Origin of the sequence: Streptomyces sp. TRM49041 (assembly GCF_008271805.1) — a bacterium.
Lineage (GTDB): Bacteria > Actinomycetota > Actinomycetes > Streptomycetales > Streptomycetaceae > Streptomyces.
The window spans coordinates 1-57,091 of record NZ_VSRY01000103.1 but is presented as its reverse complement, the minus strand read 5'-3'; the positions used below and the strand labels follow the sequence as shown (position 1 = coordinate 57,091).

At 70.7% G+C, this 57,091-nt stretch carries 53 protein-coding genes and 1 tRNA gene (1 of these 54 cut by a window edge); 22 read left to right on the top strand and 32 right to left on the bottom strand.

Annotated features, from left to right (window positions below; translation table 11 throughout):
- Both acs and FVS66_RS11430 read right to left on the bottom strand, forming a co-directional pair.
- Positions 1-915, bottom strand: the beginning of a protein-coding gene (gene acs / locus FVS66_RS11435) for an acetate--CoA ligase (RefSeq protein ID WP_149180914.1). The gene continues 1,056 nt to the left of window position 1, outside the view; the window shows 915 of its 1,971 coding nt (coding positions 1-915); it begins with the start codon at positions 913-915; its stop codon lies off the left edge, out of view.
- Positions 916-1,172: 257 nt separating this feature from the next.
- Entirely contained in the window at positions 1,173-3,635 is a 2,463-nt protein-coding gene (locus tag FVS66_RS11430; protein WP_149180913.1) for a bifunctional SulP family inorganic anion transporter/carbonic anhydrase, read from the bottom strand.
- A 297-nt stretch (positions 3,636-3,932) separates the two neighbouring features.
- On the opposite strand from FVS66_RS11430, the gene FVS66_RS11425 reads away from it, so the two are divergent.
- Positions 3,933-5,255 (top strand): hypothetical protein, encoded by a 1,323-nt coding sequence (locus tag FVS66_RS11425; RefSeq protein WP_149180912.1) that lies wholly within the window; start codon positions 3,933-3,935, stop codon positions 5,253-5,255.
- Here FVS66_RS11425 and FVS66_RS11420 read toward each other — a convergent pair.
- The gene (locus FVS66_RS11420) at positions 5,252-6,235 is read right to left on the bottom strand and encodes an ATP-binding protein (RefSeq protein ID WP_149180911.1); all 984 of its coding nucleotides are present in this window, start codon (positions 6,233-6,235) and stop codon (positions 5,252-5,254) included. The two genes, FVS66_RS11425 and FVS66_RS11420, sit on opposite strands and share 4 nt — an antisense overlap.
- A 102-nt stretch (positions 6,236-6,337) precedes the next feature.
- Between FVS66_RS11420 and FVS66_RS11415 the strand changes: the two genes are divergently transcribed.
- Positions 6,338-7,156, top strand: a complete 819-nt coding sequence (locus FVS66_RS11415) for an oxidoreductase (protein WP_149180910.1) — start codon at positions 6,338-6,340, stop codon at positions 7,154-7,156.
- Between the two features lie 362 nt (positions 7,157-7,518).
- Here the strand turns inward: FVS66_RS11415 and FVS66_RS11410 are convergent, their stop codons facing one another.
- Positions 7,519-8,373 carry an HAD-IB family hydrolase gene (locus FVS66_RS11410; protein ID WP_149180909.1) on the bottom strand — a complete coding sequence of 285 codons (855 nt, stop codon included), beginning with the start codon at positions 8,371-8,373 and terminating at the stop codon, positions 7,519-7,521.
- 542 nt (positions 8,374-8,915) lie between these two features.
- On the opposite strand from FVS66_RS11410, the gene ssd reads away from it, so the two are divergent.
- From ssd to FVS66_RS35835, 7 genes are all read left to right on the top strand, one after another.
- Positions 8,916-10,019 (top strand): septum site-determining protein Ssd, encoded by a 1,104-nt coding sequence (gene ssd, locus FVS66_RS11405; protein ID WP_149180908.1) that lies wholly within the window; start codon positions 8,916-8,918, stop codon positions 10,017-10,019.
- Entirely contained in the window at positions 10,016-11,167 is a 1,152-nt protein-coding gene (locus tag FVS66_RS11400; protein ID WP_149180907.1) for a TadA family conjugal transfer-associated ATPase, read from the top strand. The genes ssd and FVS66_RS11400 overlap by 4 nt, the downstream gene beginning before the upstream one ends.
- Positions 11,161-12,015: a type II secretion system F family protein gene (locus FVS66_RS11395; RefSeq protein ID WP_187645478.1), complete on the top strand. Its 855-nt coding sequence runs from the start codon at positions 11,161-11,163 to the stop codon at positions 12,013-12,015. The genes FVS66_RS11400 and FVS66_RS11395 overlap by 7 nt, the downstream gene beginning before the upstream one ends.
- Complete coding sequence (locus FVS66_RS11390) at positions 12,012-12,776, top strand: type II secretion system F family protein (protein WP_149180905.1); 765 nt, start codon at positions 12,012-12,014, stop codon at positions 12,774-12,776. The genes FVS66_RS11395 and FVS66_RS11390 overlap by 4 nt, the downstream gene beginning before the upstream one ends.
- 140 nt (positions 12,777-12,916) lie before the next feature.
- Positions 12,917-13,054: a DUF4244 domain-containing protein gene (locus FVS66_RS11385; RefSeq protein ID WP_399225388.1), complete on the top strand. Its 138-nt coding sequence runs from the start codon at positions 12,917-12,919 to the stop codon at positions 13,052-13,054.
- Entirely contained in the window at positions 13,018-13,443 is a 426-nt protein-coding gene (locus tag FVS66_RS35840) for a TadE family type IV pilus minor pilin (RefSeq protein ID WP_399225385.1), read from the top strand. Before FVS66_RS11385 ends, FVS66_RS35840 begins: the two co-directional genes overlap by 37 nt.
- A complete protein-coding gene (locus FVS66_RS35835; RefSeq protein ID WP_262386929.1) occupies positions 13,440-13,844 on the top strand; it encodes an Rv3654c family TadE-like protein in 405 nt (134 codons plus the stop codon). Before FVS66_RS35840 ends, FVS66_RS35835 begins: the two co-directional genes overlap by 4 nt.
- Here the strand turns inward: FVS66_RS35835 and FVS66_RS11370 are convergent.
- Positions 13,768-16,263, bottom strand: coding sequence for a DEAD/DEAH box helicase (locus FVS66_RS11370; RefSeq protein WP_149180903.1), 2,496 nt, complete (start codon positions 16,261-16,263; stop codon positions 13,768-13,770). The two genes, FVS66_RS35835 and FVS66_RS11370, sit on opposite strands and share 77 nt — an antisense overlap.
- 78 nt (positions 16,264-16,341) lie before the next feature.
- Here FVS66_RS11370 and FVS66_RS11365 point away from each other — a divergent pair, with 78 nt between their 5' ends.
- The 11 genes from FVS66_RS11365 to FVS66_RS11315 all read left to right on the top strand — a co-directional run bounded on the left by FVS66_RS11365 (position 16,342) and on the right by FVS66_RS11315 (position 32,978).
- Entirely contained in the window at positions 16,342-16,695 is a 354-nt protein-coding gene (locus tag FVS66_RS11365) for an STAS domain-containing protein (RefSeq protein ID WP_003967428.1), read from the top strand.
- A 590-nt stretch (positions 16,696-17,285) separates the two neighbouring features.
- Positions 17,286-17,744, top strand: a complete 459-nt coding sequence (locus FVS66_RS11360; protein ID WP_149180902.1) for an ATP-binding protein — start codon at positions 17,286-17,288, stop codon at positions 17,742-17,744.
- A 243-nt stretch (positions 17,745-17,987) separates the two neighbouring features.
- A complete protein-coding gene (locus FVS66_RS11355) occupies positions 17,988-20,384 on the top strand; it encodes a sodium-translocating pyrophosphatase (RefSeq protein ID WP_149180901.1) in 2,397 nt (798 codons plus the stop codon).
- Between the two features lie 213 nt (positions 20,385-20,597).
- Positions 20,598-21,257: a small secreted protein gene (locus tag FVS66_RS11350; protein WP_149180900.1), complete on the top strand. Its 660-nt coding sequence runs from the start codon at positions 20,598-20,600 to the stop codon at positions 21,255-21,257.
- 134 nt (positions 21,258-21,391) lie between these two features.
- On the top strand, positions 21,392-22,915 hold the full coding sequence (locus tag FVS66_RS11345; protein WP_149180899.1) for a class I SAM-dependent methyltransferase: 1,524 nt from the start codon (positions 21,392-21,394) through the stop codon (positions 22,913-22,915).
- Positions 22,916-23,094: 179 nt separating this feature from the next.
- On the top strand, positions 23,095-23,292 hold the full coding sequence (locus FVS66_RS11340; protein WP_149180898.1) for a hypothetical protein: 198 nt from the start codon (positions 23,095-23,097) through the stop codon (positions 23,290-23,292).
- 413 nt (positions 23,293-23,705) lie between these two features.
- Positions 23,706-26,540, top strand: a complete 2,835-nt coding sequence (gene topA / locus FVS66_RS11335; protein ID WP_149180897.1) for a type I DNA topoisomerase — start codon at positions 23,706-23,708, stop codon at positions 26,538-26,540.
- A 185-nt stretch (positions 26,541-26,725) separates the two neighbouring features.
- On the top strand, positions 26,726-29,899 hold the full coding sequence (gene tmk, locus FVS66_RS11330; RefSeq protein ID WP_149180896.1) for a dTMP kinase: 3,174 nt from the start codon (positions 26,726-26,728) through the stop codon (positions 29,897-29,899).
- A gap of 94 nt (positions 29,900-29,993) precedes the next feature.
- Complete coding sequence (locus FVS66_RS11325; protein WP_149180895.1) at positions 29,994-31,199, top strand: DNA polymerase III subunit delta'; 1,206 nt, start codon at positions 29,994-29,996, stop codon at positions 31,197-31,199.
- A gap of 69 nt (positions 31,200-31,268) precedes the next feature.
- Positions 31,269-32,813, top strand: coding sequence for an alpha/beta hydrolase (locus FVS66_RS11320; protein WP_149180894.1), 1,545 nt, complete (start codon positions 31,269-31,271; stop codon positions 32,811-32,813).
- Between the two features lie 91 nt (positions 32,814-32,904).
- Positions 32,905-32,978, top strand: a tRNA-Thr gene (locus tag FVS66_RS11315).
- Positions 32,979-33,021: 43 nt separating this feature from the next.
- Here FVS66_RS11315 and FVS66_RS11310 read toward each other — a convergent pair.
- Positions 33,022-34,680, bottom strand: a complete 1,659-nt coding sequence (locus FVS66_RS11310) for a site-specific integrase (RefSeq protein WP_149180893.1) — start codon at positions 34,678-34,680, stop codon at positions 33,022-33,024.
- Positions 34,677-35,375 (bottom strand): hypothetical protein, encoded by a 699-nt coding sequence (locus FVS66_RS11305; protein ID WP_149180892.1) that lies wholly within the window; start codon positions 35,373-35,375, stop codon positions 34,677-34,679. Before FVS66_RS11305 ends, FVS66_RS11310 begins: the two co-directional genes overlap by 4 nt.
- A gap of 113 nt (positions 35,376-35,488) precedes the next feature.
- Between FVS66_RS11305 and FVS66_RS11300 the strand changes: the two genes are divergently transcribed.
- Positions 35,489-35,731 (top strand): integrase, encoded by a 243-nt coding sequence (locus FVS66_RS11300; protein WP_316248179.1) that lies wholly within the window; start codon positions 35,489-35,491, stop codon positions 35,729-35,731.
- A gap of 68 nt (positions 35,732-35,799) precedes the next feature.
- Here the strand turns inward: FVS66_RS11300 and FVS66_RS11295 are convergent, their stop codons facing one another.
- The 7 genes from FVS66_RS11295 to FVS66_RS11270 all read right to left on the bottom strand — a co-directional run bounded on the left by FVS66_RS11295 (position 35,800) and on the right by FVS66_RS11270 (position 40,286).
- The gene (locus tag FVS66_RS11295; RefSeq protein ID WP_149180891.1) at positions 35,800-36,240 is read right to left on the bottom strand and encodes a hypothetical protein; all 441 of its coding nucleotides are present in this window, start codon (positions 36,238-36,240) and stop codon (positions 35,800-35,802) included.
- Complete coding sequence (locus FVS66_RS11290; protein ID WP_149181107.1) at positions 36,237-37,058, bottom strand: aminoglycoside phosphotransferase; 822 nt, start codon at positions 37,056-37,058, stop codon at positions 36,237-36,239. Before FVS66_RS11290 ends, FVS66_RS11295 begins: the two co-directional genes overlap by 4 nt.
- A gap of 82 nt (positions 37,059-37,140) precedes the next feature.
- Positions 37,141-37,284 (bottom strand): hypothetical protein, encoded by a 144-nt coding sequence (locus FVS66_RS34925; RefSeq protein ID WP_187645477.1) that lies wholly within the window; start codon positions 37,282-37,284, stop codon positions 37,141-37,143.
- A gap of 14 nt (positions 37,285-37,298) precedes the next feature.
- Entirely contained in the window at positions 37,299-38,411 is a 1,113-nt protein-coding gene (locus tag FVS66_RS11285) for a radical SAM protein (protein WP_149180890.1), read from the bottom strand.
- A gap of 203 nt (positions 38,412-38,614) precedes the next feature.
- On the bottom strand, positions 38,615-39,019 hold the full coding sequence (locus FVS66_RS11280) for a hypothetical protein (RefSeq protein WP_149180889.1): 405 nt from the start codon (positions 39,017-39,019) through the stop codon (positions 38,615-38,617).
- A gap of 359 nt (positions 39,020-39,378) precedes the next feature.
- Positions 39,379-39,879 carry a hypothetical protein gene (locus FVS66_RS11275; RefSeq protein WP_149180888.1) on the bottom strand — a complete coding sequence of 167 codons (501 nt, stop codon included), beginning with the start codon at positions 39,877-39,879 and terminating at the stop codon, positions 39,379-39,381.
- The gene (locus FVS66_RS11270) at positions 39,873-40,286 is read right to left on the bottom strand and encodes an ATP-binding protein (protein WP_149180887.1); all 414 of its coding nucleotides are present in this window, start codon (positions 40,284-40,286) and stop codon (positions 39,873-39,875) included. Before FVS66_RS11270 ends, FVS66_RS11275 begins: the two co-directional genes overlap by 7 nt.
- Positions 40,287-40,422: 136 nt before the next feature.
- Between FVS66_RS11270 and FVS66_RS11265 the strand changes: the two genes are divergently transcribed.
- Positions 40,423-41,775: a transcriptional regulator gene (locus FVS66_RS11265; RefSeq protein WP_149180886.1), complete on the top strand. Its 1,353-nt coding sequence runs from the start codon at positions 40,423-40,425 to the stop codon at positions 41,773-41,775.
- 67 nt (positions 41,776-41,842) lie between these two features.
- Here FVS66_RS11265 and FVS66_RS11260 read toward each other — a convergent pair whose 3' ends face one another.
- From FVS66_RS11260 to FVS66_RS11175, 18 genes are all read right to left on the bottom strand, one after another.
- Positions 41,843-42,097, bottom strand: coding sequence for a hypothetical protein (locus tag FVS66_RS11260; RefSeq protein ID WP_149180885.1), 255 nt, complete (start codon positions 42,095-42,097; stop codon positions 41,843-41,845).
- Complete coding sequence (locus FVS66_RS11255) at positions 42,094-42,357, bottom strand: hypothetical protein (RefSeq protein ID WP_149180884.1); 264 nt, start codon at positions 42,355-42,357, stop codon at positions 42,094-42,096. Before FVS66_RS11255 ends, FVS66_RS11260 begins: the two co-directional genes overlap by 4 nt.
- A 74-nt stretch (positions 42,358-42,431) precedes the next feature.
- Complete coding sequence (locus tag FVS66_RS11250; RefSeq protein ID WP_149180883.1) at positions 42,432-43,310, bottom strand: peptidoglycan-binding protein; 879 nt, start codon at positions 43,308-43,310, stop codon at positions 42,432-42,434.
- Positions 43,311-43,376: 66 nt separating this feature from the next.
- Positions 43,377-45,074, bottom strand: a complete 1,698-nt coding sequence (locus tag FVS66_RS34920; RefSeq protein ID WP_187645476.1) for a collagen-like protein — start codon at positions 45,072-45,074, stop codon at positions 43,377-43,379.
- Between the two features lie 36 nt (positions 45,075-45,110).
- Positions 45,111-45,923 (bottom strand): hypothetical protein, encoded by an 813-nt coding sequence (locus FVS66_RS11240; protein WP_149180882.1) that lies wholly within the window; start codon positions 45,921-45,923, stop codon positions 45,111-45,113.
- A 32-nt stretch (positions 45,924-45,955) separates the two neighbouring features.
- The gene (locus tag FVS66_RS11235; protein ID WP_262386942.1) at positions 45,956-47,047 is read right to left on the bottom strand and encodes a hypothetical protein; all 1,092 of its coding nucleotides are present in this window, start codon (positions 47,045-47,047) and stop codon (positions 45,956-45,958) included.
- A 24-nt stretch (positions 47,048-47,071) separates the two neighbouring features.
- Entirely contained in the window at positions 47,072-47,890 is an 819-nt protein-coding gene (locus FVS66_RS11230) for a phage distal tail protein (RefSeq protein ID WP_149180880.1), read from the bottom strand.
- A 4-nt stretch (positions 47,891-47,894) separates the two neighbouring features.
- The gene (locus FVS66_RS11225) at positions 47,895-50,315 is read right to left on the bottom strand and encodes a phage tail tape measure protein (RefSeq protein ID WP_149180879.1); all 2,421 of its coding nucleotides are present in this window, start codon (positions 50,313-50,315) and stop codon (positions 47,895-47,897) included.
- A gap of 226 nt (positions 50,316-50,541) precedes the next feature.
- Positions 50,542-51,006, bottom strand: coding sequence for a hypothetical protein (locus FVS66_RS11220; RefSeq protein WP_149180878.1), 465 nt, complete (start codon positions 51,004-51,006; stop codon positions 50,542-50,544).
- Complete coding sequence (locus tag FVS66_RS11215) at positions 51,003-51,482, bottom strand: phage tail tube protein (RefSeq protein WP_149180877.1); 480 nt, start codon at positions 51,480-51,482, stop codon at positions 51,003-51,005. The genes FVS66_RS11220 and FVS66_RS11215 overlap by 4 nt, the downstream gene beginning before the upstream one ends.
- 11 nt (positions 51,483-51,493) lie before the next feature.
- Positions 51,494-51,913 carry a minor capsid protein gene (locus tag FVS66_RS11210; RefSeq protein WP_149180876.1) on the bottom strand — a complete coding sequence of 140 codons (420 nt, stop codon included), beginning with the start codon at positions 51,911-51,913 and terminating at the stop codon, positions 51,494-51,496.
- A complete protein-coding gene (locus FVS66_RS11205; protein WP_149180875.1) occupies positions 51,906-52,265 on the bottom strand; it encodes a hypothetical protein in 360 nt (119 codons plus the stop codon). Before FVS66_RS11205 ends, FVS66_RS11210 begins: the two co-directional genes overlap by 8 nt.
- Positions 52,262-52,585: a hypothetical protein gene (locus tag FVS66_RS11200; RefSeq protein WP_262386928.1), complete on the bottom strand. Its 324-nt coding sequence runs from the start codon at positions 52,583-52,585 to the stop codon at positions 52,262-52,264. Before FVS66_RS11200 ends, FVS66_RS11205 begins: the two co-directional genes overlap by 4 nt.
- Positions 52,579-52,977 carry a hypothetical protein gene (locus FVS66_RS11195; protein ID WP_149180874.1) on the bottom strand — a complete coding sequence of 133 codons (399 nt, stop codon included), beginning with the start codon at positions 52,975-52,977 and terminating at the stop codon, positions 52,579-52,581. Before FVS66_RS11195 ends, FVS66_RS11200 begins: the two co-directional genes overlap by 7 nt.
- Before the next feature lie 2 nt (positions 52,978-52,979).
- Complete coding sequence (locus FVS66_RS11190) at positions 52,980-53,228, bottom strand: hypothetical protein (RefSeq protein WP_149180873.1); 249 nt, start codon at positions 53,226-53,228, stop codon at positions 52,980-52,982.
- Positions 53,228-54,238 carry a major capsid protein gene (locus FVS66_RS11185; protein ID WP_149180872.1) on the bottom strand — a complete coding sequence of 337 codons (1,011 nt, stop codon included), beginning with the start codon at positions 54,236-54,238 and terminating at the stop codon, positions 53,228-53,230. The genes FVS66_RS11190 and FVS66_RS11185 overlap by 1 nt, the downstream gene beginning before the upstream one ends.
- A gap of 18 nt (positions 54,239-54,256) precedes the next feature.
- The gene (locus FVS66_RS11180; protein WP_149180871.1) at positions 54,257-54,937 is read right to left on the bottom strand and encodes a hypothetical protein; all 681 of its coding nucleotides are present in this window, start codon (positions 54,935-54,937) and stop codon (positions 54,257-54,259) included.
- A 681-nt stretch (positions 54,938-55,618) separates the two neighbouring features.
- The gene (locus FVS66_RS11175) at positions 55,619-57,001 is read right to left on the bottom strand and encodes an IS701 family transposase (protein ID WP_149180870.1); all 1,383 of its coding nucleotides are present in this window, start codon (positions 56,999-57,001) and stop codon (positions 55,619-55,621) included.
- Between the last annotated feature and the right edge of the window lie 90 nt (positions 57,002-57,091).

Genomic DNA, 57,091 nt, shown 5'->3' with positions numbered 1-57,091 from the left:
GGTGCACCAGTAGACGTCGGTCTCCGGCTTGAGGTCGAAGACCGCGTGGTGTGTGTAGGCCGCCTGGGTGAGGTAGCCGCCGGAGGTGTGGAGGATGCCCTTCGGCTTACCGGTGGTGCCGGAGGTGTAGAGGATGAAGAGCGGGTGCTCCGCGTCGAACGCCTCCGGCGTGTGCTCGGCGCTCTGCCGCCCGACGATGTCGTCCCACCACACGTCCCGGCCGTCGACCCACGCCACGTCCTGGCCCGTGCGGCGTACGACGAGGACGTGCTCGATCCGGTCGACCCGGCTGATGGCCTCGTCGACCGCGGGCTTGAGCACGGACGGCTTGCCCCGCCGGTAGCCGCCGTCGGCGGTGATGACCAGCTTGGCTTCGGCGTCCTCGATACGGGTGGCGATGGCGTCGGCCGAGAAGCCGCCGAAGACCACGGAGTGCGCGGCCCCGATACGGGCACAGGCCAGCATGGCGACGGCGGCCTCGGGGATCATGGGAAGGTAGACCGCGACACGGTCGCCCTTGCGTACCCCGAGCTCGGTCAGCGCATTGGCCGCTCGGCTGACCTCGTCCTGGAGCTCGGCATAGGTGATGGCCCGGCTGTCCCCCGGCTCCCCCTCGAAATGAATGGCGACCCGGTCGCCGAGACCGGCCTCCACATGCCGGTCGACGCAGTTGTACGCGACGTTGAGCTTGCCGTCGGCGAACCATTTGGCGAAGGGCGGGTTCGACCAGTCGAGCGTCTCGGTGGGCTCGGTGGCCCAGCTGAGCCGACGTGCCTGCTCGGCCCAGAAGCCGAGCCTGTCCGCCGTGGCCTGCTCGTACGCGGCCGCCGTCACATTGGCCTGCGCGGCCAGCTCGGCGGGCGGGGCGAAGCGCCGCTCCTCCTTCAGAAGGTTGGCCAGGCTCTCGTTGCTCACGACATCTCCCAATCCGAGGGCGTCCGATGTGTCCCGGCCCTTAGCTCACCAGTCAGATGCCCGGGTGACAAGGGTTTCCCAAGCATTGGTTTAGACCTCTTGGTGGATGGGGCGGTGCGGGCCGGCGACCCCTCCTCCCCGGGTGCTGGGCAAGGGACGGGGAAGAAGGGGCCACCCACCACCACGTCCCCTCCACCACTCCGGTTCACCAGGAGCGCTTCCCCATTGCGGACGTGTCGGGGCCTCGGGGGAGCTTTTCAGGCCCGCGCCTCCTCCGGGCGTGCCTCGTGCTCCTCCTCCTGGCGCGCCCCCTCCTGGCGCGCCCCTTCCCACTCCGCACGCAACGGCGACACCTGATGGAACACGCCATCCACCTCCCGCTTCTGTGTCAGCAGATAAGCCTGTGCCTCGCCCACATGGAAGTACATGCCATTCAGCTCCAAGGACCCCTCGGCGAGCCGCCGAGCCACGGACTCGTGGGCCTTCAGGTGCTCCAGCTGCTGCACCACATTCGTCAGGCACAGCTGCTCCACCGCGTCGGCGGGCAGCCGCCCCGACAACCTGGCCCACGCATGCTCCTTGCTCCGCATGCGCTCCAGGCTCGGCACCCCGTGCCGCAGCCAACGCCCCAGCGGCGTCGGCGGCGTCGGCGGCGTCTGAGGCGGCTGCGGCCCCCGCGAGTCCGACGGCGCGTCGGCGAACGGGCTGCTCAGCAGTGCCTGCATGGCCCCGCAGCCGGAGTGGCCGCACACCGTGATCGACCGCACACGCAGCACATCCACGGCGTACTCGATCGCCGCCGCCACCGAGTCGTCCCCGCTCTCCTCACCGGGCGGGGGCACCAGATTGCCCACGTTCCGCACGGTGAACAGGTCTCCCGGCCCACTCGCCGTGATCATGCTGGTGACCAGCCGGGAGTCCGCGCAGGTCAGGAAGAGCTGCGAGGGGCGCTGACCCTCGCGGGCCAGCCGGGAGAGCTCCTCACGCACATGCGGCGCCGTATTCCGCTGGAACGAGCTGAGCCCGCTCGCCAACTGATGCTCCGTCGTCTGGCGACGTCCCGCCGGATGCTCATCGCAGTGGTGGTTGCGCCAGGGCGTCCATGGCCGGCAGCAGGTGTGCGCCCCGGACGCGGGCTCCGCGATCCGGGTCCCGGAACGCCCGGTCACCTCCACCTGTCCGCCGTGCGCCAGCTGCGACATCTGCCAGTCCTGCAGCGTCTCGTACGCGGCGTGGTCCATGAAGGACCCGTCCAGCTCGACGACCACGCGCGCGTGCCCCGGGATCTGGTGCAGGGCCTTGCTCAGTCGCGGCACGGCCAGGAACGTCAACTGCCCGCGCACCCTCACATGTTCGACGCCATCCCGCTCCTCCCGGGTGATCCGTGTCCTGGCCAGCCGGTGCAGGGCGACGGCGATGGCCATCACGATGCCGATGCCTACGCCCTGGAGGACACCGACCAAGACGACACCGGTCACGGTCGCCGCGTACACGAGCACCTCGCGGTGGCGGGTGATCCGGCGGACGTGGGTGATGTTGACCATCTGGATGCCGACCGCCATGACGAGCGCGGCCAGCGCGGGCAGTGGGATGAGGTCGAGCACGGGGACGAGGAGCAGCGCAGCGAGCATCACCCAGCAGCCGTGCAGGATCGAGGAGTTACGGCTCACCGCGCCCGACGACACGTTGGCGACGCTGCGTACGGCCACTCCGGTGATCGGCAGCCCGCCGAGCGCACCGGACACGACGTTCCCGACGCCCTGACCCGCGAGCTCCCGGTCGAGCCGGGCGCGCGGGATCTGGACGGACGGCTGCTTGCGGGCTGCGACGAGCTTGTCCACCGCGACCGCGGACAGCAGCGACTCGACGCTGGCGACGAGCGTGATCGTGAGTACGGCGGCGATCAGTCCCAACACCGGTCCCTCGGGCAGGCCCGGCAGTGCGTGGCTGTGCCATGAGGGCAGATCGACCCGCGGCACCGCCAAGCCGAGGGTGCCGGCCAGAATCGTCGCGGCGGCGACCGCGGCGAGCGCTGTGGGCAGCTTCCGCGCCGCGTCCCCGAAGCGTCCGGGAATGCGCGGCCATACCAACAGGACGACGATCGTGACGGTGCTCACCGACAGGGCGGCCGTATGCGGATTCACCAACTGCCCCGGCAGCCCGAGCACATTGTCGACAGCGGAACTCTGCGGCGTACCCCCCAGGACGATGTGGAGCTGGGCGAGGGCGATCGTCACGCCGATGCCGGCCAGCATGCCGTGCACGATGGCCGGCGACACCGCCAACGCCGAACGCGCCACGCGCATGAAGGAGAGAGCGAGTTGGGTGAGACCGGCGAGCGCGGTGATGGCGCAGGTGGTACGCCACCCGTACCGCTGGATCAGCTCGGCGGTCACCACGGTGAGCCCTGCGGCGGGGCCGCTCACCTGGAGCGGCGCGCCGCCGAGGCGGCCGACGACGATGCCACCGACGGCGGCGGCAACGAGCCCGGCCTGCAGGGGCGCGCCGGTGGCCAGGGCGATGCCGAGGGAGAGCGGCAGGGCGATCAGGAAGACGGAGACCGAGGCGGACACATCGGCGCCCGCGATCCTGAAGCGGCGGCCGCCCGGCGGCGGGCTGTGCTCCCGGGCGAGGCGTGATGTCCGCAAGGCGCCGACTGCACGGCCGTCGTCGTCCGTGCGGCCGTCGTCGTCCGTGCGTGGGGGTGTGCAAGAGCTCATGGTTCCCGTCTCCTCGGGGGATTGTGCGGTCGCTCGGTGTGCGAGACGAACGTGGGGGACGAGGCCGTGGATGGCGGCGCGTGGGCTACGTCAACTGATGGGATTGCCAACTCTGAGTAAATGAATCGTAATGCAGAGTAAAGAGTCAGGCATTACTTTCCTGGCAAATGGGGCACTGATTCACTCGTGGAGGTGATTAGTCGTTTCATCGCGGCTCGTCGCGCCGCCCGCTTCCCGGCTGCGATGCGACCTTGACGGCGCTCGCACAGGAACCCGGAAGCACGGAAGGGTCGGCCGATGAGGGCTGTCAGGAAGAGGATCACCGTCGGCGCCGTCGCAGCGGGGCTGATCGCCGGGGTGGCCGGATGTTCGGCCTCCGACAGCGGCCAGGGCGGCCAGGGTGGCCAGGGCGCCGCGGGACCCGAGAAGGGGCCGGTCAAGAGTCCCGTCCGGCTGATCGGCGACGGCTCCACCGCCTACACGGGCGCCCAGCCGGGGCTGAGCCGTCCGACCCGCCTGAAACCAGGTCAGCGGCCGCCGCAGTTCGTGGTCTTCTCGTGGGACGGCGCGGGAGAGGACAGCCAGAAGCTGTTCTCCTACTTCCGTCACGTCAGCAAGAAGTACGGCGCGACGATGACGTACTTCCTCAGCGGCGTCTATCTGCTGCCCGAGGAGAAGGCGGCCCTCTACAGCCCGCCCCGCCACGCCCCGGGCCGCTCCGACATCGGCTTCAACGACACCGAGGGCATCCGTGACACCGTGCGCGAACTCCGCGCGGCCTGGCTGGAGGGCAACGAGATCGGCACCCACTTCAACGGCCACTTCTGCGGCCCGGAGGGCGGAGTCGGCACCTGGTCGGTCGAAGAGTGGAAGAGCGAGATCGCGCAGGCCAAGTCCTTCGTCAAGGCCTGGCGGACGAACTCGGGACTGGTGAACGAGAAGCCCCTGCCCTTCGACTACGACAAGGAGCTCATCGGTGCGCGGACCCCGTGCCTCGAAGGCCGCGAGAACTTCGTGCGCGCCGCGAGCGAGCTCGGCTGGCGCTACGACACCAGCGGTGTCAACAACCAGGTCTGGCCCAAGAAGGACGAAGGTCTGTGGGATCTGTCCATGCAGCTCGTGCCCATTCCGGGCCGGGGCTTCGAGACGCTGTCCATGGACTACAACTTCATGGTCAACCAGTCGGGCAAGACGACCAGGGGCAACCCCGCCATGCACACGTACTGGGGCAACCAGATGCGCGACGGCCTCATCCAGGCGTTCAACCGCTCCTATCAGGGCAACCGCGCACCGCTGATCATCGGCAACCACTTCGAGTCCTGGAACGGCGGCACGTATATGCGTGCGATCGAAGAAACGATTGCTCACGTCTGCGTCAAGCCTGAGGTGCGCTGCGTGTCGTTCCGTCAGCTCGCCGACTGGCTGGACGCCCAGGACCCGGCCGTCCTCGCCAAGCTCCGCACTCTGAAGGTGGGCCAGGCCCCCGCGACGGGCTGGTCCGAGTTCCTCGCCGCCGTGCCGGCGAACGCGTCCCCGTCCCCCGTGGTGGCCGAGGGCGGAGCCGGAGGCGACGCGGCGGCCCGCACGTCGTCACCGTCCGGTGTCCGCCGGGCCGACTAGACGGAGAGCTGCGACACCGCTTCACCCAGGACGAAGGCGGGGTCGACCTGTGCGGCGAGGTCGGCACCCGTCTTCGCGTTGCCCCAGCTCTCGGCGTTCTTGAGGTGGAAGTGCACCATCTGGCGCGTGTATCGCTCCCAGTCGCGGTGTGCGTACGTCGCGTCGGCGGCGGTCCGCAGCGCCCGCAGGGCCGCCCGGTTCTCCGGCTCCAGCGCCGCGAACGGGGCCGGTCGCCCCTTCTCCATGGACCGCACCCAGTCCGAGTGTCCGACTGTCACCAGCAGGTCGTCGCCCACCTCGGCGCGGAGGAAGTCCACGTCGTCCCGGCACTGGACCTTGTTGCCGACGACCCGGAGCGCCACACCGAAGTCCCGTGCGTACTCCTTGTACTGGCGGTAGACGGAGACGCCCTTCCGTGTGGGCTCGGCCACCAGGAACGTCATGTCGAAGCGGGTGAACATCCCGGACGCGAACGAGTCCGAGCCGGCCGTCATGTCGACCACGACGTACTCGTCCGGACCGTCGACCAGGTGGTTGAGGCACAGCTCGACCGCGCCGACCTTCGAGTGGTAGCAGGCCACCCCCAGGTCCGCCTCGGTGAACGGACCCGTCACCATCAGCCTGATCTCGCCGCCGTCCAGCGGCAGCGGGCGCGCGCAGGCCGCGTACACGGGGTTGTCCTCCCGGATGCGCAGCAGCCGGGAGCCCTCGCCCGGTGGAGTCGTTTTGATCATCGTGTCTGCGGAGGTGATCCGGGGGTTGCTGCCCCGCAGATACTGCTTGATCAACGGCAGCTGGGCGCCCATCGCGGGAAGCGCCGCGGCCTCCGCCTCGTCGAGGCCCAGTGCGGTGGCCAGGTGCTGGTTGATGTCGGCGTCGACCGCGACCACAGGGGCATCGGCGGTCGCCAGGTGGCGGATGAAGAGCGAGGACAGCGTCGTCTTTCCGCTGCCGCCCTTCCCAACGAAAGCGATCTTCATGTTCACCTAGGGTAGTGGTTCGGTGGCGGCAGGTTGCCGCACTGTATGAGGAACACCACTCCGGGTGGGGCGGTGTCGCGGGTGCGCGTAGCCTCGCTACTTATGAGTACGCATGCCGCTGACCCGCTGACCGCCCTCGCGGCTCTGCCGGGTGTGCCCGACGCCGTGGACTCCGTGCGCAAGGCCGTCGACCGGGTCTATGGGCACCGTGTGATGCGGCGCCGCAGCAACGAGGTCTCTTCCGAGGCGGCGCTGCGTGGCGCCCGTGCCTCGGCGGCTCTGTCCGGTGCCGACTGGGCATTGGAGGAGGTCCGCCGACGTAGTGACTTCGGCTCCGACACGGAGGCCCGGACGGTCGGCGCCGCGCTGCGGCTCGGCGCCGAGACCGGCCAGTTGCTGTCCATCTGGCGCCAGTCGCCCCTGCGGGTCCTCGCCAGGCTGCACCTGGTGGCCGCCGGAGACGCCGGGGACTCGGTGGGGCGGCCCCGGCAGAGCGGCGAGGAGGTCGACGAGCCGCTGATCGAGGCGCCCCTGCCGGACGCCACCGAGGTCGCCGCCCGGCTGGAGGGCCTCTCCCAACTGATCGTGACGGGCAGCTCCGCCCCGGCGCTGGTCACGGGCGCCGTGGTGCACGGCGAGCTGCTGGCGCTGAGGCCCTTCACCTCGTACAGCGGCCTCGTGGCCCGTGCGGCCGAGCGCCTCGTGCTGATCGGCAGCGGACTGGACCCCAAGGCGATCTGCCCGTCCGAGGTCGGCCACGCCGAACTCGGACGCGCCGCGTACGTCGCGGCGTTCGAGGGCTATCTGTCCGGCACGCCGGAAGGGATGGCGCAGTGGATCGCCCACTGCGGGAAGGCCGTGGAACTCGGAGTCCGGGAGTCGACCGCCGTCTGCGAGGCGCTCCAGCGCGGCGCGGCCTGACCGGCCGCCCGGCCGGAAGCGTCTCGCCGGGCGTGTGCTCAAGGACCCTGAACAGGGTTGCGGCGGTACCGATTTCGGTACCGCCGCTGGCACATCCGCCGAGTTACCATGCGTCCTCGATATATGCCCATCAGGCGGGGAACTCTGCCCTACGCCTGGTGCGGCTGGCCCGTAATCGACGGGTCGACGTCGCGTGGGTGCTCAGTTTCTGTGCTGTTCGGTCCGTGGGGCCTTCTTGCTCAACGGGTGATCCTCTCGGATGCCCTTGGTCTCGCGGGCCGTAACTCCTTTGTACTCCCGCTGGCCCCTGATGGGAAAGCCCTGACCTCAGTTCTTTACTTTCACCTTCAAACGCGGACAAGTCAGGCGGCCGTTGCCGTCCTTGCCGACACCGTTCGGCGGCGCCTGTTGGCGTACCAGACGAGTCCCGCCGTCGCCGCCGCGGCACCGATCGCGGCCGCCGCGACGAGCGCCGGCCGCGGCGGCATCCGGAACGAGGGGAGCCGCTGCTTCAGCCGTACAGGACGGTTGAAGACGAGAATCGGCCAATCCCGCGCTACCGCCTCCCGCCGCAGCGCCCGATCCGGATTGACGGCGTACGCGTGCCCGACGGTCTCGAGCATCGGCAGGTCCGTGGCCGAGTCGCTGTACGCGTAGCAGCGCGCCAGGTCGTACCCCTCCGACTCGGCGAGTTCCCGGACCGCCTCGGCCTTGGTGGGTCCGTACGCGTAGTACTCCACCTCCCCCGTGAAGCAGCCGTCGTCGCCGACGACCATCCGGGTGGCCACCACGCGGTCGGCGCCCAGCAGCTCACCGATCGGCTCGACCACCTCGGCGCCCGAGGTGGAGACGATCACGACGTCCCGGCCGGCGGCGTGGTGCTCCTCGATGAGCGAGGCGGCCTCGTCGTAGATGATCGGGTCGATCAGGTCGTGCAGGGTCTCCGCCACCAGATCCTTGACCTGCTGCACGTTCCAGCCTTTGCAGAGCCTGGAGAGGTACTCGCGCATCCGCTCCATCTGGTCGTGGTCGGCGCCGCCGGCGAGGAAGACGAACTGCGTGTACGCGGTGCGCAGCGCGGCACGGCGGTTGATCAGTCCGCCTTGGTAGAAGGACTTGCTGAAGGTCAGCGTCGATGACTTCGCAATGACCGTCTTGTCCAGGTCAAAGAACGCTGCTGTGCGAGGCGAGGAGTGGTTTTCCACGAGCCTGAGCATAGGTGCCCGCCATTCGGCGTACGCTGGCGCGTGTGGGTTTGCCTGAGAAGGCTCTCGGGTACACCATGGAAGTCACGGATCGTTCGCGACCGTGCTAACCCGGACCGGCTCCTCCCCCCCCGAGTCGGCCGGAGAGACGACCCCCGCTCTCCCCCCCGGCGGGGGTCGTCGCATGTCCGGGTGGGTTTTCGCACGTTGATCCTGATTCGGCGCACTCATCTGCGCTCCCTTCACCCTGTGGCCACGCCGACTGCGGCATGACGGTGTTCATCACTCAGAGTAGCTGAAGCGCTGCTCTGTGGAAGTCGCTGGTACGGGTGAGCGGGATATTCACAGGCGCTGAGTTGTCCACAGTTTTTGAACAAGATCCACTTCATTTCCGGAACCCCGTCACCGTGATTCCTACCGCGAAGCCGTGACCGGGGAATCGCAGATCTCCCATCACGCCGACGCGATCCCGACTCGGTGCCGAAGCGGCGCCGAATGACGCGAGCGGACTCCGCGCGGAGGACGCGCGGAGAAGACGGAGAGGGGCGGAGAACATGGCTGGATCCACTGCGTCCGACCAGGTGCCTGCCGTCGAGAGGCAGCGGTCCGAACCGCTGATCGTGACCGAAGACGCAGAACTGCTCGACGACCTGCTGCGCTTGTGCGCCGCCGCGGGTGCCCAGCCCGAGGTGCACCATTCGATGCCCGAGAGCAGGGCGGCCTGGGACGCCGCGCCGCTGGTGCTCGTGGGCGACGACGCGGCGGCGCGCTGCCGGGGCGCGGTGCGCAGACGCGGCGTCCTGCTCGTGGGCCGCGACCAGGACGACCCGGATGTCTGGCGGCGGGCCGTGGAAATCGGGGCCGACTGCGTCCTGCGGCTGCCGGACGCCGAAAGCTGGCTCGTCGACCGGATCGCCGACGTCGTCGAAGGTGTCGGACGGCAGGCGCTGACCGTCGGCGTGATCGGCGGCCGGGGAGGCGCGGGCGCGTCGACCCTTGCGTGCGCGCTTGCCGTCAGCGCGGCCCGCGCCGGCCGACGGACCATGCTCGTCGACGGCGATCCGCTCGGAGGCGGGCTCGACGTACTCCTCGGCGGCGAGCGCGAAGAGGGACTGCGTTGGCCGGATTTCGCCGCTTCCAAGGGGCGTGTCGCCGGCGTGGCACTCGAGGAGTCGCTGCCGTCACTACGGGGCCTGCGCTTGCTCAGCTGGGACCGGGGCGACTCGGTGGTGATCCCGCCGGAGGCCATGCGGTCCGTTCTCGCGGCGGCGCGCAGGCGCGGTGGCGTCGTGGTCGTCGACCTGCCCCGCCGGATCGACGACGCGACCGTCGAGGCCCTCGCCCAGCTCGACGTCGGCCTGCTCGTCGTGCCGGGCGAGCTGAGAGCGATCGCGGCCGCCAAACGGGTGGCCTCCATGGTCGGCATGGTCTTGCACGATCTGCGTGTGGTGGTGCGCGGTCCGTACGCCGCTGGTGTCGACGAGGCATGGGTCGCCCGCGTCCTCGGGCTGCCGCTCGCCGGTGAACTGCCCGTGGAGCCTCGGCTGCTCGCATCGCTCGACGGAGGGGTACCGCCGGGCGACAGCGCGTCCGGTCCGCTGGGCCGTTTCTGCGCCGCCTTCTGGGAGCGTGCGCTCGCCGGGGAGGGCATCTCATGACGGCCGGACTGCTGGAGGCTGTACGGCAGCGGCTCGCCGAGAGCGGTACGGATCCGACCCCTGCGGGCGTGGCGGCGGCCCTGCGGGCCCAGGGCAGGCTGCTCGGCGACGCGCAGGTACTCGGCGCCGCGGAGGAGCTGCGGTGCGAACTGGTGGGCACGGGCCCGCTGGAGCCGCTGCTCGCCGACCCGGCGGTGACCGACGTGCTTGTCTCGGCGCCGGACCGGGTGTGGGTGGACCGCGGGGACGGTCTCGAACTGTCCAGGGTCGCGTTCCCCGACGCGGCAGCCGTACGCAGGCTCGCTCAGCGCCTTGCTGCCGTGGCGGGCCGTCGGCTGGACGACGCCCGCCCCTGGGTCGACGCCCGGCTGCCGGACGGCACGCGGATGCACGCGGTGCTGCCGCCGGTGGCCGTCGGGACGACGTGTCTGTCCCTGCGCGTGGTACGGCCGCGAGCCTTCTCCCTCGCCGAACTCGTCCGCGCCGGGACGGTGCCGCCACGCGGCGACCGCGTCCTGCGGGCGCTCGTGGAGAACCGGGTGTCGTACCTGGTGAGCGGAGGCACCGGTACAGGCAAGACAACGCTGCTGTCCACGCTGCTGGGCCTCGTCGGGGAGCGGGAGCGGATCGTGCTGGCCGAGGACTCGGCGGAGCTGCGGCCCGACCATCCCCATGTGGTGCGTCTGGAGGCGAGGCCCCCGAATCAGGAGGGTGCCGGGCGGGTGACGCTGCGCGATCTGGTGTGCCAGGCGCTGCGGATGCGCCCGGACCGGCTGGTCGTGGGCGAGGTGCGGGGCGCCGAGGTGGCGGACCTGCTCGCAGCGCTGAACACCGGCCATGAGGGCGGTTGCGGGACCGTGCACGCGAACACCGCGGCGGACGTTCCGGCCCGCCTGGAGGCGCTCGGTACGGCGGCCGGCCTCGACCGGGCGGCGCTGCACAGCCAGTTGGCGGCGGGACTCTCGGCCGTCGTGCACCTGGTCCGCTCACCGGGCGGGCAGCGGCGTGTCGCCGAGATCCATGTCCTGGAGCGGGGGCCGGGCGGGCTGGTGGCCACGGTGCCCGCGCTGCGGTGGGGATCGGCCGGGTTCGTCGAGGAGCGGGGTTTGGAGCGGCTGCGCAAGCTGATCGGGGGTGCGCGGTGGTGACGGGACAGCCGGTGTTCGCGGCGGCGCTCTGCGCGGGCGCGGCGGTGTGGCTCTTCGCGGGACGGGACCGGGGTCCGCGCCGGGGGCGGCTGTTGTTCGCGGGCGGTGCCCTGCCCGTCGGTACGCCGCCGCTCGGGTGGTGGCCGCGCGGGCGCCCCGGATTACGGCTCAAGCCAGAATGGCTTTGCCTGGTGGGGGCGCTGGTGCTCGCCGTGCTGGGCGAGTCGCTGCTGCCTCTGTTGGCCGGCCCGGCGGCGGTGCCCCTGGTGGGCAGGCGGCTGCGGGCCAGGGAGCGCGGCAAGGAGCGGGACCGGCGGGCGGACGCGGTGATCGAACTGTGCGCCGCCATCGCGGCCGAACTGCGCGCCGGATGCCAGCCCGGGCAGGCGCTGCGGTTCGGAGCCCGAGCCACCGGAGCGCTGGGCGCCGAGGAGCCGGCGGTACTGGCCGCTGCCCGCTTCGGCGGTGATGTTCCGGAGGCACTGCGGCGGGCGGCCGGAGCCGACGGGGCGGATGGGCTGGCCGGTCTGGCGGCGTGCTGGCAGGTCGCCGTGGACGGCGGCGCGGGCCTGGCGGCAGGGCTCGACCGGCTGGAGGCGGCGCTGCGCGACCAGCGTGAGCAACGGGAGCGGCTGCGTGCCCAACTGTCCGGCGCCTGGGCCACGGTCGTGCTCCTCGCCCTGCTGCCGGTGGCGGGTCTCGCCATGGGGGCCGCGCTGGGTGCCGAGCCGCTGCGGGTCCTGCTGCACACCCCGGCCGGCCTGGCCTGCCTGGTGGTCGGCGGGGCCCTGGAGGCGGCCGGGCTGTGGTGGGCCGGGCGGATCGTCAGGGCGGGTGAGGAGTCATGACGGGGGACTCCGTCCACCGCCTGTGGACAGCTGTGGCGGTACTGGTGGGCGCTCTCTGGGCCGTCCGTGCGGTGGTCCGGGCACAGCGCGCACGGCGTGCACGCGGCCGGCTCGTGGTCCTGGCGCGGGCCGACTGCGTACGGCCCGTCCGCGCCCGGTGGAGCGGGTGGACAGTGGCTCTGGGCGGACCCTGGGCAGCCCCGGTAGCGGCCGTGATCACCGGGTGGGTGCTTTTCGGCGGGTTCGCGGGCTGTGCGGTCGGCGCCGCCGGCGCTTACGGCGTACGGAGGTGGCAGCGGCGTCCTCGCCCCGCCGCGGTCGACGCGGAGGAGGCGCGACGGCTGCCCCTCGCGGCGGAACTCCTGGCGGCCTGCCTGTCGGCCGGTGCGGGGCCGCGCGAGGCGGCCGACGCGGTCGGCAGATCGCTGGGCGGCCCGGTCGGTGAGCGGCTGAGGCGTACGGCCGCCGAACTGGCGCTGGGCGGCGACCCGACGGAGGCATGGGGCAGGTTCGGGGGCATCCCGGGCGCGCGGGCGCTGGCTCGCTGCCTGGAGCGGGCGGGTGCGTCGGGTGCCCCGGCGGCGGGGCCGGTGTCCCGGCTGGCCGCCGGACTGCGCGCCGACAGGGCCAGAAGGGCGGCGGCGCGGGCCCAACGGGCCCAAGTGCTGATCACCGCGCCGGTGGGCTTGTGCTTCCTGCCCGCGTTCCTTGCGGTCGGCGTGGCTCCGGTGGTCATCGGGCTGGCGGCCCGACTGCTCTGAGCGCCAGATGACTTCAGGCCTTCAGCGCACAAGACATACGAGTGGTACTGGACAAGGAGGTTGTTGTGTGGCGGCGGACGACGATGTGGACGAAGGAACGCTGGGACACGGTCCGGGCGGGCACCAGGCGGGACGCTGGGATGAACACTGCCGAGTACGCGATGGGCACCATCGCCGCATGCGCCTTCGCGGCGGTGCTCTACAAGGTCGTGACGAGCGACGCGGTGTCGGCCGGTCTGCAATCGGTGATCGGGAAGGCCCTCGATGCGCCGTTCTGAGACGCGGCGGCCCAGGCGGCAGGAGCCGCGCGGACCGGGGTTCGGTGACGGCGGAGGCGGCCCTGGCCATGCCCGCGCTGGTGCTCTTCACGCTGGCGCTGCTTTGGGGTCTGGTCGCGGCGGCCGCGCAGATCCAGTGCGTGGACGCCGCCCGCGCCGGGGCCCGGGCGGCGGCGCGCTCCGAGCCGGAGGCGTCGGCGCTGGACACGGCCCGCGCGGCCGCACCGGACGGGGCACGTGTGACGCTGCGGCGGTCCGGCGAACTGTGGCGTGTCCGGGTGGAGGCCCCCGCACCGGGACCCGCCGCCTGGACGATGACCCTGCACGCGGAGGCGGTCGCCCTGGCGGAGGACACCGTGGGCGTCGTTGCCGCGGAGGGGGCCCCGTGAGGCACGGCGGCAGGGCCGCGGGCGTGGGTGGTGACCGGGGGTCGGCGAGTGTGTGGGCAGCCATGGCGGCGGGGGCGCTGTGTGTGGTGTTCGCCGCGGTGCTGGCCCTCGGACAGGCCGTGGCCGCCCGGCACCGGGCCGGCGGGGCCGCCGACCTGGCGGTACTCGCAGCGGCCGACCGAGCGCTCCGGGGCTCCGGGCCTGCCTGTGACGCGGCTGTCCAGGTGGCGCGGGAGCAGCGGGCGGAGGTGGTGCGGTGTGTCGTGCACGGGGAGATCGCGGACGTGACGGCGCGGGCGCGGTTCGGGCCGTACGTTACGGAGGTCAGGGCCCGGGCGGGTCCTCCGGAGGCGTGGCCGGGTCCGGCGGGTCCTCCGGGGCGCCCCGCAGCAGTTCCGTGAGGAGGCGCACGGCGCCGCGCTTGTGCAGCGGGTCGTTGCCGTTGCCGCACTTGGGTGACTGGATGCAGGACGGGCAGCCCGCCTCGCACTCGCACGACGCGATCGCCTCGCGCGTCGCCGTGAGCCAGGCGCGGGCGGTGTGGAACGCGCGCTCGGCGAAGCCCGCGCCGCCGGGGTGGCCGTCGTACACGAAGACCGTCGGCAACAGGGTGTCCGGGTGCAGCGGGATGGACACCCCGCCGATGTCCCAGCGGTCGCACGTGGCGAACAACGGCAGCAGACCGATCGAGGCGTGCTCGGCGGCGTGCAGGGCGCCACCCAGCTGCTCCGGGTTCACGCGGGCCGCGTCCAGCTGGTCCTCGGTGACCGTCCACCACACAGCACGCGTGCGCAGCGTTCGCGGTGGCAGATCGAGCTTGGTCTCGCCGAGCACCTCGCCGGTGATGAGGCGGCGGCGCAGAAAGGAGACGACCTGGTTGGTGACCTCGACCGAGCCGTAGCAGAGACGGCCGTGCCCCCACGGGATCTCGGTGTCGGTCTCCAGAACGGAGATGGAGGTGGTGTCGCGGGCGGTGGTGGAGTACGGCGGGTTGGCCTCCTCGACGAGGGCGACCGACTCCTTCAGATCGAGCTGCCGCACGAGGTAGGTACGGCCCTGGTGCAGATGTACGGCGCCCTCGTGGACGGTGCTGTGGGCAGCCGACGCGTCCACGGTGCCGAGGAGGCGCCCGGTGTCCGCCTCGACGACCTGGACGGGGCTGCCGCCCTCGCCCCGGATGTCGGTGAGGTCGACGGCGCGCTCACGGCGGGTCCAGTACCAGCCGGAGGCACGCCGGCGCAGCAGCCCCGCCGCCTCCAGCTGGGGGAGCAGCTCGGGCGTGGACGGGCCGAACAGGGCGACGTCGCCGTCGGTGAGCGGGACTTCGGACGCCGCCGCACACAGGTGTGGGGCCAGGACGTACGGATTGTCGGGGTCCAGGACCGTGGACTCCACCGGACGGCGGAACAGCGCCTCGGGGTGGTGGACGAGGTACGTGTCCAGGGGGTCGTCGCGGGCGACGAGCACGGCTAGAGCGCCCTGGCCGGAGCGTCCGGCACGGCCGGCCTGCTGCCACAGGGAGGCGCGGGTGCCGGGATAGCCGGCGATGACGACCGCGTCCAGGCCGGACACGTCGATGCCCAGCTCCAGGGCGGTCGTCGCGGCCAGGCCGAGCAGTTCGCCGGAGTGCAGGGCCCGTTCCAATGCGCGGCGCTCCTCGGGCAGATAGCCGCCCCGGTAGGCGGCGACCCTGTGGGCGAGGGAGCGGTCGACCTCGGCGAGGCGCTCCTGGGCGATCACCGAGATCAGCTCGGCGCCGCGTCGGGAGCGGACGAAGGCGACGGACCGTACGCCCTGGACGATCAGGTCGGTCAGCAGGTCGGCCGTCTCGGCCGTGGCGGTGCGGCGGACCGGGGCGCCCTGCTCGCCGTGGAGCTCGGTGAGCGGTGGCTCCCAAAGGGCGAACACGAGTTCGCCGCGTGGTGACGCGTCGTCGGCCACCTCCCCGACGGGCAGGCCGGTGAGGCGGCTCGCCGCGACGGCCGGTTCGGCGGCGGTGGCGGAGGCGAGGAGGAAGACGGGATCGGAGCCGTAGCGGGCGCACAGACGGCGCAGGCGGCGCAGTACCTGGGCGACGTGCGAGCCGAACACGCCGCGGTAGGTGTGGCATTCGTCGATGACGACATAGCGCAGGGCGCGCAGGAAGGAGGACCAGCGGGGGTGGGACGGGAGTATGCCCCGATGGAGCATGTCCGGGTTGGTCAGGACGTAGTTGGCGTACTGGCGGACCCACTCGCGCTCCTCGACGGGCGTGTCGCCGTCGTACACGGCAGGGCGGATCAGGTTGCCGAGGGGGGCCGCGAGGGACCGTACGGCGCGCCGCTGGTCGGCGGCCAGGGCCTTGGTGGGGGCCAGGTACAGGGCGGTGGTCCCCCGTCCGTTCGCGGCCTCGGAGCCGTCCAGGAGCGTGGACAGGACGGGGGCGAGATAGGCCAGGGACTTGCCGGACGCCGTGCCCGTGGCGATCACGACCGACGCGCCGTCCAGTGCGTGCTCGGCGGCGGCCGCCTGGTGGGCCCACGGATGGTCGATGCCGGCCTGGTGAATGGCATTGATCACTTCTGTTCGGATGCGATCGGGCCAGACGGCATGGCGGCCCTCTCTGGGGGGCAGGTGCTCCGTATGAGTGATGCGCGCAGCCCGGTTCGCCCGCGCGGTGAGCCGGTCGAGGACCGTACCGGGGGAGGGGCGGGTGTCCCCGCTCTCGGGAGGTCGACTGGGGCGGTGATTCCTGGCCATCGACACCGAGTGTGTCACCGGCGTGACGGACAATGCTCCCAAGGCGTCGTGCATGGCTGCTGGTAAGTGATTGAATGCCATCGCGGCTGGCGATCCGTCCCTTGGCTCCGCCTGGGAGACTCGGGGGCGACCGCTCGATAGCAAGGTGCTGGAGGATCCGTGGACCTGTCCCTGTCGACTCGCAATGTGTCCGGGCCTGGTGGCGACCGCACGGTCGTCGAGGTCGGTGGCGAGATTGATGTGTATACCGCGCCCAAGCTGCGCGAGCAGTTGGTCGAGTTGGTGAACGACGGCAGTTACCACCTGGTCGTCGACATGGAGGGCGTGGACTTCCTCGACTCGACCGGCCTCGGCGTGCTGGTGGGTGGGCTGAAGCGGGTGCGTGCCCATGAGGGTTCGCTCCGTCTGGTCTGCAACCAGGAGCGCATTCTGAAGATCTTCCGGATCACGGGCCTGACCAAGGTGTTCCCCATCCACACCACGGTCGACGAGGCCGTCGCCGCCACCGACTGACCCTGACCGGGGGCCGTTCGGGGTAACCGGGGCGCAGGCCCCGAGGACCCGCTCACGGCACCCCGGCGGCTCGGCGGTCCTGCAGGATCCGAGGACCGTCGGGTGGCGGCCGGTCCGGCGCGCCGACGGTCTCCGTCGGTGCCCGGGGAAGACGCCGAGGGGCACAGGCTCCTGGGAGCCACCCAGGTTCCACGAGCCTGGCCGCCCCGAAGGACGGCGCGGCCGAGGTCTTGACGGCCGAGGCCCCTGGAGGCCGAGGGCCTGTCCAGGGCTCCGACTTCGGAGGCGCCGAGGCACGGAAGGGCCTGCAGAGGCCGGGGAGAGGCCCGTGAGGGCCTGAACCGGCGGTGTGGAGTTCCGGGGGACCGTCGCTCACCCGGGGGCTCCGCAGGGCCTTACAGGGCCTTACAGGCCTCCCGGGCGCGCGCCCTGGGAGGCGAGGTCCGCGAGGCCGTCTGTGGGCCTCGCGCTTCTTGGTTGGGCCGGATGTGCCGGGTTGGCTCAGGAACGTCCGGTGGAAACGGCAGGGGTGCCGGGCAGCCCGCCCGGGGCCGCTGGGATGCACGCTCGTATGCCCGAGGGGGACCCGCATGGCCACCGTTGAACTCCGCTTCAGCGCCCAGCCCGAGCACGTCAGGACCGCCCGACTGGTGGCGGCCGCCGTAGCGCGCAGGGCCGGCGTCGACGAAGCAGTGCTGGACGAGGTCAGGCTCGCCGTCGGTGAGGCGTGCTCCCGCGCCGTCGGGCTGCACCGCAGCAACGGCGTCACCGCCCCCGTGCGCGTACTGCTGAGCGAGGAGGAGAAGGCGTTCTCCATCGAGGTCGGCGACGAGGTCCCCGGTGCCGGAGTCGCGGCCGCGGACGCCGCAGGCGTACCCGGCGCACGCAGCGGAGCGCCCGCGGAGGGCTTCGACGACGCGGAGGGCGAGGACCAGATGGGCCTCGCGGTGATCAGCGGCCTCGTCGACGACGTAGAGGTATCAGCCGGAGAGCTCGGTGGCATCATTCGGATGAGCTGGCCGAGGACGGGTTCCGCGGAACGCGTCTGACGGCTCACACCCGCCCCGTAAGCCTCTCCCAAGGCCCTGCTGAGCAGGGTCTTTTTCATTTCCTCGGATCTTCGAACCGGGGTCAATGCCCCTATCCCATTACTGCGTCCGAGTGATTTTCAGTAATCGATCATTTGCCGACCGGCCAGCCCCGGTCAATTCTGTTCTTCGGCGCCCTGTTTTGATCGGGTTCCGCTCCCTACAATCCGTCCACATCTTGAGCTCTGACGTCAAGGAGGACGAATGGCGGGGCTCCTCGACCCACAGCAGTCCTACGACTCGATCTCACTCGCCGCCGCGGTTCTCACCGAAGAGAACCGGATCATCGTGATCGTCATCGCGGCCGTGGCGCTGATCGCCCTGATCGTCGCCCAGCTGCTCGTACGGCAGGTGCTGGCCGCCGGTGAAGGCACCGAATCCATGAAAAAGATCGCGGCCGCCGTCCAGGAAGGCGCCAACGCCTATCTGGCCCGGCAGCTGCGGACCGTGGCGGTCTTCGCGGTTGTCGTGTTCTTCCTCCTCATGCTGCTGCCGGCCGACAACTGGTCGGAGCGCGCGGGGCGCTCTCTCTTCTTCCTCGTCGGCGCGCTTTTCTCGGCCGTCACCGGATACATCGGCATGCGACTCGCCGTACGCAGCAATGTCCGCGTGGCGGCGGCGGCGCGTGAAGCGACCCCGGCCCCTGGTGAACCGGAAAAAGATCTGACGGCGGTTTCGCACAAGGCAATGAAGATCGCTTTCCGTACGGGCGGCGTGGTCGGCATGTTCACCGTCGGCCTCGGACTGCTCGGCGCGTCCTGCGTCGTCCTGGTCTACGCGGCCGACGCGCCCAAGGTCCTGGAGGGCTTCGGTCTCGGCGCCGCCCTCATCGCCATGTTCATGCGAGTCGGCGGCGGCATCTTCACCAAGGCCGCCGACGTCGGGGCGGACCTCGTCGGCAAGGTCGAGCAGGGCATCCCCGAAGACGATCCGCGCAACGCCGCCACCATCGCCGACAACGTCGGCGACAACGTCGGCGACTGCGCGGGTATGGCCGCCGACCTCTTCGAGTCGTACGCCGTCATGCTGGTCGCCGCACTCATCCTCGGCACGGCGGCCTTCGGCGACCTCGGCCTCGCCTTCCCCCTGATCGTGCCGGCGATCGGCGTCGTCACCGCGATGATCGGCATCTTCGCGGTCGCGCCGCGGCGCGCCGACCGCAGCGGGATGACGGCGATCAACCGCGGCTTCTTCATCTCCGCGGTCATCTCCCTCGCCCTGGTCGCGGCGGCCGCCTACATCTACCTGCCCGCCACCTACGCCGAGCTGGAGGGCGTCACCGACACCGCCATCCAGGCGCACAGCGGCGACCCGCGTGTCCTGGCGCTCGTCGCCGTCGCGATCGGCATCGTCCTCGCGGCGCTGATTCAGCAACTGACCGGCTACTTCACCGAGCCCGGCAGGCGCCCGGTGAAGGACATCGGGAAGTCGTCCCTGACCGGCCCGGCCACCGTCATCCTCGCGGGCGTCTCCCTCGGCCTGGAGTCCGCCGTCTATACCGCCCTGCTGATCGGCCTCGCCGTCTACGGTGCCTTCCTGCTCGGCGGCACGTCGATCACGCTCGCGCTGTTCGCCGTCGCCCTCGCCGGCACCGGCCTGCTCACCACCGTCGGCGTGATCGTCGCCATGGACACCTTCGGTCCCGTCTCCGACAACGCGCAGGGCATCGCCGAGATGTCCGGCGACGTCCAGGGTGCCGGCGCCCAGGTGCTCACCGACCTCGACGCGGTCGGCAACACCACCAAGGCCATCACCAAGGGCATCGCCATCGCCACGGCGGTCCTCGCCGCAGCGGCGCTCTTCGGCTCGTACCGGGACGCCATCGCCACCGCCGTCGCCGACGTGGGGGCCAGGGCCACCGAACTGACCCTCAGCATGGACATCTCGCAGCCCAACAACCTCGTGGGTCTCATCCTCGGAGCCGCGGTCGTCTTCCTCTTCTCCGGACTGGCCATCAGCGCCGTGTCGCGGTCGGCCGGATCGGTGGTCTACGAGGTGCGGCGCCAGTTCCGCGAACACCCGGGGATCATGGACTACAGCGAGAAGCCGGAGTACGGGCGCGTCGTCGACATCTGCACCAAGGACGCCCTGCGTGAACTGGCGACACCCGGCCTGCTCGCCGTGATGGCGCCCATCGCGGTCGGCTTCACCCTCGGCGTCGGCGCACTCGGCTCGTACCTGGCCGGGGCGATCGGCACCGGCCTCCTGATGGCGATCTTCCTGGCCAACTCGGGCGGCGCCTGGGACAACGCCAAGAAGCTCGTCGAGGACGGACACCACGGCGGCAAGGGCAGCGAGGCCCACGCCGCCACCGTCATCGGAGACACGGTCGGCGACCCCTTCAAGGACACCGCCGGGCCGGCGATCAACCCGCTGCTCAAGGTCATGAACCTGGTGGCGCTGCTCATCGCGCCCGCCGTCGTCCAGTTCGGCTACGGCGACGACGCGAGCCCGGGTGTACGGGCCGTGGTGGCGACCGTCGCGATCGTCGTGATCGTCGCGGCGGTGTACGTGTCCAAGCGGCGCACAGTCGCCGGGGACGACGATGACACGCCCCGGCGTGTCCCGGGCCCACCGGACGAGGCGACGCCCGTCCAGTGAGGTCTGCCGGCAACACGACATGACGCCTGGCAGGCGCTCTGCGGGCAGGGCACGGTGATGTCCTGTCCGCGGGGCGCGGCACCCGACACGGTGAGCCTTCTCTCCCTTGGTTCAAACGGCTACAAAATCGGACAGAACGGTCGCTCGGCATGCGATTGTCGCCCACTTGGCGTGTATGTTCCGGGGCCGAGAGCCTTGGAAGGGACCAATTCGGTGAACAAGAAGCTTGCAGCCGCGCTGTCCGGCGGTGCGGTGCTGGTACTCGCGCTGTCGGGCTGCACCGACGGCGTCGACGAAGGCAAGGTGGACGCCTGGGCGAAGACGTTCTGCGACCAGGCGCAATCGCAGATCCAGAAGCGGGTCGACGCCCAGCAGACCATCATCTCGACCGCCGCGGACGGCAAGCCCGCGGACGTCCAGGCGGCGGACTCGAAGGCGTTCCAGGAGATCGCGGACACCGACAGGGCGCTCGCCAAGGCGGTACAGAGCGCCGGTGTCCCGCCCGTCGAGAACGGCGAGAAGCTCCAGCAGGACGCGGTCAAGGAGCTCAACGACACCGCGGCCGCCTACGAGCGCCTGAAGAAGCAGGTCGACGCCCTCGACGCCAAGGACCAGCAGAAGTTCGCGGACGGCCTGCAGGGCGTCGCGGACGGGCTGAAGAAGATCGAGAAGATGGACCAGGACGCACTGGCCAAGCTCCAGTCCGGCGAACTGGGCAAGGCGATGACCCGGCAGCCCGGCTGCCAGAAGCCCAAGCGCGCCGCCGCGCCGACGGCGACGAGCGGCCCGGCGGCGAAGCCCGGTGCGTCCGCGCCCGCGTCGGCGCCCGCCTCCGCCGCTGCCTCCGCTTCGGCGAGCGGCAAATCCGAGTAGGGGCCCGAGCGGAGGCCCGAGCAGCGGTCCGGGCAGAGGCCCGAGCAGCGGTACGCGGTACACGTACGGTCCGGTTATCCACAGGGAAGCCGGGCCGTTCGCCGCATGTCCGTGGCGGCGGTCACAATGAGCATGTGAGTACGACCAGCCTGACCACCAGCCTTCCGGTGCCCGATCATGCCGATCGCCTGCGCGCCGCCCTCCTCGCCGCCGACTTCACCGCCGACGGGCTGCTCGACCGGCTCGGAGCGCCCGCCTACGCCGCCCTCGCCCGCAGCGAGTCGGTGCCCGCCCTGCGCGCCACCCGTGGGGACGGGGGGCTGGACACGCTCGTCCGGCTGTTCCTGCTCCAGCAGCCCGTGCCGTACGAGCGGGTGCGTGCCGCGCTTCCGCTGGACGAGGCGCTCGCCGGCGGGTGGGTGATACGGGACGGCGACGACGTCCGCGCCGCGGTCGACGTCCGGCCGTACGGCGGGCCCGAGGGCCAGGACTGGTTCATCGTCTCGGACCTCGGCTGCGCCGTGGGCGGCGCCGGCGGGGCGGGCGGCCGGGGCGAGCGAGTCGTCCTCGGTGTCGGCGGCGCGTCCACCACGCTCGCCGGTCTCACCGTACGGACGCCTGTGGGCTCGGCGCTCGACATCGGCACGGGCTCCGGCATCCAGGCGCTGCACGCCACGCAGCACGCCACCCGTGTGACGGCGACCGACCTGAACCCGCGGGCGCTGGAGTTCACGCGGCTGACGCTCGCGCTGTCCGGGGCGCCGGAGGCGGACCTGCGGGCCGGTTCGCTGTTCGAGCCGGTCGGGTCGGAGACATACGACCTGATCGTGTCGAACCCGCCGTTCGTCATCTCGCCCGGCGCGCGGCTGACCTACCGGGACGGCGGGATGGGTGGCGACGACCTGTGCCGCACGCTCGTCCAGCAGGCGGGGGAGCGGCTCAACGAAGGGGGGTATGCGCAGTTCCTGGCCAACTGGCAGCACGTCGAGGGCGAGGAGTGGCAGGAGCGGGTCCGCTCATGGGTGCCGCACGGCTGCGACGCGTGGATCGTACAGCGCGAGGTCCAGGACGTGACGCAGTACACGGAGTTGTGGCTCCGGGACGCCGGTGACCACCGGGAGGCTCCGGAGGAGTACGCGGCCCGGTACGAGGCGTGGCTGGACGAGTTCGAGGCGCGCAAGACCAGGGCGATCGGCTTCGGCTGGATCACGCTGCGGAAGTCCGGCACGGAGTCGCCGTCGATCACCGTCGAGGAGTGGCCGCACCCCGTCGAGCAGCCGCTCGGAGAGACCGTGAAGGCACACTTCGCCCGCCAGGACTATCTGCGGACACGGGACGACGCCGCCCTGCTCGCCGACCACTTCGCGCTGGCGCCCGAGGTGATGCAGGAACAGGTCGGGCTGCCCGGCGCCGAGGATCCCGAGCACGTCATCCTGCGGCAGAACCGCGGCATGCGCCGAGCGACCAAGGTCGACACGGTCGGTGCCGGCTTCGCGGGCGTCTGCGACGGCACCCTCAGCGCCGGCCGGATCCTGGACGCCATCGCCCAGCTGACGGGCGAGGACCCTGTCCTGCTGCGCGACCGCACCCCGCAGGCCATCCGGCTCCTCGTGGAGGAGGGCTTCCTGGAGCCGGCGGGCACCCGGTCGCGGGGCTGAGACGACGCCGGGCGGGTGAACGGCGACGTCGGGCCCCGCGCCGTTCACCCGCAATTCGCGCTCCCGACGCCCGGAGGTGCCAGCCTCGCCCTCGGGGGACACCCGCCCGCGGCCGGCGAATCGCGCGCCGCAGTGCGGGGACCCGAGGAGCGGGAGTACGGGACGGAACGGGGTACGGCATGGAGAGCGGACCGGCCATCTTCGCCGGGGCGGCGTTCACGATCTTCGGCGCTGGGCTGCTGGTGTGGACGGCGGCTCGTGTGATGCATCGCGCACCGGTGGCGCACGGGGTGAGCCCGGCCACAGCCGTCGCGTTCGCCATCGCGTCCGGTGTCGTGTTCCTCTCCCTCGGCGTGTGGTGCTTCGGTCGAATCTGACCGGTGGCTTCCGCCCGCCCGGAGCCCCGCGCAGGACCGCCGACGCGCCCGGGGACCAGGACCTCGGCGCGCGGACCCGGGGGGCGAAGAGGAGCGGACCGGGGGTGAAGAGGAGGGGCGGAGGGCCGGGCGCGGCTCGGACATGGGGAGTGGAAGACCGGTAGCCGGAACGTGGCGCTCCGCGCCATGAAGGGAGTCCGGGCGGCAGGAATGCCAGAAGTCGGGTTACCGTTCGAGTGGCCGTTGCGGGCTTTCGCCGTTTGACACGGGGGCGGGTTGTACCGTCACACTCCGCAGCGACAGCAGCGTCACAGCCGTGGCGCAGTGCCCGCAGTGCCCGGGGCGCGCCCCAGGCGGGGCCCGCGCCACGCCGCACATGCCACCGAGCGCCGACCGGAGAGAAGAGCGAAGAGTTGTCCCCGACACGCGAGACCGCACAGGGCGGCCGCCGACTCGTCATCGTCGAGTCGCCTGCCAAGGCGAAGACGATCAAGGGCTACCTCGGCCCCGGCTACGTCGTCGAGGCGAGCGTCGGGCACATCCGCGACCTCCCGAACGGCGCCGCGGAGGTGCCCGAGAAGTACACCGGCGAGGTACGCCGCCTCGGCGTGGACGTCGAGCACGACTTCCAGCCGATCTACGTCGTCAACGCCGACAAGAAGGCCCAGGTCAGAAAGCTCAAGGAGCAGCTGGCCGAGTCCGACGAACTCTTCCTCGCCACCGATGAGGACCGCGAGGGCGAGGCCATCGCCTGGCACCTCCTCGAGGTCCTCAAGCCCAAGGTCCCTGTCCACCGGATGGTCTTCCACGAGATCACCAAGGACGCGATCCAGCAGGCCGTGGCGAACCCGCGCGAGCTGAACCAGCGGATGGTCGACGCCCAGGAGACCCGCCGCATCCTGGACCGGCTGTACGGCTACGAGGTCTCGCCGGTCCTGTGGAAGAAGGTCATGCCCCGGCTGTCGGCCGGCCGTGTGCAGTCCGTCGCCACCCGGCTCGTCGTCGAGCGTGAGCGCGAGCGCATCGCCTTCCGCTCCGCCGAGTACTGGGACCTCACCGGCATCTTCGGCACCGGCCGCCCCGGCGACACCTCCGACCCGTCGACCCTCACGGCCCGCCTGAGCACCGTGGACGGCCGCCGTGTCGCCCAGGGCCGTGACTTCGGCCCCGACGGACGGCTCAAGAGCGACCAGGTCCTGCACCTGGACGAGGCGAACGCCCGCGCCCTGGCCGCCGCGCTCGCCGACACGGCGTTCAGCGTCCGCTCGGTCGAGTCGAAGCCGTACCGCCGCTCCCCGTACGCGCCGTTCCGCACCACGACCCTCCAGCAGGAGGCGAGCCGCAAGCTCGGCTTCGGCGCGAAGGCCACGATGCAGATCGCGCAGAAGCTGTACGAGAACGGCTTCATCACCTATATGCGTACGGACTCCACGACGCTGTCCGACACGGCCGTCGCAGCAGCCCGTGCGCAGGTCACGCAGCTGTACGGCGCCGACTACCTGCCCGCCGCGCCGCGTACGTACGCCGGGAAGGTCAAGAACGCGCAGGAGGCGCACGAGGCGATCCGCCCTTCGGGTGATCGTTTCCGCACGCCCGCCGAGACCGGCCTGACCGGTGACCAGTTCAAGCTGTACGAGCTGATCTGGAAGCGGACCGTCGCATCCCAGATGAAGGACGCCGTCGGCAACTCCGTCACCGTCAAGATCGGTGGCAGGTCCGCCGACGGCCGGGACGCCGAGTTCAGCGCCTCCGGCAAGACGATCACCTTCCACGGCTTCATGAAGGCGTATGTGGAGGGGGCCGACGACCCGAACGCCGAGCTCGACGACCGCGAGCGCCGGCTTCCGCAGGTCGCCCAGGGCGACGCGCTGACCGCCGAGGAGATCACGGCGGACGGCCACGCCACCAAGCCGCCCGCGCGCTACACCGAGGCGTCGCTGGTCAAGGAGCTGGAGGAGCGCGAGATCGGCCGCCCGTCGACGTACGCGTCGATCATCGGCACGATCCTCGAGCGAGGCTACGTCTTCAAGAAGGGCACGGCACTCGTCCCGTCCTTCCTCTCCTTCGCCGTCGTCAACCTGCTGGAGAAGCACTTCGGCCGGCTCGTCGACTACGACTTCACCGCGAAGATGGAGGACGACCTCGACCGCATCGCGCGCGGTGAGGCGCAGGCCGTGCCGTGGCTGAAGCGCTTCTACTTCGGCGAGGGCGCCGGCGAGGGCGCCGCCGCGGAGGCGGGCAACGGCGACGGCGACCACCTCGGCGGCCTCAAGGAGCTGGTCACGGACCTCGGCGCGATCGACGCGCGGGAGATCTCGTCCTTCCCGGTCGGCAACGACATCGTGCTCCGCGTCGGCCGCTACGGCCCGTACATCGAGCGTGGAGTGAAGGACGAGGAGGGCCACCGGCGGGCCGACGTCCCGGACGACCTCGCGCCCGACGAGCTGTCCGTGGAGTACGCGGAGGAGCTGCTCGCCAAGCCGAGCGGCGACTTCGAGCTGGGCCACGACCCGGCGACCGGCCACATGATCGTCGCCAAGGCCGGCCGCTACGGTCCGTACGTCACCGAGATCCTTCCCGAGGGCACCCCGAAGACCGGCAAGAACGCGGTGAAGCCGCGCACGGCCTCCCTCTTCAAGTCGATGTCCCTCGACACGGTGACCCTGGAGGAAGCGCTCAAGCTGATGTCGCTGCCGCGCGTCGTGGGCAAGGACGCCGAGGGCGTCGAGATCACCGCGCAGAACGGCCGCTATGGCCCGTACCTGAAGAAGGGCACGGACTCGCGGTCCCTGGAGCGCGAGGACCAGCTCTTCACCATCACCCTGGACGAGGCCCTCGCGATCTACGCCCAGCCGAAGGCGCGCGGGCGTGCGGCGGCGAAGCCCCCGCTGAAGGAGCTCGGCACCGACCCCGTCAGCGAGCGCCCGGTCGTCGTCAAGGACGGCCGCTTCGGCCCGTATGTCACCGACGGCGAGACGAACGCGACGCTGCGGAGCGGCGACAGCGTGGAGACGATCACGCCGGAGCGCGGGTTCGAGCTGCTGGCCGAGAAGCGGGCGAAGGGCCCGGCGAAGAAGACCGCCAAGAAGACGGCGGCCAAGAAGGCGCCGGCCAAGAAGACCGCGGCCAAGAAGACGACGGCGGCGAAGAAGGCCGCGGCCAAGAAGACGACGACCGCGACGAAGACGGCGGCCAAGAAGGCGACCGCGGCGAAGGCCGCCGCGTCGCCCTCCGCGTCGGACGAGTAACCGCGCCGCGCGAGCGCCGCGTACGCTCCGCACGTACGCTCCGCACGTGCACGCCGCGCGCTCCGTATGCGCGCTGACCGCGCCGTACGTGCCCGCCCCGGACCACCCCCCCCGTGGAGGTCCGGGGCGGTCGCGCGTTCGGACGCGGACGGCCGAGTGTCAGTTGGTCCGGATAGGCTGAGGGGATGACGCGAGCCGAGCAGCCAACGGCCCTGGGCCCCACCTCAGACCCCGAAGTCTCCGACGCCGCGCTCGCCGCGGACTCCCGAGAGCGCGCCGTGCGGGCACTGCTGCGCAACCAGCCGCTGCGTCGGCTGTGGAGTGCCTCGCTGGTCGGCGGCATCGGCGACGCCCTCGCCCTGCTCGTGCTGGTCCTGCTGGCCGTGCAGGCGGCCGTCGTGGAGGAGACCTTCGGCGGCGGAGTCCGGGGCGCGGCCTTCGCGGTCGCCGCCGTCCTCGGCGCCCGCGCGCTGTCCACGCTGCTCTTCGGTGCCGTCCTGCTCGGCCCGATGAGCGGCCTCACCGCGGCCACCGGCCCCCTCGACCGCCGCTGGACCATGATCGCGGCCGATGGTGTGCGGCTCGCGCTGCTCGTCGTCGCCCCGCTGTGGATCGTCTGGACGCCCGCGCAGGCCATCGTGCTCCTCCTGGTCACCGTCTTCGTGGCCGGCGCCGCCGAGCGGTTCTGGACGATCGCCAAGGAGAGCGCCGCCCCCGCCCTGCTCCCTGCCCCGCCCCTGGAAGGCGCCGCCGTACGGCCGCTCCCCGACCACCTGGGCGCGCTGCGCCGGCTCTCGCTCCGCACCAGCTTCGCCGCCATCCCGGCGGCCGCCGCCGCACTGCTCGTCGCGACCCTCGTCGGCAACCTGCTCGCGCTCGGCATCGACTGGTTCTCGGCGCACCAGGCCGCGCTCGGCTCGTACACCGCGGCCGGGCTGTTCGCCGCGTCCGTGTCGATCCTGTACTTCCTGGAGCTGCCCGACACGCAGACGCCGCGCCCCCGCTCCCCCCTGGAGGGCCTGCGCCGCCCGTCCAACGGCAGCGGCGTGGAGAGGGGCCGCACCGCGGCCATACCGCTGCTGGTGCTCGCCTGCGCTGCCGTCGCCGGAGCCATCGCCTCCGCCGCGGCCGTCGCCGTGCTGCACGCCGCCGAGCTGGGCGGCGGCCCCGTCGCGTACGCCCTCCTCGTCCTCGCCCTGACCGGTGGCACTGGCCTGGGCATCCGAGGCGCCCGCGCCGTCCTGCCCGCCCTGTCCCGCCGCAGGCTCCTCGCCCTCGCGACCGCCGTCACCGGTGTCGTCCTGCTCGCGATGGGCCTCGTCCCGGACACGGCGACCGTGCTGTTCCTCGCGCTCGCCGCGGGCTTCACGGCCGGCGTCGCCGCGAACACCGGGCACACGCTGATCGACCAGGAGACCGAGGAGTTCCGGCGGCCGCGCCTCACCGAGCACCTCCAGGCGGTCGTACGGGTCGCCATCGCCCTCGGTGCCCTCGCCGCGCCCCTGCTCGCCGCCGCCATCGGCCCCCACCGCCTCGCGGACGGCGACTTCGTCTTCGCGCACGGCGCCGCCGCGTTCACGCTCATGCTGGTCGGCGCGCTGCTGCTGCCCGTCGCCGCATTGGTCCTGGCCAAGACCGACGACCGGTCCGGTGTGCCGCTCCGTCGCGACCTGCGCGACGCGCTGCGCGGCGCCGACCCGGTGCAGGCCCCGTCCCCGACCGGCTTCTTCATCGCCGTCGAGGGCGGCGACGGCGCCGGGAAGTCCACGCAGGTCGAGGCGCTCGCCGAGTGGATCAGGGCCAAGGGCCACGAGGTGGTCGTCACGCGCGAGCCGGGCGCCACGCCCATCGGCAAGCGGCTGCGCTCCATCCTTCTCGACGTGTCTTCCGCCGGTCTCTCCAACCGCGCGGAGGCCCTGCTCTACGCCGCCGACCGGGCCGAGCACGTCGACTCGCTGGTCCGCCCGGCCCTGGAGCGGGGCGCGGTCGTCATCTCCGACCGGTACATCGACTCGTCCGTCGCCTACCAGGGCGCCGGCCGCGACCTGTCCCCGACCGAGATCGCCCGAATCTCCCGCTGGGCGACCGGCGGGCTCGTACCGAACCTGACCGTGCTGCTGGACGTCTCCCCGGAGACCGCCCGCGAGCGGTTCACGGAGGCCCCGGACCGGCTGGAGTCCGAGCCCGCCGAGTTCCACGCGCGTGTACGGGCCGGATTCCTCGCCCTCGCGGCCGCCGACCCCGCCCGCTACCTGGTGGTGGACGCCGGCCAGGAGCCGGAGGCCGTCACCACCGTCGTACGGCACCGGCTCGACCAGATGCTGCCGCTCTCGGAGGCCGAGGTGAAGGCCCAGGAGGAGGCGCGGAAGGCCGCCGAGGAGGAGGCCCGCCGCAAGGCGGAGGAAGAGGCCGCGCGGAAGGCCGAGGAGGAGCGCCTGGAGCGTGAGCGCCAGGAGCAGCTCGCCCGGCTGCGTGCCGAGGAGGAGGAGCGCAAGCGCCGCGAGGAGGAGGAAGCCCGGCGGCGTGAGGCAGAGCGGCAGGCCGAGGAGGCCCGCCAGCGGGCGGCCGAGGCGCGGCGGCTCGCCGAGGAGGAGCGGCAGCGGCGCGAGGCCGAGGAGAAGGTCCGCCGCGAGGAGCAGGAGCGGCTGCGCAGGCAGGCCGAGGAGGAGGCGCGGCTCCGGGCGGAGGCCGAGGCGCGGCGCCTCGAGAAGCAGCGCAAGGCCGAGGAGGCTCTGCTGCGCGCGGAGGAGGCCCGGCGCCAGGCCGCGGCCGAGGCCGCAGCTGCAGCCTCCGCGGCGGCGACGCCTGCCGTGTCCCCGCACGACGTCACCGTGCCGACCCCGGTCGTGCGGCCGGACGACATCGCGGAGACCGTGCCGACGCCCCGCATCGACATGCGCAAGGACGACGTGCCGCCCGTCGCCCGGCCCGAGGAGCGGACGCAGCGCATCAACATGCGCAAGGACGACGAGCCCGCTCCGCCGCGTGCGGAGGAGGAGACCCAGCGCATCAACATGCGGAAGGACGACGTCGAGTCCGGTGCCGGTTCCGGTGCAGACGTCGCCGAGACCGCGGTCCTGCCACCCGTACGGGACGACCGCCCGGACGACCGGGTGCCGCCGGGCTTCTTCCGGGACGAGGTCCGGCCGGGCGGGGCGGACGCCGCCGCCGAGGAGCAGCCCGGCGCGAACGACAGGACGCGTGAGCTGCCGCAGGTCGACGAGTCGGGTCGGCTGAGGCGCGGCCGCCCCGACTGGGCGGAGGAGACCCCGCTGGACGACCTGCCGACGCTCGCCGACGAACTGCTCGGCGGACAGGACGACGAGGACGACGGCAGGGGTGACGGCCGCCATCGCTGAGGCGGGCGTTGTCAGTCCCCTCCCCCACAATGGACGACACCGGGGGAGGACCCGCGACATCGGAAGCGCGACAGAGGAAGGTGGTGGCCCGCCCATGCCCGTATGGGACGAACTGGTCGGCCAGGACCGCGTCCAGGCGCAGCTCGCAGCCGCCGCCCGTGACGCGGACGCCCTCGTCACCGCCGACGCGTCGGGCACCACGCCGCCCGACGCGTCGAAGATGACGCACGCCTGGCTGTTCACCGGCCCGCCAGGAGCCGGCCGGGACACCGCCGCCCGCGCCTTCGCCGCCGCCCTGCAGTGCGTCAGTCCCGACCGGGCGCTCGGCGGGGAGCCCGGCTGCGGATTCTGCGACGGCTGCCACACCGCCCTCGTCGGTACGCACGCCGATGTGCAGGTCGTCCGCACCGACCTGCTCTCCATCGGTGTCAAGGAGACCCGCGACCTGGTCCGGCGGGCGCAGCTCTCCCCGGCCGGCCGCCGCTGGCAGGTCATCGTGCTGGAGGACGCCGACCGCCTCACCGAGGGCGCCGGCAATGTGATCCTGAAGGCCGTCGAGGAGCCTGCCCCCCGCACGGTGTGGCTGCTGTGCGCGCCCTCCCTGGAGGATGTCCTGCCCACGATCCGCTCCCGCTGCCGCCACCTCACGCTGCGCACCCCGCCCGTCGACGCCGTCGCCGACGTCCTTGTACGGCGCGACGGCATCGAGCCCGAGGCCGCGGCCGTCGCCGCCCGCGCCACCCAGGGCCACATCGACCGCGCCCGCCGCCTCGCCACCGACGAGCGCGCCCGCGCCCGCCGGGCCGCCGTCCTCGGACTGCCACTGCGTGTGCAGGACGTCGGCGGCTGCCTCAAGGCCGCCCAGGAGCTCATCGACGCCGCGGGGGACGACGCCAAGCAGCTCGCCGAGGAGACCGACGTCAAGGAGACCGAGGAGCTGAAGGCCGCCCTCGGTGCCGCGCAGGGCGGCCGCATGCCGCGGGGTACGGCGGGCGTGATGAAGGAGCTGGAGGACAGACAGAAGCGCCGCAGGACCAGGACGCAGCGCGACAGCCTCGACCTGGCCCTCAGCGACCTGACCGGCTTCTACCGGGACGTCCTCGCCCTCCAGCTCGGCACCCGCGCCGCCCTCGCCAACGAGGACGTGCGGGATGCGCTCGACCGGATCGCCCGCGACTCGACCGCCGAGTCCACCCTGCGCCGGATAGAGGCGGTCCTCGCCTGCCGCGAGGCCCTGGACCGAAACGTGGCGCCGCTGCTCGCGGTGGAGGCCATGACGATGGCTCTGCGCGCCGGTTGAGTCGTCCGGGTAACACCCGATCCGGCGTGGTATGCGACGGGGCGTCACCATGCGGCTACGCTCCGGGGGATGGACCCACGTCGCCTGCTCCGTACGACCGCGCCGGCCGCCGCCGCGCTCGCCCTCCTCCTCGCTGGGGGCTGCACCGGCGGCGGCGCCCCGGCCGCCTCGGCTTCGCCCACCGCCGCGCCGTCGCTGTCGCCGTCGGCCGCGCTCGAGCGGTACTACGCCCAGCGGCTCAGCTGGCGCGAGTGCGGCGTGCCCGGCTTCCAGTGCGCCACGCTGAAGGCGCCGCTCGACTACGCGGAGCCGGACGGCGAAAAGGTGAAGCTGGCCGTGGCCCGTATCAAGGCCACCGGCCCCGGCAAGCGGCTCGGCTCCCTGCTGGTCAACCCCGGCGGCCCGGGCGGCTCCGCCGTCGGCTACCTCCAGGGGTACGCCGGGATCGCCTACCCGGCGCCGGTCCGCGCCCGCTACGACATGGTCGCCCTCGACCCGCGCGGCGTGGCCGGAAGCGAGCCGGTCGAGTGCCTCGACGGGCCGGCCATGGACGCGTACACGCAGGTCGACCAGACACCTGACGACCGGCGCGAGGCCGACCTGCTGGCCGCCTCCTTCAAGACCTTCGCGACGTCCTGCGCCAAGAACTCCGGGCGGATCCTGCCGCACGTCTCCACCGTCGAGGCGGCTCGCGACATGGACATCCTGCGGGCCGTACTCGGCGACGAGAAGCTGACGTACGTCGGCGCCTCGTACGGCACGTTCCTCGGCGCGACGTACGCCGAACTGTTCCCCGCCCGCACCGGCCGCCTCGTCCTCGACGGCGCCATGGACCCGTCCCTCACGGCCGAGGAGCTGAACCGCGACCAGACGGCCGGCTTCGACACCGCCTTCCGCGCCTTCGCCGCCGACTGCGTCAGGAAACCGGACTGCCCGCTCGGCGCCACCTCCGGACAGGACGCCGCCACCCGTATGAAGGCGTTCTTCACACGGCTCGACCGGCAGCCCCTCCCCACGGGTGGAGACCGCCTCCTCGGCGAGTCCCTCGCCACCACCGGCGTGATCAACGCCATGTACGACGAGGCCGCCTGGCCGCAGCTCCGCGAGGCCCTGACCCGCGCGATGGACGGCGAGGGCTCCGGTCTCCTCTCCCTGGCCGACAGCTACTACGAGCGCGACGGCGACGGCACCTACTCCAACCTCATGTCCGCCAACGCCGCAGTGAACTGCCTGGACCAGCCCCCCGCCTTCGCCACCCCGTCCGCCGTGACCGCCGCCGTACCGTCCTTCGAGAAGGCGTCCCCGGTCTTCGGCCGCAACCTGGCCTGGGCCTCCCTGAGCTGCGCCTACTGGCCCGCCAAGGCCACCGGCACCCCGCACCCCATCAAGGCCGAAGGCGCACCCCCCATCGTCGTCGTCGGCACCACCCGGGACCCGGCCACCCCCTACAAGTGGGCCAAGTCCCTGGCCGCCCAGCTCTCCTCCGGCACCCTCCTGACCTACGACGGCGACGGCCATACCGCCTACGGCCGCGGCAGCGACTGCGTCGACACCGCGATCAACACCTACCTCCTGGAGGGCACACCCCCACCCCCCGCCAAGCGCTGCCGCTGACCCTCCCCGCCCCGGAACCGCTGCACGAGCACCCTCTCCACCTGTGTAGACTTGCTCTCGCTGCTGCACCCCCAAGGGGGAAGCGTGGCGTGCCGCCTTAGCTCAGTTGGCCAGAGCAACGCACTCGTAATGCGTAGGTCTCGGGTTCGAATCCCGAAGGCGGCTCGGATTAACCCCAGGACTCACTCGCCGTGACCTGGGGTTTTTCTTATGCCCGGACCAATCGGGGGCGGAACTCAATGATCTTCGCACCCCCCTGCGTGCCCATTGCGTGCCCATTCTGTTGGGCAGGAACCGGTGCGACCTCGGCGTTCGCGGGCTCGGCCTCGACCTCGGCGACGACCTGAACGGGCCGCCGCATAGCTCCCCTCGGCACCATGGCGGCCGTCGCCTCGGCGGCGTCGCGCGCAGCCTTGGGCATAACTGACTGATAGATGTCCCGAGTGATACGGCTGTCGCTGTGTCCGAGGGTCTCGGACACGATCTTGACGTCGACGCCGGCGGCCAGCATGAGCGAGGCGGCGACGTGACGCAGATCATGCATACGGATCGGCGGCAGGCCAGACAGCTCGACGAGTCGCTCGAACTGATCAGTCAGCGTGCCGGGATGCAGCCACTCCCCATTCTCCTGAGTGAACATGCGACCGGTGTCGGTCCATGCCTCGCCCCATTCGACCCGCTCGGCACCCTGCTTGGTCCGGTGCGCTTCGAGCACCTCGACGGTGTACTCGTCGAGCGAGATGATCCGCTCGCCGCTGTCCGTCTTGGGCGCCGACTCGACGACTTCCCAACCGTCCTGCACGAGCTGCGTCGCGACGGTGAGTTCACCGGTGTTGGTGTTGTAGTCGGACCATCGGACGCCGCACGCCTCGCCGCGGCGCAGTCCTCGGAACGTGATCAGGTGGAACATCGGCAGCAGCCGGTGCCGGAAGTCGGCGAGGAAGTCGAGGAAGTGGCCTGCCTGCTCGGGTGTCCACACCATGACGGCGCTCGGCTTCTCGCCGGTCCGCAGCCACTCGGCGATGCGCTCGTCGGTCCACACCATGGCCTTTGGGCGCTTGGCGGCGGCGAGCTCGACGTGCTGCGCAGCGTTGAACGTGATCGAGCCCCGGGCTATCGCCGTGTTCAGCGCGGCCCGCAGCGTCGCCCTGATGTGCTGCTGCGTCGACGGTCCGGTGATCCGCCGGAACGGCTTCATCGCGTCGATGGCCTCTTTCATGCCCTTGCGTCGTGCGCGGTTCTCTCCCCCCTTCCAAGGGATCGTCTTGAGTTCGGCGAGCGCAGCGCGGCGTGTGGCGTTCGCCTCGGTGATCTCGATGTTCGTCTCGGCGATGCCCTCGAACATGGCGTCGAGGTGCGGCACGGTGAGGCGGTCGAGCCGGATGTGCCCGATCCTGGGGCGCAGGTGGCACCGGATGTCGAGCTCGTACCGGTCGTGGCCACTCTTGCGTAGCCCCTTCTTTCCGGCGAGCCATAGGTCGAGCCACTCGGCGACGGTCATGTGCTGTGTGAGCGACTGGCCCGTGCCGAACTTGCGCTTGGTCTCGTCGTAGTCGGGGATCTGTTCCTTGCCGGACCCGATCGAGGCCAGTAGGTCGCCGAGGCGGGCGCGTCCGTCTTTGTCGTCTTTATCGGCGATGTTCAGCAGCGCGCGGACTTTGTCGAGGTCGGCCTGTGCCTTGGTCTGGCTGTCGTATCCGGCGCGGCGGAAGAGGCGGCGGTCGCCTTCCAGGGTCGGCGGCAGTTCCTGCCGGATCGACCACACGCCGTGCGTGCGCTGCTTGAGGTTGGGGCAAGAACTGCCCAGCGGCTTACCGTCCTTGCGGCGGCAGAAGCAGCGTTTTGTCGTAGTGCCTTTCGCGGTCACTCATTACCTCTCGGATTGATCTGGTCGGGGTGGTCGAGCAGGCCGAGCCGCCTCAAGTCCTCGGCCAACTCGGTTGGCAGATCTGGGACGGTGAGGCTCGCGCGGTGCATGTCGTTGACGACGTGCGCGAGCTCGTCGAGGCGGTCGACGTACTCGGTCTGTGCGGTCGGGTCGAGCGCGGCGCGTAGTCGGGCCTTGTGGGCTGTTTCTCGGCGCCGTGCGAGTTCGGGGTACAGCGAGGCCGGATAGGCCGCTGTGGCCCATGCGGCGGTCCACGTCTGCCCGGTCCCGGCGATCTGCCGGGAGTCGGAGACGTACCGCCCGTCGAGGGGGCCGTCGAGCGTCGGCGTCGCCTCGCCTGTCATCCACTGCCACACCGTGTGCGGGTCGCGCGGGTCGGCGGCCGGAACGGTGGGCACTGCCTGCCCGCTCCCGAGTGGGAGCAGCAGGAGCAGGGGCGGAGTGGCGAGGGCGAGGCCGAACACGAGTAGCTCGTCGACGGTCACCGGACGGCGCCGTTTGCCCTCGGTGCCGGATCGGCCGGTCTCGATGCTGACGATCACGGCGTACGTGATGTCGGGGCGCCCGAGGCGGGCGCATTCGGCGGCGAGCTCGTGCCTGTTCATGCCGAGGCGCTCGCGGTGCCGGCGGATCTGCGCGGCGAGGACGTCGCCCGCTGTCTGGTGACTGTGCATATCGCAAAGCTAACTTTGTTGGTTGCAAAGCGCCAGTCTTGATCGTAAGTTGCTGATCTAGGCACCGCTCGGCACCAACAGGCCGAATTGCACACCGATGTCACAGGGGGCGCATGATGAGCACCACAGAGCAGGGGATGACACACGACGAGCTGATGACGCTGCCCGTTGCCGTCCCACTGGAGACCGCCAACAGGGCGTTGCACCTTGGGCGGACGACTGGCTACCACCTCGCACGCACCGGTCGTTATCCGGTGCGCATCCTGCGCCACGGACGCGCGTACAAGGTGTCGCGCTACGACCTGCACCGGCACCTCGGCGTCGCTGGCGATCAGGGCGAGACCGGAGCGGCGTAGGTCGCAGAGCGCGATATCGCCCGCCGAGCCGCGAGGAACGGCGTCGGCGGGCGGGGACGGGGTTGCCTCTACTGCTGTCGCAGGGTTTCGACGAGCTGTGGGACTTGTTGACATGGGAGGTGCAGCAGGGCGTCGGGGGTGAGTCCGTCGGGTTCGAGCGGGACGTTCATGCGCCAGGAACCGGGGCGCCAAGGATGCCGGACGCGGTCGGCGAAATCCGGAATCTCGGCGAGCAGGGCGACGAGACGCATGGCGTCCGGGATGGGCAGTTTCAGCAGGGCCCACCCGCGGTGATAGTCGATGAATGCGTCGCCGCCGTATCCGAGGGGGGTATCGCGCTGCGCGCGAACGCCGGCGGTGGCCTCGCCGACGTCTTGGCAGCACGCGCTCGTCGTGTAGCCGAGGCGCCACAGTTCACGAACGATGGGGACCATTTCCGCATCGATGGCTACGCGTTCACCGGTGCGCGTGGTGAGCGTCTCGTGCGGGTGAATCAAAGGGTCGGTCACGGGGTGTCCTCCTCGTCCTGGGGCCGGCGGTAGCTCGCCCACTCGTCGGCCGCGGCGGCGAGAGCTTGTTTCCATTCGACGTCGGGCGCGTCCGCGGCGATGCCGGCCCAAAGACGTTGCTGGGCGGTCGCGAAGACGTCGAGGGCGCGCGCGGGTGCCGTGGCCCATGCGGGAATCTTGGCGGCCCACTGTTCGGCGTCTGAGGGGCTGTGGCCGGCGGAGATGAGCCAGACGACCCAGCAGGCGGCATCGATCCATGCGGCGCCGCGGGTGGGCCATGCCCAGTCGACGACGCGGGCCGCGCCGTTCACGATGAGCACGTTGTCGGGCGTCCAGTCGGTATGCAGCAGCGTCTCGCCGCGCAGCAGCTCGGCGTCGTCGGGGTTGTCGAGGTAGTCGGCGAGGCGCTGCTCGATGTGTTTCAGATCGAGGTCGGCGGGGGCTCGAACGCCGGAAAGGGCGATGATCGCCTCGGCGACGAGGGGTAGGTCGTCGGAGTGGGGGCGGTAGTTGGCGGGCCGGCCGTCGAGGTGCTCGAACCCGAGCAGGTGCCATGCCCCATCGTTGATCGTCCACAGCAGGCGCGGGGCGAGGCCGGCAACGTACGGGTTAATGGCGGCCTCGCGCTGCTGCGTCCACGCGCGGGGGTGATCGCAGGTCAGTCCCTTGACGAAGACGCGGCCGGCGCGAGTGTCGAGGGTGGCGGCGATCTCAGAGTTACGACCGGTGTCGGCGGTTCTTGCGGCGTAGATGGGCCCGGTACGAGCCGCGACTGCGTCGCGGGTGGCGGCGGGCAGGTCTTCCCATTGCTGTCTCATGGTCACCACGGCGGGAGTGTAGGGCTCGGGAATGGGCGAGGCCGCCCGCGCGGGGCAGGCGGCCTCGGTATGACGGGTCGGCCTAGTACGGGTTGTCTTCGCCGCAGCCGCGCATCACCTCGTTCCCGGCGACGGCGTCGAGGTCGTCGACGAACTCGATCTCGTCCTCGACGTCCGGCCGGGTGGTGATCTGTACGGCGACGGGTGCAGTCGCTACAGGTGCCATGGCTGTATCTCCTCTCAGGCGTGTTGGCAGTACCGATCCAGGGGCGAGCCGGCCTTGCGGTACAGGTTCACGAGCGGCATGCAGGTGGTGCATGTCTTCTGGAGAGCGCATCCACTGCACCCGCTGTGACGTTGTAGCGCTCGGTCGGCGAAGCTCCCGAGCCGGGATAGACCCGCGACCCCCTCTTTCAGGAGTGGAATCGGATGGTCGCGGGAGACTTTGCAGACGGTCGCCAGGCCGAAGGGGGTCACGTTCAGGGACGTGTGCCCGGCGTCGCATCCGGTGAAGGGGGTTCGGTTGTGCAGGTACTCGGGTGCCTGCTGAGCGAGGGGGTCGTCGTCGCCGGCGAAGGTGGGCGACATGTGCCGGTACTCGCGGACGCGCGGGGCGAACTCCTCGGCCAGGGCCCGCATTGCCTCGGCCTCGTGGGCGTTCTTGCGCGTGATGACGACGCTTAGGGAGAGCGGCAGGCCGGCCTCGCGGGCGGCGTGCAGTCCGCGCATGAACGCGCGAAAGGCGCCACGGCGGTTGGTGAAGGCGTCGAAGGTGGGTTCGGTGGCCCCGTAAACGCTCATGGTGATTCGGTAGGGCCGGCGCGTGGCGAGCAGGGCGCGCATGCCCGGTCGGCGCAGCGTCGATCCGTTGGTGAGGATCTCCACCATCATCCCGAGGTCGTAGGCGAGCGTGTATGTCTCGGGGAAATGGGGGTCGATGGTGCACTCGCCGCCGCCGAGCTCGATCCACAGAACGCCAGCGTCGCGCAGGGTGTGCAGCAGCCGCTCGCGCGGTTCCCATGCGAGGCCCTCGTGCATCTTGTCGCCGTAGACGCAGTGGTCGCAGTTCCAGTTGCAGCCGGCGTTCACCTCGTACGAGGCCCGACCGTGGCCGTACGGCGAGGGATCGCGGACCAGTACGGCGGTGCTCGGCCGCTTGTCGCCGAGGTCGAGTCCCCACCGCCGACGCGCGGCGTTGCGCAGCCACTCGGGCAGAGTCTCGTCGGCGACCGCTTGGCGTAACTCCAAGTAGTGGTGGCCCTTGATCTTGACTCCGCTGGAGTCTCCGGGGCGCAGCACGAGGTACTCGTCGAGGAACGGGCTAACGATCAGATCGTGCGGTGGCGCGGGCATGTGCCCCCCAAGTCAGGGTGAGGAGAGTAAGGGTGTGCAGCTCGGTACGGGTGGGCGCTCGCTGGCGACACAGGGCCTCGAACTCGCGGTCGGCGCTGGGCAGTTTGAGGTCGGGTGCGGCCTTACACGCCGCGGTGCGCACGGCGAGGGGGGAGCGTTGCCCGGACGGCGGGTGCGCTTGACCGACGGCTGTCCGGGCGCGTTCACTCGGGGAGCTCCGGCCGGTACGGATAGAGCATCTGTCGGTCGTAACAGGCGTCTTCGTCCGCGCAGACGACGGAGGAGTACCAGACGTCATCGATGTCATCGAGCTCGCGGGCGATGACCAGGTCGTCCACGCGCGCCGCGACGTCGCAGACGGTGCACTTGACCACCGGGGCGCCCGGGGGAGGTTCGACGCCCACGGGGAGTGAGCCCCCGAGGCGCTGCCAGGTGATCGGGTCGCCGGTCCGGAGGTAGCAGGCGACGACGTCACTGCACGAGCGTCGTCTCGCGATCCGTTCGCGCCCGTCATCATCGAACCAAACGAACGTTCCGGTCGCGATGTCGTCGTACGGCACGAGCGCCGCGCAGATCCCGCACCGCACGAGTACGGCGGCGCTATCCACGGTGGACCACTGGGGCGTATGGCTGCACATACGGGCGCAGAAAGTAGGCGTGTCCGTCGATCGGTAGCAGGCGGGCGCGCACGTGGGAGGGGAGCGGTCGACGGGCATAGGCGGGGGTCGGCGGGAGGACCGAGGGAAGGCGCGGGGAGAGGGCGGGGCGCCTGCGCCACTCGGATAAGCGCTGGCGTATGACGCGGAGGGTCCGGCAGATGCCTGGCCCTAACCAGATCCAGAGACAGGCGATAAGGTCGCGCATGTCGTCATCAGCTCCTAGTCAGCTGTTGGCTTCGCTGCCCGGCGGTCGTGACCGCGGCCGTCGGGTCTATGGGTGTAGTGGTGTGAGAGGCGGCCCGTTGCTGTCAGATGGGCGGGCCGCCTACTCCGGTGAATCTCCGGGCGGGCAGAGCGCGGGTCTTGCCAAGGAACAGACGTCCGTGCTGTGCCCCTTCTGATACGTACGCTCGGACAGCGGCGAACGGCGTGCGCGGTAGCAGGGGGTCGAGGCCGACCGCGACCGCTACCGCTGCGCCGCCAGTGACGAACCGCGACCACTCGGTGCTCACCGGGACGTGGAGTGAAGTACGGCAACCATCGAGACTCAGGAGCGCGGACCGTCCGTGAACGGCGAGTCGGGGCCCGATGTCGGGGAGCAGGTTCGAGGGGTGGGCGAGCTCCAGAGCCAAGGCGAGGCCGCGCATGTGTCCCTCGACGGATTCCGGCGACTCACCTTCCCGGCGGGCGGGAGGATGGGTAAGCAGGAGGAAGGCAACGTGCCCGGCCTCGGTGGGGTCGACCCAGAACCAAGCCCCGAGCGATGCCAGCAGGCCGGCGGTCGGTACGGGCGCGATCTCGATCAGCATGGGATCACGCCGATCGGTGTCTTGCTCTCCTCCGTCTTGAACTCCGTCCATACGGTCTTGCCGCACGGGTGGTGCGGCGTCACCCCCCATCCGTCCGCAAGCGACGACACGATGAGCAGCCCTCGCCCATCGGTGTCGTCTTCACTCGGTCGCCCGGGGCGGGGATTCCCCGCCCCTGCGTCGTGCACCTCGACACGCAAGCGCCCGTCGTCGAGAGAGACCTCGACGAGAAAGCCACCGCGCGCGCCGTGCCGTACCGCGTTGGTCGCAAGCTCGGAGAGGCAGAGCACCGCATCGTCGGAGCGGTCGGTAATGTCCCACTCCGCAAGTACGCCGCCTAAGAAGGAACGCGCCTCGGGTACCGCGCCGTCTGCTCGCGGGAACCGCTGCGCCGCCGATCTCGGCATGAGTTCAACCCCCTTGCCTGCGCCGTTGGTTCGAGCAACTAGGCAACCGCGGGGCGGACAGCGGGGGTACCTTCATTGGGGGTGGCAAAGGGTGGCACTTGAACTACCGCACCTGTCGAAGGGGTAGGTACCGAGCATGACGTCGCCGAACACTGATCTTGCAGGGTGGCTTGAGCGATCCGGCATGAGCAACAAGGAGTTGGCTCGCCAGATCAAAGCCACAGCTCAGGTATGGGGTCAGCCGCATATCCAGCCTGACGCAACGGCTGTACGGCGATGGCTGAGCGGACTCCAACCGCGCCCGCCTGTGCCCGAGATCATCGCCGACGTCATTTCGGCGAAGGTTGGGTTCCGGGTCACTACGTACGATTTGGGCTTTCCGGAGGGCGGCACGGCAGACCGCTCGCTCTCCTACAACTCCTCCTTCGCCGTTACGGTTGAAGCCGTTGCCGATTTGGGGAGGGCCGACGTGGACCGTCGAAAGTTCCTGGCAGCGGCGCCCTTTGCCGCCGTCGCCGCTGTGGGGCCGTCGCGAGACTGGCTACTCAACACGCTTGACCAGCACCCCGAGCCGGGCCGGCGCGTCCGACTTGAGGACGTGTCCGCAGTCAAGAACATGTTCGGCGAGTTCCAGAAGATGGACGTACTACAAGGCGGCGGCTCGGGACGTCTCATCCTCGCTCAGTACATGAACCAGCACGTCTTCCCGCTGTTGCGCGAAAGCTACTCGGAGGAGGTTCGGCGGGCCTTGTGCGAGGCGGCGGCCGAGCAGACGTATCTGCTCGGTTGGATGAGCTACGACAACGGGGAGCACGGGACCGCGCAGCGCTACTTGATCCAGTCGCTTCGGCTCGCCGAAGAATCCGGTAACGCAGCACTCGGTGCACATGTCCTCGCCGGCATGGCCGATCAGACCACCTTGCTCGGCAACCCCATGGAGGGGCGGCGGCTCGCGCAGGCCGGTCGCGCTGGACTCGGCAAGAACACGTCGCCCGCGTGCATGGCTGATCTGTGGGCACTTGAGGCTCGGGCCCTCGCCAAGCTCGGCGAAAATTCCGCCGCAACCCGAGCGGTGGCTGAATCCGAAGCGGCGTACAGCCGGGTACAGCTCCAGAGCGAACCGGAGTGGGCCGCGTTCATCGACCCCGCGTACCTGCACGGCGAGCACGCAAACACCTTCCGCGACCTCGACGACGCAGCAGCCGCCGAGGAGCACGCACAGCAGTCCATCAACCACGCTCGCAACCAGCGCCGGGCCCGCCGAGGAGCGATGTCGCAGGCCGCCCTCGCCGTCTCTCATCTCCAGCGTGGCGACCTCGAAGCAGCGCACTCGGCGGGGCTGCGAACGCTGACGCTGTCGCGTCAAGTCAAGAGCTCGCGGTGCGTCGAGGCGGTTCAGGACTTGCAGCGCCGGATGCGGCCGTTCGGTACGCACCGCCTTGTCGCCGACTTCAACGAGCGCGCCCGGGAACTGGTCGCCGCAGCGTAGGGACCGGACAACGACAAAGAGCGCCCCCGCAGCCGGCCCGAGGCCGGTCTGCGGGGGCGCCCTCTGTTCAGCGGGTGGCCGTCTGCCAGAGGGTGAGGGCGAGGCCGATCACGGCGGCCAGGGCGAGGACGCTCGGGAGTGGCCACCGGGTCTTTTCGAGGGTGTCGAGTCGCTGCTCGTGGTCGGCGAGGCGGGTGTCGGTTTGGTCGCTGCGCTGTACGAGCAGGGCGAGCGAGCCGTCGGTGCGGGCGAATCCTGCCTCGACGACGCCGCGCAGCCTCTCCAGTTCGAGGGCGACGTCGCCCGGGGTGGGGTCGGTCACGGGCGCCCGTCCCGGTCACGGTCGAGGGCGAGCAGCTCGTCGTCGGCGTTCGGCGCGGCGCGCAACCACGCGGGCAGCAGAGCCTCGACGACAGGCAGCGCCATGACGCGAGTGACGCCACCGGCGACGGCGAGCGCGAGGCCGACGCCGGCCGCGGTCTGCGGGATGCCGGCGGCGTCGATGATCAGGGGGAGTCCGGCGGCGAGGGCGAGAACGGTCTGCACGATGGTGCGGAGGGTGCGACGAGAAGCGTCGGTCATGTGGCGGTACCTCTTTCTACAGGGGAGGGAAGGGGGAGGCGCCCGCCCGCAGGGTGCGGGCGGGCGCGGGGAAGTCAGACCTTGGGGACCTTCAACGCGGCCCACGACTTCTGGCCGGGCCATCCGTCGGCGTCGGCGCCGCGGTACCCGAGGCGCTGCTGCCACCGGGCATAGCTACGCCGGTCTGCTTCGGTCCACTGCGGCCCGGGGCCCGAGCGGTAGGCCGAGCAGCCCTCGGCGACGAGCCGGCGGCCCATGGCGGTCACGATCAGCGAGCGCGGGTTGCGCCGGAACCAGCCGGCGCCCGGGAACGGCTCGTACCGCGGGGCCGGCGGCGGGGTCGGCTTGGGCTGCTCGGGCTTGGCGCCGAGGCGGCGGTCGATCCGCTCGCGCATGGTGGTCATGCTGAAACCGCGCGGGTCGACCTTCTGCGAGGTCCATTCCTTGTGACCGATCACGCTCGCCGCGGTCCAGCCGTACGCGCGGCAGATCGCCGCCGAGGCGCGCTCGATGGCGTCGAGCTGCGCCTCGGGCCACGGGTCGCGGCCGTTGCCGAGGTTGATCGCCTCGAACCCGTAGAAGTGCACGTTCCCGTCGGCCGCACGGTCGTTCGGTGCCGGCAGCTCGCGCTCGGCGACGACTGCGCGCAGTACCTCGTCGTCGCCGGCTCCGGCGTGGTTGGCGCGGCCGGCGCTGATCAGGTAGACCGTGCCGTCCTTTGCGATCACGCCGTGACACAGGGGCCCGGGGAGCGAGGCGTAACCGTCGTAGCAGAGCCGTACCGAGGCGTCGGTGCCGCTGGAAACGGTGTGGTGGATCATCACGCCGTTGATCGGGCCAAAGCTGCCCTTGTGATTGCGGTTGCGGGTGCGCCATGAGCCGTACTCGACGACGCGCACGCCCTCGGCGCGCAGGATCTCGACGAGCCGATCAGGGCTGAACGGGGGTGCCATAGGGGCTGTCTCCAGACATGAAAAAACGCCCTCGGCGATGCCGGGGCGTGCGGTGGGTGGGTCGGGTCAGACGAGAGCGAGTGCCATGATCGCCGGGTCGAGCCCTACCTCGCCCGTGGACTGGCTGACGGTGCTCGGCAGCGACGTTTGGTTGTCGACGCACCACGCGCGCTGAAACGTCGTGCCCAAAAAGAAGTTGGCCGGCGCGCTCGGTGATTCGTTTTGTACGTGCATGTAGTAGAAGTCCGTCGCAGAGCCGGCGGACAGCAGGAACGCAGCCCAGTACCGGCCCGGTTGCAGCGTGACGGTGCTCGGCAAGGCAATCGGTACGGCGCCGATGTGGTTGTTCTTCCCGCCCGGGGCGGTGCCGGTGAGTTGTCCGGCCGGGGGCAGGCTCGACACCTGCCCCGAGGTCGCGACGCGCGCGCCTGAATCGTTGTAGATGCCGGCATAGAACCGTGCGGCAGGAACGGCCGTTGAGCCCGCCCAGCCGCGGGCGAAGATGACCACGCGATTGACCGGGGTCGGCTCGGATATGTAGATGCCGCACATGTAGATGCGTTTCAGTACGGCGGCCTTGACCGTGGTGGGGTTGGAGACGTGGGCGGGGTCGCACGACCACGCCTGAAACCCGAGGGCGGCCGGTGTCCACATGTTCCGGGTGGCCGTGGATGGGAGTTGCTCGACGGGTATCCGGCCGGCGGTGTCGAGGGACGCGACGCCGGACGCTGCGCCCCGTGCGGTGGTAGGGATGGCGCCCACCTGCGCGGCGGTGTGGGTGTGGTCGGCGGCGGCGGCGCCTACGTCGGCCGCGGCCAGGACGACGACGCCGGTCTGTCCGTTGACAGAGTCGACGGCGCCCCCGCCCGACGAGTCGGGGAGCTGCGCGGCCGGAACCTTGCCGGACGCGTCGAGCTGCGCCACGCCCCCGGCGGCGCCGGCCGCGGTGGTCAGGATGGCGCCGACGTCGGCGGCGTCGAGGACGATGTCGGCGGCGCTCTTACCGTTGACGCTCTGGACGACGCCCGGGGCGCCGGCCGCTCCGGTGGGCCCGGTGTCGCCCTGGTCACCCTTGGGCCCTTTCAGGTTCCCGACGGACGCGCCCCACCCGGAAGCGCCGCGCTGCCAGACGTCGCCGGTATCGGTCCGCAGCAGCAGGTCGCCGGGCCGGGTGGTGCTGCTCGACGTGCTCGTGTTGTTGACGTACCAAGCCGCGCCCCGGATGTCGCCGGCGAGCTGCCCCCATGCGCCGGCCGTCTTCTGCCACGTGGTGACGGTGGTACTGGTGACGCCGAGGAACACGGTTGTCTCGTAGCGCACGTATAGGTCGCCGTCGACGCCGAGGGCGGCGTCGGGCGCCTCGGTGCCGTTGTAGATCCTGCTGCCCGGGGTGCCGGCCGGGCCCTGCGGTCCCTCGGGACCTGGGACGCCGACATAGGTCGGCTTGGCGGGGTCGGTCGGGGCGATGTCGGCGAGGTCGACCTCGGGATACGCGGACGGTAGGACGACGCTGTACGAGCGGCCGGCGGGGATGCCGGCGAGTTGCTCGGCGACGACGTACGCCCAGTCGACGGGGTCCATGTTGGGTGCGTCGGTGGCCGGCAGTGTGACCGCGATGGAGCCCTCGGCGTCGAGGGGCGCGGTGACCGGTCCGCCGAGGATGACGTCGGACTGCGGGAAGGTGAGTTGTGCGGGGGCGCGGAAGGTGATCGAGCCGGACAGGGGCCGGCCGTCGGGGGAGAGGTACCGGCCGCGCACGGTCACGGTGGGGATGGCTTCGGGCAGCAGGGGGCAGCCTCCTTAGTCGTCGATGATGTGCAGCCCCGGCTTGACGGTCTCGGCCGGTGGCTCGGCACTCGGCGGGGCCGGCTCGGTGAGCGTCTGCGCCGCTGCTGTGGCGGCGTTCGCCGGAGGGTCGGGCGCCTCGTCGGCGGTGAACGTGTTGCGGGTGTAGCTGCTGAACAGGCGCGTCTCGATACCTGCGCCGCTGCTTTTGACTCTGTGCTCGATGAGCCATCCCACGTATTCGAGGTGGTCGACGTTGTGCAGCGGCCACGTGTGGGTTTTGCTCGTCCATGTGTTGGCGGGGATGTCGTACTCGGCCAATACGACGGTGCCGCCCGAGGGCGGGAGCATGGAGACGCGAACCTGCCCCCCGCCCGTGCTGGCGATGCTCGACACGCGCAGCACCATGACGGCGTTGTGTGCGGGGGCGCCTCCCACCCATGCCGGCTGGTAGTTCGTCGACTCGGTGCCCTGCTGCTTGGTGGGGTAGAGCGGAACGGGCATCCACGGCCGGCCGAGGAACCGCTGCGTGTAGTAGTCGTCCATGACGATCACGTTTCCGGCGCGGTCGAACGTGCGGATCATGTTGGAGCCCTCGCCGGAACCGCCCGTGTTGAACGCGAGGGTTCCGTCGGATCGCTGGATCTTGGTGCCGTAGGCGCCGTCCCACAGTTCGCCGACTCCGAAAATGCCGGTACCGTCCGGCGCGAGCACTTCCAAGGTGCCGCCCTCGGCGATCTTTACCGGGCCGTTGGTGATCTCGTTCAGGGCGGGGCGGATGTTGGCGCGGCCGATCAGCGTTCGCACCTCACGTTCGAGCGCGCGCATACGGTCGAGCAGGTCGAGCGGGATTGCAGCCACTAGGCGGCCTCCAGGTACAGGCGGGCGGTTTCGGGCCGGCCGCGCAGCGGTGGGGAGATCGCGAGGCCGACCACGCGGTACCGCTCGTCGAGCCCCTCGGGGAACCAGTCGTCACGGATGCGGACGCGGACCGTGGCGCCGAGCAAGGCCGGGGAGAGGGCGACACGGTCAAGGGCGACCGTTACCTCGGGGATGGTCTGCGAGGTGCGGGCGGCGGTGAGGTCGGCGGTTGCGTGCGTGGCGAGGGTGGTCTGCTCGCTCACGGTGGAGTAGTCCGAGGTGCCATCGAGCCGAGGCCATCCGTCGGCGATCTGCTGGTCGTCGACGAGCAGCGAGGAGAGCAGCGGCAGGGACTCGGCCGTCTGGTTTGCGTTGTCGGATGCGCCGCGGGCTTGCCAGACGTTGGCCTGCACGGTGGCGTCGATGGGCCAGCCGTAGGCGAGGATGGGCCCCGGGCGGTCGAGGACGATGTCGCTCGTACCGGCGGTGATGACCGGTGAGCCGAGCTGCAAGCGTTTGACCCTGCGTCCCGAGTCGGGGTCACGTTCACTGGCGATGCGCCACTCGAACCCGCCCTCGACGGAGCCCAGTTGGTCGATCAGATCACGGATGCGCGGCTGGTCGTAGCGGCGGTACGTGCGGTCGCGCAGGACGCCCGAGGTTTCGGTGCCGTAGGTGATGCCGATGTCTCCGCCGGGGAAGCTCGCGGCGTAGTCGATCAGTCCGCGCACGATGTCGAACTGGTCGGTCTGCACAGCCTGTTGGGAGTGGTAGACGACGCGGTGATCGAGGTAGGACGCCCAGCCGCCGGCCTGTATCTGTAGGCCGAGAAACCCGCGGTCGCCGCTGGTGACGTTGGCGGTCCACAGCACGCCGCCCCACCAGATTTCGGGGCCGCGCTCGACCCATACCGCGGTACGTCCGGGTACGGCGGCGCGGCGGGCGCGGGCGGCGAGGTCGGCGTTCGGAAGGGGAACGGTGCCGTTCAGCGCGCCGGTTTTGCCGATCCAGTCGTCGAGCGCCACGTCGGTGAGCGGCAGGACGTCGAGCACTGCGTCGGACCGCAGGTCACACAGGATCACCCGGTACAGGGCATGGCTGATGGGGAGATCTCCTTACCAGTAGGCGGCGCGGTAGAGCACCGTGGCGGACGCGGCCGGATCGATGGAGCCGGCCGCCGCGCCGAAGGTGAGCGGTGTTGTGCCGGCGGCGAGGGCGAATCCCTGCTCGGGTGTGCTGCGGTTGGTGGCGGTGTAGAGCACGTTCTGCTCGCCCAGGGCGACCGTGCCCTCGCGGGTGTCCACGCGCAGCAGCTCGCCGGCGGCGAGGTCGACGTCGTATTCGAGGACATCCCCCGTGGCTGTGTTGGTCAGGCTCGGCCGCTCGACCGGGCCCCGGAAGGTGATCACGGGGTGCGCCGCAGCGTCGCCCGGGTTGTGCGCGGCCATGCCGGGGGCGGCGAGGGTCGCCGATCGCTGCTGTTCGGTGAGCGAGTAACGGCGCGGGTCGGATGCCTCCCACTGGACGACGGCGCCCGTGATGGTGCCGAGCCGGTAGCCGCGGCCGACTGGGACGACGCGGCGCACCACCCGCGCAAAGGCGAGCAGGGGGCCGCGCTCGTCGAGCCAGACGACGAGCGGCTGCTCGACGTCGGAAACGGCGGTCGCAGCGTTCAGCGCGCCGACCGTGGCGCCGATCGTCGCGGCCGGGGCGCGCACGGTCACGTCGTCGAGCGTGACCGTGCGCGGCTGCGCGAGCAGCCGGCCCACAAAGGCGCCGTGCGCGTCGGAGCGGTTGACGCTGCCCGAGTCGAGCGCGGGCAGTTCCTCCCACCCGGACAGGGAGCGCCACCGGTACGGGGTACCGGGGCCGAGCAGCAGCTCGTCGCCGAACTGGACGTGCCCGGGGAGGGTGACGCGGGAACCTACGGCCACGGGATCACCCCCTTGTCTTCATGTGCCAGGCGAGCGCGTTCGCGTTCTGCTCCGGGGTGCCGGTGTCCGCGGCGTGCCAATGCTCGATGCGGACCATGGGGCCGGCAGTCGAGCCGAGGCCGGGCGCGCCGGGCGAGCCGTACGCGCCGGCGCCCGCTGCCACAGGTCCGGGCATGGTCGGGGCGGGTACGAGCGTGCGCATGGTGCGGTCGACCTCGCCCTGTCCCGAGCGGATGCCCTCGACGACACCGGCAGGAATCCAACGGCCGATGTCCCGTGCCATCACGCGCGAGGGCGAGTGAATGCCGAGCGCCCGCGCGATAGGCCCCGGAATCATATTCTTGGCAAAGGAAATGAGCTGGTTTTTCAGCCACGTTCCCATGCCTCGAATTCCATTCCAAAGGCCCTTGACCAGATCCTTTCCTTTGTCGTACAGCATCGAGCCGAAGTTGCCGAAGTATCCGGCGATCTGCCGGGGTAGTCCGCGCACCCATGCGAGCATCTCGCCGGCCTTGCGCACGGTTCCGGTCTTGATGGACTCCCAATGCTTGACGATCAGCCCGACCAGCGTGAAATTAAGAAAGAAACTGACGAGCTTTCCGGGCAGGCTCCTGACGAACGCAACAACGGAATCCCAAACCCGCAGCGTTCCCGCTTTGATGGAATCCCAATGCTTGATGATCAGGCCAACCAAAGTGAAGTTGAGAAAGAACTCGACGAGCTTCTCGCCAACCCACTTGATCTTTTCCCAAATCCAGTTCCAGGCGGCGAGCGTCGCATCGCGGATGGTGTCCCAGTTCGCGACAATCAGCGCGACGAGACCGATAACCGCGGCGATGATCAGTGCCACGGGGCCCATGGCGATGAGCCACGCCGCAGCCATGCGCGCGGCCTGTAGGAGCGACTGCGTGCCCATCAGGACCCACGCGCCGACCACGCGCAGCGCGGTACCGGCGGCGGCGACCCCCTGCGCGACCCATCCGGCCAGGATCACGGCGTTCGTGGCGACGAACCGAGCGGCGGCGGTGATACCGGCCGCGGTCTGCGTCGCCCAGCTCGTCACCGTGGCAACCGCGGTGGTGTACGCCTGTGCTGCAAGGCCGATCAGGGCCGGCAGCATCAGGGTTGTGATCGCGGCGGCGGCGATGGTGAACGCGGTCGAGTGCTCGGAGACGAAACCGGCCGCGGACACCAGGGCGGAACCGAGCTGCCCGAGCCAGTCGAACAACGTCATCAGCGCGGGTATCGCAACGTTGCCGATGACGTCGACGAACGCGTGCTCAAGACTGCGGGTGAACTCGGTAACCCGGGTCGATGCGTTATCGCGCATCGTGTCGCCGGCCTTCTTCGCTGCGCCGTCGACATCGCCGAGCGCCTTTACGGCCGAGCTCGGGTCGAGGGCGAAGAGCGCGCCGGAAAGGTCCTCGGCCTGCGTGCCCAGCAGTTCAACGGCAAGGCGCGAGCGCTCAGTCGGGTCCTTTACCGCCCGTAGGCGGTCCATCAGTTTGTCGAGTGCGGCGTTTGCGGCCGGTCCGCCCTTGTTGAACGCTGCGGCCATTTCGTCGGCGTTCAGTCCGATGGACTTCAAACCGTCGGCGGCCTCGCCCGACTTGATACGAATGTTCAGTTCCTTGAACGCGTCCGCGACGATATCGGCGTCGCGGGCGCCCGCTTTGAGGCCCTGCTGAATGAGCCCCATCGCTTGCTTTCCGTCGACACCCATATCGCGAAACTGGGTACCGTATTCGCCGAATACGTCGAGCAGATCCTCGGCCTTGTTGGCGCCGTTCTGCGTGCCCTTTACGAGAATGTCGAATGCCTCTTCGGCATTTCGGGCCATTCCCGTTTTGAGCATCTGGCCGACCGCGGCCGAGGTGGGGCCGACTTCCTCGCCCATGATCTGTGCGACTTGGGAGAGCCGGCCGCCGACCTTTTCGAGCTCCTTCTGCGTCGCGTCCGCGGGCACGAGACCCTGCTGCCACAAGCTCTTTAGGGCTTCGTTGGCGTCGGCGACCGAGTCGGTATAGCCCTTGCTGTAGAGGGTGCCGGCGGCCTTGCCGAGACGTTTCGCCTGTGCGGGGTCCGCGCCGAGCTGCGCGGCGAGCAGGCTGTTCCCCTTCTGCTCGTCGAGTGCCTTTGCCACGCCGCCGAGCAGGGCCGCCCCGACGGTGGCGCCAAGCGCGGCCCATCCGAACGCGCGCAGGGTGTCGCGCAGCCGGCCGCCGGCGTCCCTACCGCCCTCCTCAGCTCCGTCGGCGACGCCGTCGCCGAGCTGCCGTCCGGCGCGGTCGCCGGCGCGCGCGGCCTCGGCGGTGATGTTCTCGGCCGTGGCGACGACGTTCGCCTCGGCGCGGGCGAGACCGCGCTCGGCCTGGCGGTCGTCAACGTCGATGGTGGCGAGCAGCTCGGCGACGGTGAGCGTCACAGCGCATCACCCCCATCGTTCGGGCCGGCGGGAATGCCGGTGATCGCTGCGATTTCCGCGGGGTTGTCGACCTCGCGCGGGGTGCGCGCCCACGTGCGGGCGAACCGGGCCTCGGCCGGTAGGCCGGCGACGAGGACGAGAAACCGGCGCGTTGACAGCTGTGCGAGCTGCTCGGCGCCGAGGCTGTACTCGCGGGCGAGGTCCGACTCGACCGCGGTCCAATGGGTTAGGACCGTGCGCCAGAACGCGCCGGCGCCCCCTTCTTCGGCTTCTTCTTGCTGCTCGCCCTGCGCTCGGCCCGGTTCGCGGCCGGTGCTTTTCCCGCCTTGGCGGCCTCGCCCTGGTCGTAGAGCTCGGCCGCGCGCTGCATGGTGACGTTGCCGGGCTTGCGGATGTTGGCGGCGGAGTAGATCAGCACGATTCCGAGCTGCCGGTCGGTCATGCCGTGCTCGGCCCACGTGTCGAGGACGTCGTCGCCGAACAGCGTCGTAAGCATCGTGCGTACGTCGTCGGGGTCGCTGGAGTCCTGTACGCGCTCCATCTGGAGTGTGAACAGCAGCGGCAGGGAGTCGGGCAGGACGTAGTCGCGGCCGTACAGAGTGAGCGTGGTACGGGGCCGGTCGGGTGCCTGCTCGGCGAAGAACGCGTCAAAGTCGGCGGCCTCGACGAGCTGCTCGGGGCTCTCGCTCATGCACCACCACCGTCCACGGCGGCCGTGGTCGGCTTGCCCGAGCGGGTGATCGTGGCGGACCACGACGTCTTGTCGTTGGTCTCGCCGCCCTGCTCGCCCGGGGTCACGGTGGCATCCCAAATGACCCATGCTGTCTGGGATTTGTGGCGCCACCGAACCTTGTTGTTCGAGTCGCTGCCGAGCTTGTAGGCCCATACGGTGTCGACGTATGCCTGCCCGGCATCCTGCGCGCCGGTGGGCTTGTCGACGCGGTACTGCCCCTCGATTTCGAGGGTTGCCCCGCGCTGCATCACGTCCTGTGAGTAGTAGCCCTCACTGTCGAAAGCGGTCCACTCGGCCGTTTCCTCGTTCTCTCCGGGGTTGTGGGTGAACGAGGTAAGGCCGGCGATCGGCAGCCATGTTTCCGTTGCGGCGGCGGCGTCGAGTACCTCGAACAGCCAACCGCGGGCATCAATGGGCCGACTGGTCGCGGCCATAGACGTACCTCCTAATCGGGTCGGTGGGTGGTGGGGTTGGCCACGTCGAGGCGGACGTTCACTGTGTGCTCGTGCCGGCCCGAGGCGTCGGTGCCGATCGGCGCCGGCGCCTGTGCGGCGGCGAGCACGAGCCATGTCCCGTCGGGCAGTTCGAGGCCGGCGAGTCCGTGCAGCGCGCCGTACAGGGCCTCGGCGCGGCGGCGCGAGACGCGCGGATCGGAGGTGCCGCGCACGCGCGCCTGTAGGGATCGGGTGTCGTAGCCGTTGCGGGCGTCCTGCTCGCCGGCCCCGTACAGCCACAGGCCGACCGCCTCTGCCGGCTCGGGCGGCAACGTCTCGATGAACGTGTCGCCGGCGACACCGGTCGGGTCGTAGGTGAGCAGTCCGAGCTCGTCGAGGTAGCGGGCGACGCCGTCGAGCAGGTCAGCCACGCAGCGCCCGCCGTACCTGTGCGGCGATCAACTCGCCGATGACCGCGGCCTCGCGGTTGGCCGGGTCTTCAAGGAACTTGGCCTTACGTCCGGGGGAGTGCCGGGCGGACAAGTCCTCGTGCACCCTGCGCGCGTACGGGGTGTCGTAGGTGACGCCGGCGACGAGCTCGTGCTCGTCGACGGTTGAGGTACCGGAGCGTTCGAGGGTGCCCTCGGCGATCGGGACCTCAGTACGGGACTCGGCGAGCAGGTGCTCGGCGCCGAGCCGCAGTCCGCGCACGGCACCCTGCCGAGCTCGGCCGAGGACTGCGTCGCCGTTCCATCGGATGCGGGAACGGGCTGCACGACTCATTCGCAACTCACCTCCGTACAGGCGGGCACCGGTAGGCCCGGGGCGGTGTGGCGGGCGACGGTGAGCGCGGTCGCGGTGCATCCATCGGGGAGCGTCACGCGCGATCCGGGCGGACAGTCGATGTTGGGGTCGGCGATGAACGTCGCCGCGGCGAGCACCTCGCGCCCGTCCGGGGCGCGCACCATGCGCGGGGAGGTGTCCACCAGGGCGGGCACGTCCTCGACCGCGGGCCCGTAGGTGGACCCGTACGCGGAATCGCCGAGGTAGGGCTCGACGCCGATCCGGTGCCGCAGCAGGAACGGCGGAACGCGGGTCACCACGGGAGCACCGGCCCCGGTTCGAGGCCGGCGCGGCGCAGCACGCGGGCGGCGCGCGGGGCGAGCTCGACGCCGGACGCGCCCGCGGTCGAGGCGGCTCGGCCGGAGAGAGACACGGGGCCGATCGAGACCGAGTCCCACTTGCCCGCGGCCCCGGTGCCGTCGTCGCCGGCGGCGAGCCAATGCTCGACCTGCGCGCATGATGCCTGGCTCAGCGCCGCGGCGATCGTCGCGTCGAGCGGGTCGCCGTCGTCGTCGACGGGGTAGATCGCGGTCAGCAGCGCACTGTCGATGTCCTCGCCGGCCCGCGCGATCAGCCGCTCGGCATCCGGCGGGGCGGGGGTGCCGAGCCATGCGGCGAGCGCCTCGGGGGTGGCGTAGGGCTGTCGCGCCAAGGTCACCCCCTCGGCTTGCGTGCAGTAGAACGGCCCGCCGACTTGTCGTCGGGCGGGCCGTCCGGTGCGGTGCTGGGTTCGTCGCCCGGCGGATCGTGGTCGAGGGGCTCGACGGTGTAGCCGGCCCCCTGGCAGTAGCCGATCACTGCCGGATCGCTGGTGGTTGCGGTGCCGTTGACGAACGGGACCCCGCCGGGCCCCTCGCCGGTGAAGTCCTCGACTGGGGCAGTGATGCGCATGTTCATGGACATCACGCGCTCTTGATGTTGCGGAACACGGCGGCGGCGCGGGTGGCCTTGAGGACCGGAGCAACCGGGCCCATTTCGACTTCACCGGTCTTGACGGCGCCGGACCGGTCGAACTCCGGGAGCCATGTGTTCACCAGGGGCGAGCCGCCCCCGACCGATGCACCATGGAAGCCATCGAGTCCGTACCGGACCGCGTACAGGTCGCCGAGGCCGGTCACGTCCCCGCCGGCGCCGGCGCCGTCCGGATCGCGGGTGACGAGCGCGATCACGTCTGTGTTCGCGCCGGCCTTGCTCTTGAGGTCGACCAGCGGGATTCCGTTGTACGCAGTAACCGGGCGACCGAACGCGTCGGTCGACTTGTCGATCTGGTCGGTCCACGCCGCAATGGTCTTGAACAGCGACAGCGTCTTGCGGTTGCCGTAGATCACATCGGGCGTGTCATCCATGGTCGACAGCCAGTCATCGACGTGGCGCTGCGCGGCGAGGGCGGCGCCCTTGTCGGTGATCCCGGTCCAGTCGACATAGCCCGAGGCGATGCCGTTGTTCAGCGGCAGATACTCGGTGCTCGACCCGGTGAGGATCTTCGACAGACCGTCGAAACCCTTCGCGTCGGTGGCCTTGTCGCCGTTGATCACAGCATCGGCGAACCGTGCCCGCGATGCCTTGATGAGCTGCTGCATGTTCAGGGTGACGGCGCCCGAGGCGGCCGGCCCGATGCGGGCGATCACCCGGTCGATCTGGAAGGACCCGCCGAGCGGAACAAGGTCGACGGTGTAGCGCTGCGTCGAGACCTCGGTCGGCGTGTACTCGGTGTTCAGCGCGCGGAAGTCTGCCGAGCGCTGGCTGATCAGCCGGCGGTACCCGTACGTGAGGGTGTCGCCGCCTGTAGGGGAGACGACGTTGTCGAACGTCATCCGGTCGAGGATGTCCGAGGACTTGCGGAACTCGTCGATCACCTGCACGTCGACGTCGTCGACGGCGTTGTTCCTGGCCTCGGTAAGCGAGGTGGGCAAAGGTTTCTCCTAGGGGAGTCAGCCGCCGAGGCGTGCGGCGACGGCGTCGTGAAGGGAAGTCGGGCGGCGGTCGCCGGCGGGCGGGCCGTTGAACTCGCCGCCCCCGCGCGGCGGCCCGGTCGGGGCGGCGCGGTACAGGTCGGGGTCGGCGTCGACCGCGGCTTTGATCGCGGCGGTGAGCGCGTCGTCGAAACCGCCGTCGGCGGGGTCGAGGTCGGCGACCGAGGTAAGGAAGCTGCGGGAGTTGAGCAGGCGGTCGCCGCGGGCGCCTTGGTCGGCGGCGACGCGGGCGACGGCGAGCTCGACGCGCGCCGAGCGGAGCGCGCCGGCGTTCTCTGCGAGCAGCCGGTCGCGTTCGGCGACGGCGGCGGCGAGCTTGGTCGGGTCCTGCTCGGCCTCGCCGCCGTTGGGGTTGAGTGCGCGAGTTACGGCGTCGAGGGCGGCGCGCAGCTCGTCGCGCTCGGCCGCGGCCTGCTCGGCGCGGGTGGTGGCGTCGGCGAGCTGCTGCTCGCCGGCCGGATCGCCCGCCGGCGGTGTGGCCCGGGTCGGCGGAGTGTTCGGGTCGCCAGCCGGCGGGGTGGGCGGGTCGCCGCCCTCGCCCGAGCCGCCCTTGATGGGCCAGATCGGGCGGCCATCACGGCGAAATCCGACGGCACGCACGCCGCTGCGCGGGTGGATGGGCAAGAAACTATCAGCCATACGGCAGGCACTCCTTAGAAGGATTCAGGTTTCACGCTCACCGATGCGAGAAGTCGCGGAACTATGCTCCTTGCTCAGTAAGTTAAAGGGTGATCGATTCTCGGGTTTGGAGAACTTGTGGACTGGGCTCTGGCTATTGCGGTTCTGGCTCTGCTGGTATCCGGAATTTCTGTTTGGGTTTCCTGTTGGGAGGCCAGGGAAGCCAGAAATCAGGCCAAGGCTGCTGAAGACCAAGCCGAATCTGCACGACGGCAAGTCGAGATCAGTGAGAAACTTAGAAAGGATTCAGCGCAGCCGTATGTGTTCGTTGATGTTAGGCAGGATGAGCGCTTCCGTTACCTGCTGAACTTGGTAGTCGTCAACCAAGGCGCTACTGTCGCCGAAAATGTGCGCCTTACATTCCATCCACCGCTACAGTCACTCAAGTTTCCTATGATGCCGGACAGTCGAGCCCTGAAATCTGGGATCGCTTCATTGCCGCCGGGCGGAAGTCGCGAGTTCCGGTTCGATACTTCGGAGCGCCTTGCCTCTGACTTGGATCGAGAGTATCGGGTCACGGTTGATGGAGAAGGTCCATTCGGCCCGCTGAAACGCTTGGAATACGTTCTAGATCTCAATGATTACGAGTCCACTAGTACTCCAGTCGCACTTTGTGATCTGAGGGGCAGTGGAGCCTGGAGGTCATGCGAGGGCGGCAAGGCGTTTCTTGTAGTGGTGCCAGCGGGAGCGGGCTTGGTGGCGGCGTCGCCAGGCGGACCATTGCAGGTGGAAGGCCATGCGGCGGGCCGCGAGGGTGGTGGGCAGGTCCCGCAGAAGGGCTGTGAAGAGCTGGAACAGGCGGCGGGCCTCCGGGACGGTCAGGGCGATCTGGCCGAAGTCCTCGGGTGGTTCAGCCTCGCCGTCGGCGGGCAGGACCGGGGCCGGGTGCACGCGCCGGTCCAGGCTGGAGATCACGGCGAGCAGGGCGAGCGCGGCCATGGCGAGCACGATGTGCCGGCGCCAGGAGCGGTAGCGCCGGGCCTGGGTGTGGTCCAGTCCGACCGCGTCCTTCCCGTCGGCGAAGTCTTCTTCCACCGCCCATCTGATTCCGGCGATCTTGACCAGGCCGGGCAGGGCCATCGACCGGCCCTCGGGCACATACGCGTAGAAGAAGGCCAGGTCGGTGGGGTCGGCGAGGGAGCGTCGGACCAGCAGATGATGCCGGGGGCTGCTGGTGGCGACCTGGGCCCAGTCGTAGACACGCGGGCCCTTGGCGCCCTGTCCGCACGAGATCCGGTTCCACGCCCGCTTGGGGATCTTCTTCGCCGCGAGCAGGTCGGCCCGGATCGGTCCGACGCTGGTGGGCACCTGGAAGTTGACGCCGACGGCGAAGACGTAGCCGATGCCCTGCTCCTCGAAGAAGCCCCGCAGCTTGGTGCTGCGGCCGTAGACCTCGTCCCCGGCTGCCCAGTCGATGACCAGCCCCGCGGCCACCGCGCGGCGGGCCTGTTCCAGGGCGATCGCGGTCTTGGTGTGGAAGGTGAAGTCCCGTCCCAGTCCCGCGCGTTCGCATCGGTCGGGGTCCTTGGTCCAGTGCTCCTGGACGTACAGGTCGCCGTCGATCAGGCAGTGCCCCAGGGCGCTGGCGTAGGTGCAGTACACCGCGACCACGGCGTTGCTGACCTGCCCGGTCGTGCCGGTGTACTGGCGGCCGACGCCGGCGGTGACGCTGCCCTTCTTCTCCTGGCCGGTCTCGTCGAAGACCAGCACCGCGCCGGGCGCGGCCAGGTGGCGCACGGCGAAGCGCCGCACCGCGTCGCGGGCGGCCTCCTCGTCCCACACCGCCTGGTAGAGCAGGCGTTGCATCCCGAACGCGCGCGCCGCTCCGGCCTGCTCGGACAGGGTCCAGCAGTTCTTGCGTGGCAGATCGGCCAGCAGGCCGCGCACGTACGCCGCAGCGTGCGCCCGCGGCTCACGGCGGGCGAACAGCGGTGCCAGTTCGGCGGCGAGCTCGTCGAACTTCTCCTGGAACAGCGAGGGATCTATGCTGACGGCAGAGGCCCCCTGATCTTCATGTTGCGTCACAACACCATGATCAACAGGGGGCCTCGCCCATGCCCCGGCGCCCCCACGTCACCCGTCGCCCCGTCAGATCACGAAGTGCGACTGGAGTAC

What these genes read in the sequence shown, in the direction of transcription:
- FVS66_RS11420 (WP_149180911.1), bottom strand. Translation starts at nt 6,235, where the DNA reads ATGAAGATCGCTTTCGTTGGGAAGGGCGGCAGCGGAAAGACGACGCTG.
- FVS66_RS11320 (WP_149180894.1), top strand. Translation starts at nt 31,269, where the DNA reads ATGGACCCACGTCGCCTGCTCCGTACGACCGCGCCGGCCGCCGCCGCG.
- FVS66_RS11265 (WP_149180886.1), top strand. Translation starts at nt 40,423, where the DNA reads ATGACGTCGCCGAACACTGATCTTGCAGGGTGGCTTGAGCGATCCGGC.
- FVS66_RS11430 (WP_149180913.1), bottom strand. Translation starts at nt 3,635, where the DNA reads ATGAGCTCTTGCACACCCCCACGCACGGACGACGACGGCCGCACGGAC.
- FVS66_RS11355 (WP_149180901.1), top strand. Translation starts at nt 17,988, where the DNA reads ATGGCGGGGCTCCTCGACCCACAGCAGTCCTACGACTCGATCTCACTC.
- FVS66_RS11250 (WP_149180883.1), bottom strand. Translation starts at nt 43,310, where the DNA reads ATGGCACCCCCGTTCAGCCCTGATCGGCTCGTCGAGATCCTGCGCGCC.
- FVS66_RS11400 (WP_149180907.1), top strand. Translation starts at nt 10,016, where the DNA reads ATGACGGCCGGACTGCTGGAGGCTGTACGGCAGCGGCTCGCCGAGAGC.
- FVS66_RS11325 (WP_149180895.1), top strand. Translation starts at nt 29,994, where the DNA reads ATGCCCGTATGGGACGAACTGGTCGGCCAGGACCGCGTCCAGGCGCAG.
- FVS66_RS11415 (WP_149180910.1), top strand. Translation starts at nt 6,338, where the DNA reads ATGAGTACGCATGCCGCTGACCCGCTGACCGCCCTCGCGGCTCTGCCG.
- FVS66_RS11390 (WP_149180905.1), top strand. Translation starts at nt 12,012, where the DNA reads ATGACGGGGGACTCCGTCCACCGCCTGTGGACAGCTGTGGCGGTACTG.
- FVS66_RS11180 (WP_149180871.1), bottom strand. Translation starts at nt 54,937, where the DNA reads ATGGCTGATAGTTTCTTGCCCATCCACCCGCGCAGCGGCGTGCGTGCC.
- FVS66_RS11240 (WP_149180882.1), bottom strand. Translation starts at nt 45,923, where the DNA reads ATGCGCGCGCTCGAACGTGAGGTGCGAACGCTGATCGGCCGCGCCAAC.
- FVS66_RS11340 (WP_149180898.1), top strand. Translation starts at nt 23,095, where the DNA reads ATGGAGAGCGGACCGGCCATCTTCGCCGGGGCGGCGTTCACGATCTTC.
- FVS66_RS11215 (WP_149180877.1), bottom strand. Translation starts at nt 51,482, where the DNA reads ATGGCCGCGACCAGTCGGCCCATTGATGCCCGCGGTTGGCTGTTCGAG.
- FVS66_RS11190 (WP_149180873.1), bottom strand. Translation starts at nt 53,228, where the DNA reads ATGTCCATGAACATGCGCATCACTGCCCCAGTCGAGGACTTCACCGGC.
- FVS66_RS11290 (WP_149181107.1), bottom strand. Translation starts at nt 37,058, where the DNA reads ATGAGACAGCAATGGGAAGACCTGCCCGCCGCCACCCGCGACGCAGTC.
- FVS66_RS11285 (WP_149180890.1), bottom strand. Translation starts at nt 38,411, where the DNA reads ATGCCCGCGCCACCGCACGATCTGATCGTTAGCCCGTTCCTCGACGAG.
- FVS66_RS11300 (WP_316248179.1), top strand. Translation starts at nt 35,489, where the DNA reads ATGATGAGCACCACAGAGCAGGGGATGACACACGACGAGCTGATGACG.
- tmk (WP_149180896.1), top strand. Translation starts at nt 26,726, where the DNA reads ATGACGCGAGCCGAGCAGCCAACGGCCCTGGGCCCCACCTCAGACCCC.
- FVS66_RS11255 (WP_149180884.1), bottom strand. Translation starts at nt 42,357, where the DNA reads ATGACCGACGCTTCTCGTCGCACCCTCCGCACCATCGTGCAGACCGTT.
- FVS66_RS11205 (WP_149180875.1), bottom strand. Translation starts at nt 52,265, where the DNA reads ATGAGTCGTGCAGCCCGTTCCCGCATCCGATGGAACGGCGACGCAGTC.
- FVS66_RS11370 (WP_149180903.1), bottom strand. Translation starts at nt 16,263, where the DNA reads ATGGCATTCAATCACTTACCAGCAGCCATGCACGACGCCTTGGGAGCA.
- FVS66_RS11425 (WP_149180912.1), top strand. Translation starts at nt 3,933, where the DNA reads ATGAGGGCTGTCAGGAAGAGGATCACCGTCGGCGCCGTCGCAGCGGGG.
- FVS66_RS34925 (WP_187645477.1), bottom strand. Translation starts at nt 37,284, where the DNA reads ATGGCACCTGTAGCGACTGCACCCGTCGCCGTACAGATCACCACCCGG.
- FVS66_RS11220 (WP_149180878.1), bottom strand. Translation starts at nt 51,006, where the DNA reads ATGAGCGAGAGCCCCGAGCAGCTCGTCGAGGCCGCCGACTTTGACGCG.
- ssd (WP_149180908.1), top strand. Translation starts at nt 8,916, where the DNA reads ATGGCTGGATCCACTGCGTCCGACCAGGTGCCTGCCGTCGAGAGGCAG.
- FVS66_RS11275 (WP_149180888.1), bottom strand. Translation starts at nt 39,879, where the DNA reads ATGCTGATCGAGATCGCGCCCGTACCGACCGCCGGCCTGCTGGCATCG.
- FVS66_RS11385 (WP_399225388.1), top strand. Translation starts at nt 12,917, where the DNA reads ATGAACACTGCCGAGTACGCGATGGGCACCATCGCCGCATGCGCCTTC.
- FVS66_RS11270 (WP_149180887.1), bottom strand. Translation starts at nt 40,286, where the DNA reads ATGCCGAGATCGGCGGCGCAGCGGTTCCCGCGAGCAGACGGCGCGGTA.
- FVS66_RS11305 (WP_149180892.1), bottom strand. Translation starts at nt 35,375, where the DNA reads ATGCACAGTCACCAGACAGCGGGCGACGTCCTCGCCGCGCAGATCCGC.
- FVS66_RS11410 (WP_149180909.1), bottom strand. Translation starts at nt 8,373, where the DNA reads ATGCTCAGGCTCGTGGAAAACCACTCCTCGCCTCGCACAGCAGCGTTC.
- FVS66_RS11360 (WP_149180902.1), top strand. Translation starts at nt 17,286, where the DNA reads ATGGCCACCGTTGAACTCCGCTTCAGCGCCCAGCCCGAGCACGTCAGG.